General features: G+C 45.0%; 43 protein-coding genes, 5 tRNA genes, 1 other RNA gene and 1 riboswitch (1 of these 50 running past the window's edge). Of the genes, 5 read left to right on the forward strand and 44 right to left on the reverse strand.

Translation table 11 applies throughout. The features are described from left to right. Nucleotides 1-137 precede the first annotated feature (137 nt). The 8 genes from ABGU93_RS03670 to ABGU93_RS03705 form a co-directional block, all read right to left on the reverse strand. Nucleotides 138-211 (reverse strand) — tRNA-Cys (locus ABGU93_RS03670). Between the two features lie 9 nt (nucleotides 212-220). Then, nucleotides 221-295, reverse strand: a tRNA-Gly gene (locus tag ABGU93_RS03675). Nucleotides 296-304: 9 nt separating this feature from the next. After that, nucleotides 305-380, reverse strand: a tRNA-Phe gene (locus ABGU93_RS03680). A gap of 426 nt (nucleotides 381-806) precedes the next feature. Further along, a tRNA-Asp gene (locus ABGU93_RS03685) sits at nucleotides 807-883 on the reverse strand. Nucleotides 884-896: 13 nt separating this feature from the next. Further along, nucleotides 897-972, reverse strand: a tRNA-Val gene (locus tag ABGU93_RS03690). Between the two features lie 77 nt (nucleotides 973-1049). After that, entirely contained in the window at nucleotides 1050-1793 is a 744-nt protein-coding gene (locus tag ABGU93_RS03695; protein ID WP_186894953.1) for a class I SAM-dependent methyltransferase, read from the reverse strand. 14 nt (nucleotides 1794-1807) lie between these two features. Beyond that, the gene (locus tag ABGU93_RS03700; protein WP_347412156.1) at nucleotides 1808-2965 is read right to left on the reverse strand and encodes a M20 family metallopeptidase; all 1158 of its coding nucleotides are present in this window, start codon (nucleotides 2963-2965) and stop codon (nucleotides 1808-1810) included. A gap of 85 nt (nucleotides 2966-3050) precedes the next feature. Further along, a complete protein-coding gene (locus ABGU93_RS03705; protein ID WP_347412157.1) occupies nucleotides 3051-4121 on the reverse strand; it encodes an FAD:protein FMN transferase in 1071 nt (356 codons plus the stop codon). Nucleotides 4122-4262: 141 nt separating this feature from the next. On the opposite strand from ABGU93_RS03705, the gene ABGU93_RS03710 reads away from it, so the two are divergent. Both ABGU93_RS03710 and ABGU93_RS03715 read left to right on the forward strand, forming a co-directional pair. Next, nucleotides 4263-4607 (forward strand): NusG domain II-containing protein, encoded by a 345-nt coding sequence (locus tag ABGU93_RS03710; RefSeq protein WP_347412158.1) that lies wholly within the window; start codon nucleotides 4263-4265, stop codon nucleotides 4605-4607. Next, nucleotides 4607-5143 (forward strand): Gx transporter family protein, encoded by a 537-nt coding sequence (locus tag ABGU93_RS03715; RefSeq protein ID WP_347412159.1) that lies wholly within the window; start codon nucleotides 4607-4609, stop codon nucleotides 5141-5143. The genes ABGU93_RS03710 and ABGU93_RS03715 overlap by 1 nt, the downstream gene beginning before the upstream one ends. A gap of 159 nt (nucleotides 5144-5302) precedes the next feature. On the opposite strand, the gene ABGU93_RS03720 is transcribed toward ABGU93_RS03715, so the two are convergent. The 12 genes from ABGU93_RS03720 to dnaG all read right to left on the reverse strand — a co-directional run bounded on the left by ABGU93_RS03720 (nucleotide 5303) and on the right by dnaG (nucleotide 23718). Continuing rightward, complete coding sequence (locus ABGU93_RS03720; RefSeq protein WP_347412160.1) at nucleotides 5303-7057, reverse strand: ATP-binding protein; 1755 nt, start codon at nucleotides 7055-7057, stop codon at nucleotides 5303-5305. A gap of 9 nt (nucleotides 7058-7066) precedes the next feature. After that, the gene (locus tag ABGU93_RS03725; RefSeq protein ID WP_347412161.1) at nucleotides 7067-7762 is read right to left on the reverse strand and encodes a response regulator transcription factor; all 696 of its coding nucleotides are present in this window, start codon (nucleotides 7760-7762) and stop codon (nucleotides 7067-7069) included. 313 nt (nucleotides 7763-8075) lie between these two features. After that, complete coding sequence (locus ABGU93_RS03730) at nucleotides 8076-12311, reverse strand: acyl-CoA dehydratase activase-related protein (protein ID WP_347412162.1); 4236 nt, start codon at nucleotides 12309-12311, stop codon at nucleotides 8076-8078. A gap of 60 nt (nucleotides 12312-12371) precedes the next feature. After that, nucleotides 12372-13907 carry an FGGY-family carbohydrate kinase gene (locus ABGU93_RS03735; protein WP_347412163.1) on the reverse strand — a complete coding sequence of 512 codons (1536 nt, stop codon included), beginning with the start codon at nucleotides 13905-13907 and terminating at the stop codon, nucleotides 12372-12374. A 292-nt stretch (nucleotides 13908-14199) separates the two neighbouring features. Beyond that, a complete protein-coding gene (locus tag ABGU93_RS03740) occupies nucleotides 14200-15027 on the reverse strand; it encodes a phosphoenolpyruvate hydrolase family protein (RefSeq protein ID WP_347412164.1) in 828 nt (275 codons plus the stop codon). A gap of 28 nt (nucleotides 15028-15055) precedes the next feature. After that, complete coding sequence (locus tag ABGU93_RS03745; RefSeq protein WP_347412165.1) at nucleotides 15056-16264, reverse strand: Tm-1-like ATP-binding domain-containing protein; 1209 nt, start codon at nucleotides 16262-16264, stop codon at nucleotides 15056-15058. Nucleotides 16265-16456: 192 nt separating this feature from the next. Next, nucleotides 16457-18307, reverse strand: coding sequence for a phosphoenolpyruvate hydrolase family protein (locus ABGU93_RS03750; RefSeq protein WP_347412166.1), 1851 nt, complete (start codon nucleotides 18305-18307; stop codon nucleotides 16457-16459). Nucleotides 18308-18580: 273 nt separating this feature from the next. Then, nucleotides 18581-18920, reverse strand: an RNA gene (gene rnpB, locus ABGU93_RS03755) — RNase P RNA component class A. 57 nt (nucleotides 18921-18977) lie between these two features. Next, nucleotides 18978-20096 carry a Nif3-like dinuclear metal center hexameric protein gene (locus ABGU93_RS03760; RefSeq protein WP_347412167.1) on the reverse strand — a complete coding sequence of 373 codons (1119 nt, stop codon included), beginning with the start codon at nucleotides 20094-20096 and terminating at the stop codon, nucleotides 18978-18980. Next, nucleotides 20081-20782, reverse strand: coding sequence for a class I SAM-dependent methyltransferase (locus tag ABGU93_RS03765; protein WP_347412168.1), 702 nt, complete (start codon nucleotides 20780-20782; stop codon nucleotides 20081-20083). The genes ABGU93_RS03760 and ABGU93_RS03765 overlap by 16 nt, the downstream gene beginning before the upstream one ends. A 1-nt stretch (nucleotide 20783) precedes the next feature. Continuing rightward, complete coding sequence (rpoD, locus tag ABGU93_RS03770) at nucleotides 20784-21848, reverse strand: RNA polymerase sigma factor RpoD (RefSeq protein ID WP_035355961.1); 1065 nt, start codon at nucleotides 21846-21848, stop codon at nucleotides 20784-20786. 88 nt (nucleotides 21849-21936) lie between these two features. Next, nucleotides 21937-23718: a DNA primase gene (gene dnaG / locus ABGU93_RS03775; RefSeq protein ID WP_347412169.1), complete on the reverse strand. Its 1782-nt coding sequence runs from the start codon at nucleotides 23716-23718 to the stop codon at nucleotides 21937-21939. 218 nt (nucleotides 23719-23936) lie between these two features. On the opposite strand from dnaG, the gene ABGU93_RS03780 reads away from it, so the two are divergent. Next, a complete protein-coding gene (locus tag ABGU93_RS03780) occupies nucleotides 23937-24194 on the forward strand; it encodes a hypothetical protein (protein ID WP_347412170.1) in 258 nt (85 codons plus the stop codon). Nucleotides 24195-24451: 257 nt separating this feature from the next. On the opposite strand, the gene nifJ is transcribed toward ABGU93_RS03780, so the two are convergent. The 8 genes from nifJ to ABGU93_RS03820 all read right to left on the reverse strand — a co-directional run bounded on the left by nifJ (nucleotide 24452) and on the right by ABGU93_RS03820 (nucleotide 35319). After that, complete coding sequence (nifJ, locus tag ABGU93_RS03785) at nucleotides 24452-27976, reverse strand: pyruvate:ferredoxin (flavodoxin) oxidoreductase (RefSeq protein ID WP_347412171.1); 3525 nt, start codon at nucleotides 27974-27976, stop codon at nucleotides 24452-24454. Between the two features lie 358 nt (nucleotides 27977-28334). Next, on the reverse strand, nucleotides 28335-29762 hold the full coding sequence (locus tag ABGU93_RS03790) for a sodium:alanine symporter family protein (RefSeq protein ID WP_347412172.1): 1428 nt from the start codon (nucleotides 29760-29762) through the stop codon (nucleotides 28335-28337). A 211-nt stretch (nucleotides 29763-29973) separates the two neighbouring features. Next, entirely contained in the window at nucleotides 29974-31089 is a 1116-nt protein-coding gene (gene ald / locus ABGU93_RS03795; RefSeq protein ID WP_347412173.1) for an alanine dehydrogenase, read from the reverse strand. 74 nt (nucleotides 31090-31163) lie between these two features. After that, the gene (locus ABGU93_RS03800; RefSeq protein ID WP_347412363.1) at nucleotides 31164-31340 is read right to left on the reverse strand and encodes an Lrp/AsnC ligand binding domain-containing protein; all 177 of its coding nucleotides are present in this window, start codon (nucleotides 31338-31340) and stop codon (nucleotides 31164-31166) included. A gap of 12 nt (nucleotides 31341-31352) precedes the next feature. Beyond that, nucleotides 31353-31607 carry a winged helix-turn-helix transcriptional regulator gene (locus ABGU93_RS03805; protein WP_347412174.1) on the reverse strand — a complete coding sequence of 85 codons (255 nt, stop codon included), beginning with the start codon at nucleotides 31605-31607 and terminating at the stop codon, nucleotides 31353-31355. A gap of 387 nt (nucleotides 31608-31994) precedes the next feature. Beyond that, nucleotides 31995-33476, reverse strand: coding sequence for a polyphosphate:AMP phosphotransferase (gene pap, locus ABGU93_RS03810; RefSeq protein WP_347412175.1), 1482 nt, complete (start codon nucleotides 33474-33476; stop codon nucleotides 31995-31997). Between the two features lie 78 nt (nucleotides 33477-33554). After that, nucleotides 33555-34748 (reverse strand): isocitrate/isopropylmalate family dehydrogenase, encoded by a 1194-nt coding sequence (locus tag ABGU93_RS03815; RefSeq protein ID WP_347412176.1) that lies wholly within the window; start codon nucleotides 34746-34748, stop codon nucleotides 33555-33557. A gap of 64 nt (nucleotides 34749-34812) precedes the next feature. After that, on the reverse strand, nucleotides 34813-35319 hold the full coding sequence (locus ABGU93_RS03820) for a phosphohydrolase (RefSeq protein ID WP_347412177.1): 507 nt from the start codon (nucleotides 35317-35319) through the stop codon (nucleotides 34813-34815). Nucleotides 35320-35509: 190 nt separating this feature from the next. On the opposite strand from ABGU93_RS03820, the gene ABGU93_RS03825 reads away from it, so the two are divergent. After that, on the forward strand, nucleotides 35510-35968 hold the full coding sequence (locus ABGU93_RS03825) for a LiaF domain-containing protein (RefSeq protein WP_347412178.1): 459 nt from the start codon (nucleotides 35510-35512) through the stop codon (nucleotides 35966-35968). Nucleotides 35969-36008: 40 nt separating this feature from the next. Here the strand turns inward: ABGU93_RS03825 and ABGU93_RS03830 are convergent, their stop codons facing one another. Together ABGU93_RS03830 and ABGU93_RS03835 are read right to left on the reverse strand one after the other, a co-directional pair. Further along, nucleotides 36009-37514 carry a bifunctional diguanylate cyclase/phosphodiesterase gene (locus ABGU93_RS03830; protein ID WP_347412179.1) on the reverse strand — a complete coding sequence of 502 codons (1506 nt, stop codon included), beginning with the start codon at nucleotides 37512-37514 and terminating at the stop codon, nucleotides 36009-36011. A gap of 26 nt (nucleotides 37515-37540) precedes the next feature. Continuing rightward, nucleotides 37541-37616: riboswitch (cyclic di-GMP riboswitch) on the reverse strand. Between the two features lie 157 nt (nucleotides 37617-37773). Then, entirely contained in the window at nucleotides 37774-39111 is a 1338-nt protein-coding gene (locus tag ABGU93_RS03835; RefSeq protein WP_347412180.1) for a glucose-6-phosphate isomerase, read from the reverse strand. 201 nt (nucleotides 39112-39312) lie between these two features. Between ABGU93_RS03835 and ABGU93_RS03840 the strand changes: the two genes are divergently transcribed. After that, nucleotides 39313-40332 carry an aldo/keto reductase gene (locus ABGU93_RS03840; RefSeq protein ID WP_347412181.1) on the forward strand — a complete coding sequence of 340 codons (1020 nt, stop codon included), beginning with the start codon at nucleotides 39313-39315 and terminating at the stop codon, nucleotides 40330-40332. A gap of 84 nt (nucleotides 40333-40416) precedes the next feature. Here the strand turns inward: ABGU93_RS03840 and ABGU93_RS03845 are convergent, their stop codons facing one another. The 14 genes from ABGU93_RS03845 to fliI form a co-directional block, all read right to left on the reverse strand. Next, nucleotides 40417-41514 (reverse strand): glycerol dehydrogenase, encoded by a 1098-nt coding sequence (locus ABGU93_RS03845; RefSeq protein ID WP_347412182.1) that lies wholly within the window; start codon nucleotides 41512-41514, stop codon nucleotides 40417-40419. Between the two features lie 256 nt (nucleotides 41515-41770). Then, nucleotides 41771-44374 carry an ATP-dependent chaperone ClpB gene (gene clpB / locus ABGU93_RS03850; RefSeq protein WP_347412183.1) on the reverse strand — a complete coding sequence of 868 codons (2604 nt, stop codon included), beginning with the start codon at nucleotides 44372-44374 and terminating at the stop codon, nucleotides 41771-41773. A gap of 96 nt (nucleotides 44375-44470) precedes the next feature. Next, the gene (locus ABGU93_RS03855) at nucleotides 44471-45124 is read right to left on the reverse strand and encodes a hypothetical protein (protein WP_347412184.1); all 654 of its coding nucleotides are present in this window, start codon (nucleotides 45122-45124) and stop codon (nucleotides 44471-44473) included. A gap of 323 nt (nucleotides 45125-45447) precedes the next feature. Then, nucleotides 45448-47418 (reverse strand): sodium-translocating pyrophosphatase, encoded by a 1971-nt coding sequence (locus tag ABGU93_RS03860; protein ID WP_347412185.1) that lies wholly within the window; start codon nucleotides 47416-47418, stop codon nucleotides 45448-45450. A 49-nt stretch (nucleotides 47419-47467) separates the two neighbouring features. After that, nucleotides 47468-47698, reverse strand: coding sequence for a preprotein translocase subunit SecG (gene secG / locus ABGU93_RS03865; RefSeq protein ID WP_026394847.1), 231 nt, complete (start codon nucleotides 47696-47698; stop codon nucleotides 47468-47470). Between the two features lie 125 nt (nucleotides 47699-47823). Next, nucleotides 47824-49359: a 2,3-bisphosphoglycerate-independent phosphoglycerate mutase gene (gene gpmI, locus ABGU93_RS03870; RefSeq protein WP_347412186.1), complete on the reverse strand. Its 1536-nt coding sequence runs from the start codon at nucleotides 49357-49359 to the stop codon at nucleotides 47824-47826. Nucleotides 49360-49602: 243 nt separating this feature from the next. Next, complete coding sequence (tpiA, locus tag ABGU93_RS03875) at nucleotides 49603-50340, reverse strand: triose-phosphate isomerase (protein WP_347412187.1); 738 nt, start codon at nucleotides 50338-50340, stop codon at nucleotides 49603-49605. Nucleotides 50341-50351: 11 nt separating this feature from the next. Continuing rightward, nucleotides 50352-51542: a phosphoglycerate kinase gene (locus tag ABGU93_RS03880; RefSeq protein ID WP_347412188.1), complete on the reverse strand. Its 1191-nt coding sequence runs from the start codon at nucleotides 51540-51542 to the stop codon at nucleotides 50352-50354. A gap of 126 nt (nucleotides 51543-51668) precedes the next feature. Beyond that, nucleotides 51669-52673 carry a type I glyceraldehyde-3-phosphate dehydrogenase gene (gene gap, locus ABGU93_RS03885; protein ID WP_347412189.1) on the reverse strand — a complete coding sequence of 335 codons (1005 nt, stop codon included), beginning with the start codon at nucleotides 52671-52673 and terminating at the stop codon, nucleotides 51669-51671. A 56-nt stretch (nucleotides 52674-52729) separates the two neighbouring features. Beyond that, complete coding sequence (locus ABGU93_RS03890; RefSeq protein ID WP_347412190.1) at nucleotides 52730-53791, reverse strand: sugar-binding domain-containing protein; 1062 nt, start codon at nucleotides 53789-53791, stop codon at nucleotides 52730-52732. A 174-nt stretch (nucleotides 53792-53965) separates the two neighbouring features. Continuing rightward, a complete protein-coding gene (rpoN, locus tag ABGU93_RS03895) occupies nucleotides 53966-55417 on the reverse strand; it encodes an RNA polymerase factor sigma-54 (RefSeq protein ID WP_347412191.1) in 1452 nt (483 codons plus the stop codon). 71 nt (nucleotides 55418-55488) lie between these two features. After that, complete coding sequence (gene trxB / locus ABGU93_RS03900) at nucleotides 55489-56403, reverse strand: thioredoxin-disulfide reductase (protein WP_347412364.1); 915 nt, start codon at nucleotides 56401-56403, stop codon at nucleotides 55489-55491. A gap of 40 nt (nucleotides 56404-56443) precedes the next feature. Continuing rightward, nucleotides 56444-56893, reverse strand: coding sequence for a flagellar FliJ family protein (locus ABGU93_RS03905; protein ID WP_347412192.1), 450 nt, complete (start codon nucleotides 56891-56893; stop codon nucleotides 56444-56446). After that, on the reverse strand, nucleotides 56890-57671 hold the 3' portion of the coding sequence (gene fliI, locus ABGU93_RS03910; RefSeq protein ID WP_347412193.1) for a flagellar protein export ATPase FliI. It continues 523 nt past the right edge of the window; the window shows 782 of its 1305 coding nt (coding positions 524-1305); its start codon lies beyond the right edge, outside the window — the gene reads right to left on this strand; the stop codon is at nucleotides 56890-56892. The genes ABGU93_RS03905 and fliI overlap by 4 nt, the downstream gene beginning before the upstream one ends.

Consider the following 57671-nt stretch of genomic DNA (forward strand, 5'->3'; position numbering starts at 1 on the left):
GTTTTGGCTGTTTTACAGGTTTTATGGTACTATTCTCTTTTCTATGACCGCCGCTCTGCAATCGTTTCCGACCGATGAAGCTTTTCAATTATATCGTCGTTATTCTCGATTGTCAAGTTCTTTTTCAAAGTTTTTTTTGGAGGCGCCACCCAGATTTGAACTGGGGGTGAGGGTGTTGCAGACCCGTGCCTTACCACTTGGCTATGGCGCCGTATTAAATTGGAGCGGAAGACGAGATTTGAACTCGCGACCCTCGCCTTGGCAAGGCGATGCTCTACCACTGAGCCACTTCCGCTAATAATGGTGGTGCCCAAAGGCGGAATCGAACCACCGACACGAGGATTTTCAGTCCTCTGCTCTACCGACTGAGCTATTTGGGCATATAAATAATGTAGTTTTGCTTGTCTTCAATCGTTTCGGCAACACATTTGTCTGCCTAACTAAGTGATTCACACCAAATCAAAGATTTGGGTTCTCTACTTGCGACTGAGCTAACTAGCATGTGAATTAATCGTGTTAAACGTTTAAAGTCCGTTGCATGACTTTACTACGCCGTGGTTAATTACCCAATAATTGGAATGCTCCATTAACCTTGGGGTAGCAGTGAATTGCTATTCATATTTTGTTACTTCTTATTGGATCATATTCTCATCGAAAACTCTTCTCATCCAGAACTTAATGTTTACAATTATCTCTCATTTTGCCTTATTATAATTTAAAGGAAGCAAACTGTCGATAATTGCATAAGCGATTCACACAAAAATGTCCTCTCACTACGTTCGTGCATTTTTGGTTCCCTGCTTATATGGCGACCTGGAAGAGACTCGAACTCTCGACCTCCAGCGTGACAGGCTGGCATTCTAACCAACTGAACTACCAGGCCGCATGTATAAAAATGGTGGTCGCAACAGGGCTCGAACCTGTGACCCCCTGCTTGTAAGGCAGGTGCTCTCCCAGCTGAGCTATGCGACCATCAGTTGAGATACAAGTGTTATTATACGGCTGTAAAAACTAATTGTCAACTATTTTATTGAATTTTTATAGATTATTTATCTTTTTTCTGCAATGACCTGAATACGCTCGCCTTCATTGCTGCCTTGGAGGAAAGTTCCGAAATCATAATACTTCATATTTTTAAAACCTATGTTGGTCAAGCAACGATGGATGTCTTCAATGGTATAGAAATATTGAACCTGGGTCTCCTCATGACGATTGTAGGTTCCATTCTTGTTTTTTTCGAAAAATGTCAGATTGAAATGCATGGCGTTTTGAGCAAAATCAGGTTCGTTTTCCCAAACACAGAAAATATCATCCAGGTCATAAACATAGGTATTGTCCATGATCGTTTTTTTGTATTTGGTCACCGTATTCACATCAAAAAGCAGAATCCCCTCGCTTTCCAGACATTCAAAACTGCTCAGAAAAAAGCTCTGTAAGGCTTCCAGATCAGGCAGATAGTTGACACTATCGCAGCAGGAAATAACAGCATCGAAGGTTTGATTGATCTGAAAATTACTCATATCACCCAAATAGAACTGAATATTTTTGAGTCCCATCCGATCTGCTTTTTCATCTGCCACTGTCAGCATCGCTTCTGATAGATCCACCGCTGTCATATTCAGCCCCTTTTGAGCCAGATTGCAGGTAATATTCCCTGTCCCGCAACCAAATTCTAAAACGGTTTTGATGTCTCGCTTGCTATTAAAAAACAACCGCTGTACATAATCGGACCATTTTGAATAATCTATTTCTTTCATCAGTTCATCATAAACCTGTGCAAATTCTTCGTACATATTAGTTCTCCTGTTTAATAATTTTTTGAATAGTTTATAAATTTAAGTGACGCTTCCAGCCCCTTTAATAAGACCGTCTCGTCAAAATTGAAATCTGAAGTATGCAAATTTTTATTATAACCTTTTTCTTCGTTACCGGTTCCCAACCCAATATATAAGCCCGGTACTTCTTTCTGAAAATAGGAAAAGTCCTCAGATAACATGACTTTTCGAAATCTGACCCTGTTCTCCAGCGGGATCAGTTCTTTAAAAATATCATAAAGTTTTTCGCTGTTAATAACGGGTGGGTACATTTCGACAAATTTCAGATCAATATGACAGCCATGGGTTAGTTCAACCCCTTTGATGACTTCCTCAATCCGTTGATGCAGTTTCGCATGACTTTTATCGCTAAAAGAACGAATGGTTCCCCCAAGCTTAACCTCATCTGCCACAACATTCACTCGTGTTCCACCGTTGAGCAGACCAATTGAGATAACCACACTTTCCATGGGATTAGTGTTCCGACTGACGATACTCTGGAGGCAGGTGATCAGCGAGGCGCTTGCGACGATGGCATCCATTGAACGCTGCGGTTCAGCAGCATGCCCACTGACGCCATGTACGGTGATAAAGAACTCGCTGTTCTGCCCCATCATCGGCCCGGCTTTTGTCCCCAGCTTGCCTTCCTCGAGAAACGGAAAAAGATGATAGCCGAAAACAGCTTTGACCGGATATTTTTCAAAGATCCCTGCATCAATCATCGGTTTCGCGCCTCCGGGCCCTTCTTCTCCGGGCTGAAAGATCAACAACACACTTCGCTTGCGTTGATCGGGAAAATCAGCCAGATATTTTGCCAACAGCAGATTCATGGTCATATGACCGTCATGTCCACAGGCATGCATCCACCCCGGATGGCAGGAAACATAATCGTGATCAGCTTCTTCCAGAATACAAAGGGCATCCATATCGGCGCGAAAAGCAATGGCATCATCATCGCTTTGTCCTCTTATATATAGAATAAGACCGGCCTCACAAACTATTTCCGGTTGATATCCCAAGTTTACCAGATAATTGATCAGGTAAGCCTGGGTTTTTTTTAAATCGAATCCCTCTTCCGGAATGCGATGGAGTTCGCGCCGCAGTCGTATCGCTTCATCTTGATAATTTTTTACTAGCTCACTATATTGCATTGTATTCCTTCTTATATTCCTTCTTTGTATAAAGCTCTTCCAAACTCTAACCTATCATACCTGATAAATTAGTATCGCACAATGGTTAACGTACCGTCATGGTGTAAGTGTTGCCATAATTTTCCTCATCAAATACAAACGCATCTTTTAAACCACTGGTGACAACGATCTTGTTTTCATTGGTGATAAAAATAGCCTCCACGTCCGGCAGCGCTTCAACCTTTTTTAAACCTTCATCAAGCCCCAATAAAAACAGCGTTGTCGACAGACTGTCGGCATCTACAGAAGCTTCGGTAACCACGGTTACCTGAATCAGCCCTGAATCAGCCGGATAACCGGTAAATGGGTCTAAAATATGATGATACCGTTTCCCAGCCGCATCTGTAAAATAGCGCTGATAATCCCCAGAAGTTACCACCGAGCCATCTTTGAGGGATAAGACCCCAAGGTATCCATTGCCTGGATTAAGAGGATCTTCAACGCCAACCCCGAAATCGCTGTTATCGGCTTTTCCGCCCATCACCAGCACATTTCCGCCAAGGTTGACGATGGCATGCTCCACCCCTTCTTCTTGCAGAACCGCCATCACCTCATCGGCGATATAACCTTTAGCGATGGCGCCGAGGTTTACCACCATCCCCGTATCGGTTAAATATACCGACTGATCGACGGAATTCAAAACAATTTTAGTGTAATCAGTTTTTGCTTTCGCTACAGTGATTGCTTCCAGCGATGGAGCTTCTTTTGTTTCCGGGGAGTGAATACCCCAGAGATCCACTAACGGACCGATCGTCACGTCGAAATATCCGCCGGAATTTTGGGAATACGCCAGACTCTTTTCGATGATTTTGTAGGTATCTTCGGATACGGTAACTGGCTTGATTCCGGCATTTTCTTTAATTAATCCCAGATCACTGCCCGCTTCAAAGGCGGTCAGGCTACTGTTTAATGCGGCAATCCGTTCAAAAGGTTTGTCCAACAGACTCTCGTCGGACTCCCCATAAAGAGTAATACTGACAAAGGTGTCCAGTAAAAAATCACTGCGGGACACCGTTTTCCCCTGTTCACAGCCTGATAAGATTACCATCAGCAGTAAGACGGCAACACCAATACCAGTGACTTTCCATTTCTGTTTTTTCACACTTAATTGATTCATTTATTACACCAGATCCTTTAACAAATATATGTATTATATCAAAGTCTCTGAAAAAAAGCATAAAAAATGGTAAAGTCTTTACCATCCGCTATTTTTCAGATAGAATAAGAGCGTTATTAATTACTACTTAAAGAGGTCTCCATGAAAAAAAACGAACTCATTATTATCATCGGCTTACTTGCCGCCAGTTTAATCGGCATTGCCGCTTTTTATTTAGTCAACGCAACCAATGAGCCGCTTTCGGTTCGAGTCACCCGCCAAGGTGAAGTTGTTGCCGTTTTACCGCTCTCCGAAGATCACACCGAAACCTTTGCTGATGCCGCCGGTTCAAATACGCTTGAAATTTCTGGCGGAACTGCCAAAATGGTGGAGGCTGACTGTCCCGACCATATCTGTGTCAAGACCTATCCGATTTCCAGCCCCGGAGAAACTATTGTGTGTCTGCCGCACAAACTGGTGGTGGAAGTCATCACCGGTGAATCCTGATGAATTCTAAAGCCTACCGCCTGGTTGTTCTCAGTCTATATGTGGCCATGGCCCTGATTCTCAGCTATATTGAAAGTTTAATTCCACTGCCACTGCCGATTCCCGGAGCCAAAATCGGCCTGCCCAATATTATCACCCTGGTCTCGCTGCTGACCCTGGGTTGGCCGCTGACCATGTTGGTGGTGATTGCCCGGATATTTTTATCAGGATTCATGTTTGGTGGCGGCTTTTCGATCGTCTACAGCCTCGGCGGCGGCCTGTTAAGTCTACTGGTGATGAGCCTGCTGCTTCACTTTTTTAAAGATAAAATATCGATCATCCTGGTCAGTGTTTTCGGTGCCATTACCCACAATCTGGGTCAGGTCATTGTTGCTGCCATTGTCGTGCAAACCACCAGCCTGCTGCTGTATTTTTTGTTCCTGATGCTGCTGGCCATCCCTACCGGGCTATTTATCGGCATTACCGCCCGGGAGCTCATGCGTCTACTTAACAAAACCACCATCTTCTCAAAACTGAACCTGCCTCAAAAAAAATAGCCAGTCATCACTGACCGGCTATTTTTTTAAGCGATAAATCAGTACCGACAATTGTTACATCATGTTGTACGCATCGGAGCGGACACGGCGATAGCCTGTCCGATTCCGCAGCGAACAACAGATTAACAATTGGTCGGTACGGGAGTTAAGCAGCAACCTCTATTGATCTTTATATTTTGGCAATTGGATCTTAAATTCGGTTCCTTCGCCAACCTGGCTGGATACGACGATCGTACCGCGATTGTTATAAACAATATGTTTAACAATGGCCAAGCCCAGACCAGTGCCGCCTTTTTCCTTAGAGCGACTCTTGTCAACTCGATAAAACCGTTCAAAGATCCGATCAACATCCTTCTCCGGAATCCCGTAACCATGATCCCGGACTTGAATGGTAATCTCTTCTGTTTGCTCGGATAAGGTAACTTCCACCCGCTGCCCCGGTTCCGAATACTTGATGGCGTTATCAATGAGATTAATCATCATTTGCCGAAATTCATCCGCCACAAACTCCAATTCAATCGATTCTTCGCCGTTTAATACCAGGGCCATGTCTTTAGCTTCGGCACTCAGTTTTAAAATATCAAAAATCTGCATAATTTCAGTATCAGTACGCAGTAATTCAAACTTTCTGTCAAATCCCCCCTTATTTTCCAGCTGCGACAAAACCAGGATATCGCTGACCAGTCGGCTGAGACGATCGCTTTCTTCGTAGATAATGGAATAAAACCGTTCCAGGGTTTTGGGATCTGTGATTTGATTCACTTGTATGGTTTCAATAAAACCTTTGATGGTGGTAATCGGCGTTTTTAGCTCATGAGATACATTGGCTACAAAGTCCCTGCGCATTTTTTCCAGATTTTTCAGTAAGGTAATATCCTCAAAAATAATGATATGACCGTTGATGTTATTATTTTCTTCAATCTGATTAATATAGACCCGTAATACCTGGTTTGAATGAATCCGCGATTCGAAACTTGTTTTTTCGCACGCGTCATTTTCCAGATAGGTCATCAGTTCCAGAATAAACGACTCCCGATACACTTCCAGGATATTTTTCCCGATCACCGCTTCTTTCATGGGAATCCGTAATACCTTGCGCGCCGCTTCATTTAAATGGACGATGTGATTTTTTTTATCAATCGCGATGACACCATGGTTCATATTGGATAAGATGGATGTCAGCTCAGCATTCTTCTGGTTCATCTCGGTAAATGAGTTATTCAATTGAACCGACATCTGATTGAGCGATTCCACCAGTTCCCCGATCTGATCCTCCCGGATCATCGTGAGCTGCTGTCCATATTTTCCCGATGCTATTTCTCTGGCAAAGACAGAAGCGTCTTCCAGCGGTTGCATCTCCCGATTGATAAAATAATTAATCAACAGAGTTGTTGCCAGAATTGTCGTTAATATCACAAAAATGATATTGTTGATCATTTCAAACATGGCATCATCCATTGCATTCACCGGCATTGAAATTCGCAATACTGCCGCAACCGCTTTGTCTTCATCAAAATAAGGAGTGGCGACATAAATCATTTCATCCTTAATAGTATTGGAAAAACGAACCTCCGTTGTTTCATTTCCTGCTAATGCACCTAGAATTTCAGGTCGATTTTTATGGTTTTCTAAATCACCCAGACCCTGAACCGATTCATAGGTTACATCACCTTTACTGTTGATAATTGTCATTCGCACATTGGTGCTTTTGGCAAAATTATTCAGATCTACTTTGTTTCCGGTTTCCAGAAAATCCGGTAGTAAATAACTCATGATATAATTACTGCTTTTTTTAATATTATTCTCAGTGTCGGCATAATAGCTCTGACGATAATTGATCGTGGTAAATAAACCACAGATCGCAATGCTGACAATGATAATGACTGTCAGTGAAATGGACAGGCGTTTCTTCATAACACTCTCCTATTTCTCAATGAAACGATAGCCAACCCCGCGAACGGTTTCGATATATTTTTTGCCATCTTCGGATTGTTCCTCGATTTTTTTTCTTAAATACCGGATATGGACATCGACGGTGCGGGTCTCGCCATAATAATCAAATCCCCAGATCTGATCCAGTAATTGATCCCGGGTCAAAACCTGACCGCGGTGTTTGGCTAAAAACACCAGCAATTCATATTCTTTAAGAGTAAGTGCCAGTTTTTCCCCATTTTGATAGACTTCAAAAGCCTTTGGTTCGATCAGCAAATCACCCACCACAATGGTTTCATCTTCTTTTGATAGAAGAATTTCGGTCCGTCTTAAAACCGCCTTGACCCGGGCACAGAGTTCTTTTACCCCAAAGGGTTTGGTGATGTAGTCATCTGCCCCAATTTCCAATCCCAGGACCTTGTCAAATTCTTCACTTTTGGCAGTCAGCATAATAATCGGTATATAAGAGATGATGTTATTAGCCCGGATCTCCCGGCAAATGCTGATGCCGTCTTTTCCTGGCAGCATCAGATCCAGAATGATCAAATCCGGCAAAACATCCAGTATCTTTTCAATGGCCATAGCACCGTCCTGGACACCGTCCACTTCAAATCCAAGAGTTTCCAGGTTGAATTTAATTAATTCATATATATTTAACTCATCTTCTATTATCAGTATTTTTTTCATCTTGACTCCTTGTTTTTTTAGGTAATGAAATTATATCACATCCTGAAATGCTATTATGTAAATTTTTGATTAAATTGTAAACTATTACATAATTCTGAAAACGTTATAGGAAAAATAATGATTGTATTCTTTGTTTTATCTCCATATAATAAATTTATCACATATAATCCTTTATCTCTAAATGAATTACTCCCCTTTTTCATTTAGAAAAACGAGCTGTTTCTTCTGAAGCGGTTCTTTTTTTTGCAAAATTCATAACCAAAAAGACTGACCATGGCGGCCAGTCTTTTTTTGATTCATATTATTTAATTTTCTAATTCTTCCGATCCAGATTCCGTTTGGCAGTTTCCATCATCAGTTTGATACGATTTAACTGATTGACTTCGCTGGCGCCCGGATCGTAGTCGATGGGGGCAATGTTGGAAAGCGGATATTTTTGGCGGATCGGTTTGATCATCCCTTTTCCCATCACGTGATTGGGCAGACAGGCAAAGGGTTGGACGCAAACAATGTTTTCCACCCCATCATCGATCAGCTCCATCATCTCAGCGGTGAGGAACCAGCCTTCACCGCCCTGATTTCCCAGTGAAATGAGTTCCTGGGCTTTTTTTGCCTTTTTCTCAATGGTCGACGGGGCATGGAAGTGAGTGCTGGCATTCAGGGCAAGCTTCATGTTTTTTCGGGAAAACTCCAGCAGTTTAATAATCAGTTTGGCACTCTTCATCGATTTCCGTTTACCTGACAGTTCTTCATATTTAAAGACCTGGTTGTAACAACAGTACAGGAAGAAGTCCATCAGGTCCGGCATGACCACCTCGGCGCCTTCGGCTTCCAAAACGGCCTGGAGGTTGTTATTGGCGGTGGGATGGTATTTTACCAGAATTTCGCCGACGATGGCAACCTTGGGCAGTTTTTTATCGATTCGCGGCAGGGCATCAAATTCATTGACAATGGCCCGGACGTTTTCTTTGAAATCCCGGAGATTGCCATTTTTCATCCCCGCTTTTATTTTTTTGCGCCAGTGTTGATATAGTTCTTCGGTTGATCCCGGATGCAGTTCATAGGGGCGGGTGCCGCTGACCACCCGTTGCAGCAGATCGCCATAGACAATCCCCACCAACAGTCGGGTTAACAGTGGCAGGCTGAGCTTGAACCCGGGATTCTTTTCGAGACCGATGGCACTCAGGGAAATAACCGGAATTTGCGACATCCCGGCTGATTCCAGGGCTTTTCTGATAAAAGCCACATAGTTGGAGGCCCGACAGGGTCCCCCGGTCTGAGTCATTAACACCGATACATTGTCAAGATCATATTTCCCCGATTTCAGGGCTGCCATAATCTGGCCGGTGGTAATAATCGTCGGATAACAGGCATCGTTATTAACATAGGTTAACCCTTCGTCAATGGCGGCATTGTCCACGCTGGGCATAACCTCGATATGATAACCATACTTCTCCATGGCCTCTTCCAGAAAGTCAAAATGGATCGGGGACATCTGGGGAGCCAGCAGGGTATGTTTCTTTTTCATCGCTTTGGTAAAGACCACCCGTTGTTTCATCGGGGTTGGCGCTACGACAATATTATTTTTCTCCCGTTCGATCATCGCCGCTTTTAGCGAGCGCATGCGGATTCGGATGGCTCCCAGATTGTTGACCTCGTCAATTTTAATCAGGGTATAAATATTCCCATGGCTTTCCAGGATCTCCTGGGTTTGCTCCGAGGTCACCGCATCCAGACCGCAGCCAAAAGAGGTCAGCTGCACCAGCTCCAGAAAATCATGCTGGTTGACCACCTCAGCCGCCTTATATAAGCGACTGTGATATTTCCACTGATCCAGAACCCGGAAGCGCTCATTCTCTTTGGGATGATAGAGATGGGCGATGGCGTCTTCGGTGAGTACGGCCATGTCCAGACCGGTAATAATATGATCCAGACCATGATTGACCTCCGGATCGATATGATAGGGCCGACCAGCCAGGACGATACCCTTTTGCCCGGTTTCTTTTAAATAGGCAATGGTTTCTTCCCCTTTTTTCTCCATATCCCGGCGGAAGGCATCTTTTTCAGCAATGGCGGCATCCATAGCCTCGGTAATTTCCAGCCGATTGATGCCGTAAACACCAAAAATTTCGGCCAGCCGTTCTTCCAGGCGCTGATCATTATCAAAGGGCAGGAACGGATTTAAGAAGTTAATGCCGGCCTTCTGGACATCATCCTGATTATGTTTGATCGTCTCCGGATAGGACATCACAATCGGACAATTGTACCAGTTATCAACGTCGTCAAATTCTTTTTCCTCATAGGGAATACAAGGATAGAAAATTAGACTGATGCCCTGATCCAGCAGTGCCTGAATATGGCCATGGGCCAGTTTAGCTGGATAACAGACTGACTCCGAGGGGATACTCTCCATCCCTTTTTCATAAATCTTGCGGTTCGATTCCGGGGATAACACCACCCGATAGCCCAAATGGGTAAAAAAGGTATGCCAGAAGGGATAATTTTCATAGAGATTTAACACCCGGGGGATCCCGATACTACCCCGGGGCGCTTCGCCTTCAGCCAGTGAGGGATAATTAAAAATCCGCTGATACTTGTATTGATAGAGATTGGGCAGATCGGCATTTTTTTTGACATTTCCTTCGCCAATCTCGCAACGGTTTCCGGTGATGTGGCGGCTGCCATCGTTAAAGCGGTTAATCGTCAGCAGACAATTATTGCTGCAGCCGCCACAGCGTTTGTGGCCGACTTCCACCTGAAAATCATCCAGCGCTTCTAAATCCAAAAGATTACTGCGTTCCCCGGAGACATAGTTCTCCCGGGCAATCAGGGCTGCCCCAAAGGCTCCCATCAGGCCAGCGATATCCGGACGGACAACATCTTTTTCAGTGATTTTTTCAAAGGTCCGCAACACTGCCTGGTTGTTAAAGGTGCCCCCCTGAACGATGATATGTTCGCCCAGTTCTTTGGGATTGTGGATTTTGATAACTTTCTGTAAAGCATTCTTGATGACCGAATAGGACAGACCCGCCGAGATATCTCCGACTTCGGCGCCTTCTTTCTGGGACTGCTTGACCTTGGAATTCATAAAAACAGTACAACGGGTTCCCAGATCCACCGGGTTTTCCGCCATCAGTGCCGCTTCCACAAAAGCATTCATGTCAAGATCCAATGATTTGGCAAAGGTCTCCAGAAAAGAACCGCAACCCGAGGAGCAGGCTTCATTGAGAATGATGCTATCGATGGTGCCATTTTTAATCTTCATGCACTTCATATCCTGACCACCAATGTCGAGGATAAAATCGACCTCGGGACAGAAATATTTGGCCCCCTTATAATGGGCGATGGTTTCAATTTCGCCGATGTCAATTTTTAAGGCTTTTTTGATCAGGCTTTCACCATAACCGGTAACCGTTGACTTGGCGATATAGACATCGGCCGGCAGGGATCCGTAAATTTCTTTGATAATTTTAATCGATTGGGCCAGAGGACTGCCCTCGTTACCGCCATAATAACTGTATAGTAAAGCGCCGTCATTATCGATCACAACCGCCTTGGTGGTGGTGGAACCGACATCAATCCCTAAAAAGCAGCCGCCGCTATGGTCTGCAAGAGCCTTTTTGACGACCTGATTTTTATCATGCCGGTCCCGGAACTGCGTAAGCTCTGCCCGGTTTTTAAACAGCGGTTCCAGACGACCGACTTCATTTTCGGAAACTGAATCCAGGTTTTCGACGGCCTTAACCAGCTCAGCCAGATGCATTTTGTCTTCTTTTTCAGCCGAATAGGCCGCTCCCATGGCAACAAAGAGATTGGACTTGGCCGGGAAAATAATCTGTTCCTCAGTCAGTTTCAGGGTTTCGATAAACCGTTGTCGCAGTTCCGACAGAAAATACAACGGTCCCCCTAAAAAAGCCACATTCCCCCGGATCGGATGGCCGCAGGCCAATCCGCTGATGGTCTGGTTGACCACTGCCTGAAAAATTGAGGCGGCGATATCCGCTTTCTCCGCCCCTTCATTAATCAGCGGCTGAATGTCCGTTTTTGAAAAAACGCCGCATCGGGAAGCAATCGGATAAATCATCGTGTGGGTTTTGGACAGTTCGTTGAGTCCCTCTGCATCGGTTTTTAACAACGTCGCCATCTGATCGACAAAGGCGCCGGTTCCGCCGGCACAGGTGCCGTTCATCCGCTGTTCGATGGTGCCGGTAAAAAAGGTGATCTTGGCATCTTCGCCGCCCAGCTCAATGGCGACCTCAGTTTTGGGAATGACCCGATCCACCGCCAGGGTGCTGGCCACCACTTCCTGAACAAAGGGGATGCCCAACCATTGGGAGATCATCAGCCCGCCAGAACCAGTGACACAAACCCGGGCCTCCAAATCCCCCAGTTTTTGATAGGTTTCTTTTAATAGATTGACGATGGTGACCTTGATATTTGATAAATGACGTCGGTATTCTTCATAGATGATTTCGTTTTGATCGTCGATAACCACTACTTTTATAGTCGTGGAGCCGATGTCGATGCCCATTTTATAATTGCTTTTCATTGTTTTTTATGACCTCTTCTCTAACATGTCGGTTGCGATCTTATTTGATCTTATCTGAATTTATTCATACGATTGATATAAGGGTTTTACCCGACGATATAATTGCTTGTATAGTTTATTATAGATTTCTGAATATTTTATTGTATTTTCCGGGTTGGGTTCAAAGATCCGGGATTTCCGAATCATCGCCGCACCGGCGGCTTGAATATCGGGATAATGGTTTAAGCCGACAAAGGTGGCGATGGCAGCACCCAAACCAGTGGTTTCATAGGTCTGCACCCGGTAAACCGGCCGGTTTAGAATATCAGCCATGATCTGCGCCACCCCGTTACTGCGAGATCCGCCGCCAGACAGGCCAACGGCCTGAATCGGTACCTTTGTTTTTTGTTCAATCAGTTCCAGCCCTTCCAATAAGGCATAGCCCAGACCTTCGATGATGGCCCGGTAAATATGTCGTTTATCATGACCCTCACTAAAACCCATAAAGGTTCCCCGGGCTTCGGGCCGAAAGGCTTCGCGCCCCCAGTAAGGCTGATGAATCAGACCATCCGCTCCCGGCAGGGTGGTTTCCAGATAGCCCTCCAGAATCTCATGGACCGCTTGGGGATCAGACTGATCAAGAAATTCTCGGACATACCAGTCCACCATCCAAAAACCGTGATAAATCGTGACCTCGGGATTGTAGGCATCATTCTCCACCGCCGCAAAGGAGGGGTAAAAGGGATACAGCTCCACATATTTTTTGGTCGTAATTTCCACCGTGGCTTGGGTTCCCAGGGAAATGCTGGCAATATCCGGGATTAATGCCCCGACGCCAATTGTCTCACAACCCTTATCAGTCCCTGATGCCACAATCGGCAAACCCAATGGCAGGCCAGTGATTTCGGCGACTTCGGCAGTCAGGTGACCAATGACTTCGCAGGAGTCGGTCAACTCATAGCATTTTTCCGGCTCGACCTGAATAATCTGCGTTTTTACATTATACTTACCGCACCACTGCTTCTTTTTGGTATCAAAGGGCAGATGGCCGGCGGTATTGGAACGGCTGTCGGCTATTTTCCCGGTTAAGCGACTCAAAAAATAGGTCGAAAGAAAAACGACCTTGTAGGTTTTTGCCCATATTTCCGGTTCCTGAACCTTGATCCAATTGACATGAGCGGTCTGACTGAATGATTTGGCAAAAGCGCTGAAACCGATACACCTAAAAAGCAGCGCATATGGCCAGGGATAGGGCAGCGGTTCTGCCAATTCCCGGCGATCCAGCCAACTGATAAAATTGCGCAGGGGTTCTCTTTTTTCATCCACAACCGTGATGACGTCCCGCTGACAAGACACGGTCATCCCCTGGATTGTCAAGAACAGTGCCGGGTCTTTAGTCTTGAGCTCCTGAACCACCTTAACCAGTGCCTTCCAGAACATTTCCGGTGACGCTTCCTTCCACTGGAAATGCTTTGAATAATAACCCTTAAATAATTCTTCACTTTTGGCCAGTTCATTGCCCAGCTCGTCAAAAAGAATACCCCGGAGTCCTCTGGTGCCGCAATCGATGGTCAGAACCGTGTTCTTTTTTGAGATGCTTTTTTCATTGTTGTTCAAAATCCATTCTCCCGACATCAACTCATTTCCTATCATTATACCAAATAGTTGCGCCGTGTAAAACAAAAAGCGTTGAATAAAAAGAATTATCTTTTTATTCAACGCCTAGTTTATCGCATAACTAACGTACCGACCAATTGTTAATCTGTTGTCTGCTGCAAGCTCGGACAGGCTCTGCCGTGTCCGCCTTGATGCAGACAACATGATGTAACAATTGTCGGTACTACTTCATGTGCTTTTTTACAGTAAGTATTTTTTTATCAACATTAATTACTTTTGTCTATAATTGATTTTATAGTTTGATGTCTTTGAAATCCTTGACCTGTTTGGTGATGGCAATTTCGGTTGGCAGCCGTTCGATGCTGGATGCTCCGAAGAAGCCGCAGACGCCTTTGGTCCGATCGAGGACATATTTAGCATCTTCTGGTTCGGCCACCGGACCGCCATGGACAATGACCATAATGTCAGGATTAATCGCTTTTCCGGCGTCACAGATTTCCTGGGTCAGCTTGACGCAATCATCCAGAGTTTTTGACGTCCCGGCCCCGATACTGCCTTTGGTTGTCAGACCCATATGGGCAACCAGGACATCGGCTCCGGCCCGGGCCATTTTTTCGGCCTCTTCGACGTTAAATACATAGGGCGTGGTGACCAGATCCAACTCATGAGCTTTCCTGATCATCTCTACTTCCAGATCATAGCCCATATTGGTTTCTTCCAGGTTTTGTCTAAATACCCCATCGATTAAACCTACTGTAGGGAAATTCTGAACCCCGGAGAACCCGACTTCTTTGACCTGTTTTAAGAACATTTCCATATCTCTAAACGGATCAGTTCCGCAGACCCCGGCCAGCACTGGCGTATCTTTGACAATCGTCACTACTTCTCGGGCCATGTCCATGACAATGGCGTTGGCATCTCCATAGGATAGCAACCCGGCTAAAGAACCCCGGCCAGCCATCCGGTAACGACCGGAATTATAAATAATAATCAGATCCACGCCACCGGCTTCAGCACATTTGGCCGAAATCCCGGTACCGGCCCCGGCACCAACCACCGAAATCCCTTTGGTTTCCTGTTCTCGTAACCGTCTTAACACTTCTTCTCGTTTTATTGCCATGTTATTTTCTCCTTCACTCTTTTCGTTTCTATCCTTCGATCATTGAAATTAATTTTTTCGCCATTGCCAGAGCAAAGACTTCGTCATTGATATCAGTATCCATTTCCACCAGTTCGACTTTGTCTTCGATATTGGCCCGTAATTGTTTAAACAATTCGGCATCTTCGGCTGGGCCGTAGAATGGTGCTCCTTCGACATCAATGGCCGAAACACCTTTTAATGGCAGGAATAAGGCAACCGGTCCGGTGGCCATATTCAACTTGTTGGCGATGATTTTCCCCATCTGGGAGCACTCAGAAGCGGTGGTTCGCATCAGGGTGACGCTGGCATTATGTTTATAGAGGTTTCTGTCTTTATATTTTTCCGGAACGGTTTCAATTGCTCCAAAATTGACCATATCCAATGCGCCGACCGAAACAACTTCGGGGATTCCGGCTTTGGCAGCAGCTTCCAGGCGAGTTGGCCCGGCCGTGAAGACGCCGCCAGCCACCTCATCGCACCATTCGGTGGTGGTCGCATCGAAAACTCCTTTGATAAAGCCGGCTTCAATCAGACTTTCCATGGCCATGCCCCCGGCACCGGTGGCGTGGAACACCAGTACCTCATAGCCCCGATCTTCCAGATATTCTCTGGCCGCGGTGACACAGGGTGTCGTGACCCCAAACATCGTCGCTGCTATCAGTGGTTTTTCTTCTTTAAGTTCAGGAATATCAAAGCTGGCCATCCCGGCAATGGCATTGGCAGCATTTGCCAGAATGTGATTGGAGATACTGTTGATACCGGAAATATCGACCACTGAGTACATCATGGTGATATCTTTTTCTCCCACATAGGGACGGGTATCGCCCGAGGCCACGGTGGATACCATAATCTTCGGCACGCCTACCGGCAGACTTCTCATCGCAAAGGTGCCGATCGTGGTTCCGGCTGATCCGCCCAGACTGATGACCCCATCAACCTTACCATGGTCATAGAGATCTTTGGTAATTTTTGCCGCTCCAGCCATCATCACGTCAATGCCCAGGCCCCGATCATGCTGTTTTTGCAGTTCTGCGAGTGTTGATCCCCCGGCAATGGCGACGGCTTCACTGGTGACATCCGGCACAAATAAGGGCTCACCGATAACCCCACAATTGACGGTGGTGGTACTGAGACCCCGCTTTTCAATCAATTCTTTAATAAACTGGAATTCATGACCCTTGGTATCAAAGGTCCCTACTATTAACACATTTTTCATTCCATGCCCCCCTTGAATTTATTTTTTTGATTAGCTTTTCTTGTTTTATTAACTCGCAAGGTTTGTGCCAATAATTTGAATCGGCAAAACCGTTGTTACAGCCAATCTAAATCCGGGGGTGGGAAAGCCCTTTCCCAGTCAAATGAGAACTGGGCAATATTTTCCCGCTTTGAGTAAATATTGCCCAGTTCTTTACTCCATGGATTCCTGGTCTTCCATGGACAAATTAAATTTGATTATTTTATTGTAAAGGGTTCGCCGGGAGATGCCGATCCGGTTGGCTGCTTCAGTGCGATTCCATTGACAGGCTTTGAGAACGCCCAGAATATACGTACTTTCCAGGTGCTCCTTACTGGTGGCCAGCAGGTCTGAACCCAATTGATCATATGTCTGAGGTTTAGCTACAGACTTTGCTTTATGCACTTCTTCCACCACCATATCATCCCGACGGATATATTTACCTTCGCTGAGGATTACCGCTCTTTCCAGGACATGCTTTAACTCCCGGACATTCCCGGGCCAGGCGCATTCCATCAGATAGGCCATCGCGTCCGGAGCCAGCCGTTTTTCTTCCAACTGGTACTTCGTTTTAAATTCTTCCAAAAAGCGATTGCAGAGCAGCGGAATATCCTCGGTATGCCGGCGCAGTGGTGGCGTATTGATTTCCACCACATTCAGCCGGTAATAAAGATCCTCCCGGAAATGATTAGCTGCCACTGCCTGTTTAATATCGACATTGGTGGCGCAGACGATCCGCACATCGACATAGATGGTTTTCTCGCCGCCCACCCGCTCAAATTCCTGCTGCTGAATAATCCGCAGCACCTTCGCCTGAAGATCCACATCCATTTCACCGATTTCATCCAGAAATAGGGTGCCATGATTGGCCAGTTCAAATTTCCCCAGCCGCCGTTTATCCGCTCCCGTAAAGGCGCCTTTTTCATGGCCAAACAACTCGCTTTCCAGTAAGTTAGGCGGCAAAGCAGCACAATTCACCTTAATCAGCGGACCCAGACAACGTTTACTGTTAAAATGCAGCGCCTTGGCCACCAGCTCTTTTCCCGTTCCGCTTTCGCCCTGAATTAACACATTGACGTCCTTATCGGCCACCTTATTGATCAGTTCGTACATATCCTGCATGATCACGCTTTGACCAACAATTTCGTCAAAGCCCCGCTTTTTTAGCAGTTCTTTCTTGAGATGCTTGTTTTCCTGTTTTAATTTATAATAATTTTTAAACTTATCCGTCGTTTCCGATATCGCCAGCTCGGTGGGAATCCGTTCAAAGCTGGAGCCGCCGATGTAACCGATGGTCTGGGAATTTTTATAAAAATAATAGGCATCCTCCGGGGAATTAATGGGGCCGCCATAAATCATCTTATAGGTTTGGGGATTGATCTCATCCACGGCCGCAAAAATGGCTTCCGTCATTTCCAGACATTCGTTAATGGTGGAAAAAACCTTGCCGGATTTCTCGCCGCCCCGGGTCCAGCCAAAATGGGCACAGATCACGTCCACACCCACCCGGGTCATTGCTCGGGCCTGTTCTTCATCAAAGACAAAGGCAATCGTAAAAAGATTGGCTGCTACCGCTTTTTCCATAAATTCAATCTCCTGGTCATAGCCCAACCCCTTCTCCTCCAACCATTCCCGAAATTGGCCGTCAACCAGACCAATGGTAGGAAAATTATTGACCCCGCTGAAGCCCAGGTCCCGGACTTTTTGGATCAGTTCCTCATGGCTATAATTGGGATCAGTGGCGTTAATCCCACAGATCACGGCCCGGTCTTTAAGTTTGGGCAGTATTTCCCGGCTCGAAAAGTCAAACACCAGCTCATTGCTATTGGCAAATGGCATCATACACCCAATCGAAGGAATACCTGCCGATCGGAACCGCCCGGCACTGAGCGCCAGCAATAAATCAGCCCCGCCCTTAACCGCCTGCTTGGCAAAAAGCCCGGATCCCACCGCCACCCCAATCACCGGTTTATTCATCTTCAAACTATTCTGAATCATTTTTTCGATGGCTTCTTTTTTCTTCATGGTCTTCTCCCACTCACATCAATCTGACCTTATTATACAGCCCCATCTCAAAAAACGCAAAAAGACTATTGCAGTGTTCTGCAATAGTCCCAGACTGTCAAAAAAGATAACCCAGTACCGACAATTGTTACATCATGTTGTACGCATCGGAGCGGACACGGCGAAGCCTGTCCGATTCCGCGGCGAACAATAGATTAACAATTGGTCGGTACGGTAGTTTAGCGACAACCTCAGACTATTGCAGAGTCCTGCAATAGTCCTTACTTACATTTGTGATTTACTAAATCTATAAGCCGAGTTCTGTTTAAATAGTCATCTATCTCGATTTATTGTTACCAATAAATTCTAGCGACCTACCATAGGACAACGACGAGCAGCCGTCTTTCAAGGTCCGTTCTTGGTCTTGCTCCAGGTGGGGTTTACATAGCCGATGTGTCACCACACCGCTGGTGAGCTCTTACCTCACCCTTTCATCCTTACCATTGCTGGCGGTATACTTTCTGTTGCACTTGCCTTAGAGTCGCCTCCACCGGGTGTTACCCGGCACCATGCTCTGAGGAGCTCGGACTTTCCTCAACCGGATTGCTCCGGGTGCGACTATCTGATTTACTAAATCACTGTAGTATACACTGTCTGCTCTTAAACTTCAAGCATTTTTTCACTTTGATATCTAATAATTCACAATAAAATCGTTGGAAGATTCAGCCACGATCATTTCCGGGCAGGCATCTGCCAGGCTCGCTGTCAGGATTTGCTGGAAGCAATCAGTTACCCATTTCTCGGTGCCGTAATGGCCGGCGTCCAGGACCCAGATATTGTTTTCCAGGGCCCGCTGGCCGTCGTGGTGCTTGAGGTCACCAGTGATCAGCACATCGGCTCTTTTGGCTTTGGCCAGACCAATCATGTCCGCCCCGGCACCGGAACATATGGCCACCCGACGAACGATATCCGGCATCTTGCCAGCCCCTCTTAAAGCGGCCAGACTCAACCGCTCTTTAGTATGAACTATGAAATCCGCGGCCTCCATCGGTTGACTTAACACGCCAATTTTTCCCAACCCGTTTTCATTGATCAGCGCACCATTTTCCAGGGCGATGACGTCATAGGCCATTTCTTCATAAGGATGATTTCTTTTTAGCGCAGCAATCAGGTTCTTTAAATCACCTGCGGCCACGATGGCTTCAATCCGGTCTTCGGAAACACTGGTCAGTTTATTGAGATCACCAACATAAGGGTTGGCCCCCTCCAGCGGACGGAAGGTACCAGTACCGGATGAGCGATAGGTGCAATAATCATAATCACCGATTGCTCCGGCTCCATTTTTCCCCAGCACCTCAATGATTTTCTGGCTGGCTTCCACCGGCGTAAAAACCACCAGCTTGTAATAAGCCGTCGGATTGGACGGTTCCAGGGTTTTGATCTTCTCCAGCCCGATGATCTCAGCCAGATAATGATTAAGCCCTTTGGCCGCCTTGTCCAAATTGGTATGGGCTACATAAACAGCAACATCATTTTTGATCAGCTGAGTAATAACCTGACCCTTTTCCCCGTCAGTTGACAAGGTTTTTAAGCCATTAAAAATAAACGGATGATGGGCAATAATCAGATCTACCTTTTTTGAGACGGCTTCTGCTACCACCCCGGCGGTGATATCCAGGGTCAGCAGCACGCGCTTGATCAGTTGTTGCCGGGACCCCACCTGCAGACCCACATTATCCCAATCTTCGGCCAGTTTTTCCGGAGCGTGGGCTTCAATTGTTTGGATGATTTGATTTAGTTTGACAGACATTTTCTCACCTCATTCAGTTTTTCAATAAACATACTACTTTCCTGAAATTGTTTCGTCGCCACCGCCGTGGTTTTTCCCCGGGTACTCCTGATAATCTGCTGCTCCAGAAAGATCTTGCGATCGATCAGAGCGATCAGCAGCGGATGCTTATGGGCGTAAAATTCAAAACCCAATTCGTATTCCAGGGGATTGGTAACAGTCATCGCTCCCGGTTCAGCAACCATTATCTCGTAAACCCGATCACCTTCCCGGGCCAGCTCTTCTCTGATGATACGAAAACCGGATGCTTCCAGATATTTACGCAGCACCGCCTGATTATTCATCGGCTGGAGCACCAGCTTTTTCTTCTGTCTGGCCACATCTGGTTGAGCTTCCAGCAGGTCCCGGATCAGCAGCCCCCCCATGCCAGCCATCACGACGACGTCAACCTCCCCGGGTTTAAGCACAGAAAGACCCGAACCAAGTCGGGTCTCTATCTGCTTTTCCAGTTGTTGTTCATCGATAATTTTTTCAGCTTTTTTAAGCGGCTGTTGGTTGGTGTCACTGGCGATTGCGCGGGAAACCAGTTCGTTTTCCACCAGGTACACCGGTAGATAACCATGGTCAGTACCAATATCGGCCATGGAATCGACTCCGGCCACACAGCCGGCAATTACCTCAAGCCGTGGACTTAACTTAATCTTCATTTTAGGTTAGATAATCCTTTAATTTCTTGCTGCGACTGGGATGTCTCAGTTTGCGTAAAGCCTTGGCTTCAATCTGACGGATTCGTTCACGAGTGACATTGAACTCTTTGCCGACTTCTTCCAGCGTCCGCGCCCGGCCATCATCGAGACCAAAACGCAAACGTAGCACCTTTTCTTCCCTTTCGGTCAGGGTGTTCAAGACCTCAATCAGTTGTTCTTTGAGCAGTGCATAGGAGGCAGCTTCGGCTGGTGCCGGAGCATCTTCATCAGGAATGAAATCGCCCAAATGGCTATCCTCTTCTTCCCCGATGGGAGTTTCCAGGGAAACCGGATCCTGAGCAATTTTCTGAATTTCGCGAACCTTTTCTTCAGAGAAGCCCATTTCCTTACCGATTTCTGCCGGGGTCGGTTCGCGTCCATATTCCTGTAACAATTGTCGGGAAACCCGGATCAGTTTATTAATGGTCTCGACCATATGCACTGGAATCCGGATGGTTCTGGCCTGATCGGCAATCGCCCGGGTAATCGCCTGGCGAATCCACCAGGTGGCGTAGGTACTGAATTTAAAACCCTTAGTATAGTCGAATTTCTCAACCGCCTTGATCAAACCCAGGTTTCCTTCCTGGATCAAATCCAGAAACGACATCCCCCGTCCCACATAACGTTTGGCTATACTGACGACCAGACGTAGGTTGGCTTCGGCCAATTCTTTTTTGGCGGAATCGTCGCCGGCTTCCATCCGACGGGCCAGGGCCATTTCTTCATCACCGGTTAATAATGGCACCTTACCGATTTCTTTCAGGTATAAACGAACTGGGTCATTGACGCTGACCGAGTCGGCCAGCTCGATTTCTTTCTGGTTTTCTTCTTCAAGTTCAGCGGCTTCCAGGGCTTCCAGTTCGAGGTCGGTAAAGGCGATTTCGATTCCTTCTTTTTGCAGGTACAAATAGATGGAATCAATTTCTTCGGGATCGAGATCCGCCTTATCGAGAATTTCTTCAAAATCGTGGTTATTTAAATTTCCTTTTGATTTTCCGCGTTTTAACAGCTGCTGCACTTCCGGCATCAGCTCAATTGCGACTTTTTCGATTTCAATGATGTCGTCGTCAATATCTATGATCGCATCGTCGGTTTTTGCTTTCTCTAGTTTCATTTTAGTGCCTCCCGTTTTCTTTCATCATTTTCTTAATCTCTATGAATTGATTGGTGAGCCTGGCCACCTCATCGTCGTTACCATTGGTTGATTCTCTTTTTATTTGTTCAGAAAGTCGGTCAAGCTGGGCTTCATTATAAAAACGATTCATTATTTCCAAAGCATCTTGATAATCTGACCGGGAGACTTCATCCTCGTTCATCATGAACTCAACTATTTTTTTAACTTCTTCTGAATCTTCAAAATGTGACATAATCTGATTGACTTCAATCCTGGTCCCTGTTTTCCGCTTCTCTGAAAGGGTTCTGAACAGATCCTGATAAAAAGGATCGGTCAGATGGTTGATCGGAAACTCATCGATGACTTCTGGTGTTTTTAAACAAAAGCGGATTGCCAATTCCTGAGCTTTTTTATATGCTTTGGGAATCTTGTGCGGAACTACTTCGCTAGGGGTTGGCTCCAACAGCTGGGAAGGATTGGCGGATTGTCGGGTTTTTGACCGCATCACCTCGCGACGAATCACTTCCTGATTGATTCCCGTTTCGCCGGCAACCATTTTGCTGTAATAATCAATTTCTACTGATGTTTCAAGCTGTCTTAATATCTTAATTGCCTCATTGCCATAGCGGAGCCTGCCGTCCGTCTGGGACAGATCGTTGTGGCTTTTTAATAATTCCAGCTCGTACTCAACAATGGTTAAGGCCTTGGCAACAAAGTCGGCAAATCCCTGCTGACCATATTTCTGGACAAAGGAATCGGGATCCTCATTTATCGGCAAGTTTAATATTTTAACATTTAAACTGGTCTTTTTCAAGATATTCATGGCTTTTTCAGTTGCCGATTTCCCGGCGCTGTCACCATCAAAGGCAATAATCACATCATTGGCATAGCGTTCCAGAATTTTTCCATGAAACGGCGTAAAGGCCGTCCCCAGTGCTGCCACGGTATTCCGGATCCCTTTTTCATATAAGGAGATCACATCCATATAACCCTCTACGATCAAAATTTGCCCTGCATCTAAAAAGTTTTTGCAATGATTCAGATTATAGAGCTCATAGCTTTTGGAAAAAATCGGGGTTTCCGGGGAGTTAAGGTATTTGGGTCCGTTTTGTCCGGTTGTCATCAGGCGACCACCAAACCCGACAATCTGTCCTCGGGGATTAACAATCGGGAACATAATCCGATCGCGGAAGCGATCATAATGTCGTTTGCTTTCCGAGGCCAGAACCAGACCCGAATCCAGCATTTCCGCTATGGTGAAGCCTTTAGTTGTGAGAAAATCGGTTAATCGGCTCCAGTCTTCACTGGCATAACCCAAACCAAATTCGCGGATCGTTTCCTGACTGATCCCGCGCTGCAACAGATATTCCCGGGCCGGTCGATCGGTTTTTAAAACCTTGTAATAATAATTGGCTGCTTCCCGGTGCAGTTCATAGAGTCGCTTCTTTTTTTCATAGGCCTGGTGGTCTTCCTGCTGGTTCTGCTTTTCCGGCAAAATCATGTTGACTCGCGCGGCCAAAAATTTGAGGGCATCCACAAAGGGCAGTTTTTCCATTTCCATAATAAAGGTAATCACATTGCCGCCCGCGCCACAGCCAAAACAATGATATAACTGTTTTTCGCGGGAAACTGTAAACGACGCTGTTTTTTCATTATGAAAGGGACATTTACCTTTATAAGAATTACCCACCCGTTTCAAGGTCATATAACCCGAAGCGACATCCACAACATCATTTGCCTCGATGACAGATTGTATCAATTCTTCGGAGTAGTAAGTTGTCATTAGTGTTTTCCTTTTTTTAATAAAGTCTTGACTTTTAAGGGTCTATTATCTCTATTCTAAGTAAAATTCAATTCTCCTTTTTTTAATATCCTTTATTTTTAAATTTAAACAAAAATAAAGTTTCATTAATCTTTAAAATATCAATATCAATGGATAAAATGGAATTTTCGGGGTATTTATGAAATTAATAACAATATTATTTAGAAAGAGGTATTTTTATGGAAAAGAAAAAAGTTATTGAAATCATTCATGAAAAAGTCAAAGTAGCCAATTACGATGATTATGGCAAAGCCGTTATCAGCATGGATGATGTCGGCGACGGCCAGATGATTATGGATGTGCTTGAAGATTTAAAAGCAGATAGTACCTTCGATTTTGATTTTGACATGGACAAAATGTTGTTAACGGTTCATAACCCCGAAGATGATCTGGATGGATTTATCAGACGACACCCATCCCCCCAAAAATGTAAATAAAATTGACCTCAAAAGACCACGCCTGGTGGTTAATTCCCTTATAAAAAAGCTCCATTGGATTAGACCAATGGAGCTTTTTTGTGATCCAACGAAAAAAAGTAGTACCGACAATTGTTATATCATGTTGTACGCATCGGAGCGGACACGGCGAAGCCTGTCCGATTCCGCGGCGAACAACAGATTAACAATTGGTCGGTACGGTAGTTTATGGATAACCTAAGAGAAACCCCGCGGGGTTTCTCCAGTTACTGCTTTAATTACATTTCTGATTTTTGTTTATAACCCATGTAACGTTCCATAGCTTCTTCTTTTGCCTTATCATAAAGGGTTGCCGAAACTTCTGGGAAGGTCAGTTTTAATGAGGTGTAACGAACTTCTGAATCCAGGAATTCGGTGAATTTGTCCATATCCGGTTCTTTAGAATCGAGGATAAATGGATTTTTTCCCTCGTCTTTCAGGGTTGGATTGAAGCGGTACAGATGCCAGTATCCAGATTCCACAGCAAATGCTTCGTGGGTTTGGGTACGGCTCATGCCGCCTTTAATACCATGGTTGATACAAGGAGCGTAAGCAATGATCAGTGATGGACCATCGTAAGCTTCGGCTTCCTGAAGGGCTTTCATGAATTGGTTCTTATCAGCTCCCATGGCCACTTGAGCCACGTAGACATAACCGTAGGTTGCTGCCATCATACCAAGGTCTTTTTTCTTGATTCGTTCTCCAGCTGAGGCAAATTGTGCCACTGCTGCGGTCGGTGTTGACTTAGAAGCCTGACCACCGGTGTTGGAGTAGATTTCGGTATCCAGTACGAACACGTTGATGTTTTTGCGTGATGCTAAAACATGATCCAGTCCGCCGTAGCCAATATCGTAAGCCCAGCCGTCGCCACCAAAAATCCATTGGGATTTTTTGATCAGGTAAGCCTGATTATCAAGAATAAACTTGGCGTAGGTTGCCAATGCTTCACTTGGTGTATAAGCGGTTAAGGCTTCAACCAGTTTAGCTGAAGCAATTTTTGAAGCTTCCGCATCTTTTCGGCTATCAATCCAGGCTTGTCCGGCTGTTTTTACAGCTTCTGGAGCATCACCAGCGATGATTTCTTTGAGGTAATTTTCAATGGTATCGGCCATTTTTTCAGTGGCCAGCATCATCCCAAAGCCATATTCGGCATTATCTTCAAATAAAGAGTTAGCCCAGGCTGGTCCTTTACCTTCAGCGTTTTTACAGTAAGGTGTAGATGGTGAGGATGCTCCCCAGATTGATGAACAACCGGTAGCATTAGCCACCATCATGCGATCCCCAAACAATTGGGTAATGGTTTTGATATATGGTGTTTCACCACAACCGGCACAGGCACCGGAGAACTCAAGCAATGGCTGGCAGAACTGGCTACCTTTAACTGTTGCTTTATTCATCAGGTTATCTTTAATTTTTACAGTAGTTGCATAGTTCCACATTGGGATTTGTTCAGCCTGGGTATCAATTGGTTCCATTTCCAGCGCTTTGGTTTTTGCCGGGCAGGCATCCTGACAGTTGCCACAACCGGTACAGTCAAGGGTGCTGACCTGGATACGATACTCTAAGCCGTCAAATTGTTTTCCGGTGGCTTTAACTGTTGTAAAGCCTTCTGGTGCCGCAGCTTTTTCACCTGCATCGACTAAAACAGGACGAATGGCAGCGTGTGGGCAGACAAATGAGCACTGGTTACACTGAATACAATTTTCAGGAATCCATTTTGGCACATTAACCGCGATACCCCGTTTTTCGTAAGCAGCTGAACCAGACATAAATGTTCCGTCTTCTACGCCGGTAAACGCTGAAACAGGAATATCATCCCCAGCCAGTCGATTGATCGGACGAAGAATCTTGGTAATGAATTCTGGTACATTTTCTTCAGTTGCGCCTTCAGCTTTAAGATCTTTCCAAACTGCCGGAACATCCACTTTAACCAGAGCATCAATCCCCTGATCAACAGCAGCGTTGTTCATATCAACAATTTTCTGACCTTTTTTACCGTAGGATTTTTGAATCCCCGCTTTAGAGAAGGTAACTGCATCCTCAATTGGAATAATATCGGCCAGTTTAAAGAATGCTGATTGCATAATCATGTTGGTGCGACGACCAAGACCGATTTCTTCAGCAATTTTGGTGGCATTGATGATATAGAAATTAATGTCGTTGTCGGCAATATATTTCTTTAAAGAAGCTGGTAATTTTTCATCCAGTTCGGCAACTTCCCAAACAGTGTTAAGCAGGAATGTTCCGCCTTTTTTCAAACCTTTTAACAGGTCATATTGGTGAACATAGGCTTGGGTCGAGCAGGAAACAAAATCTGAGTTTACAATTAAGTAAGTCGACTTAATTGGTTTTTTACCAAATCGTAAGTGGGATACCGTAACCCCTCCGGATTTTTTGCTATCATAGGAGAAATAACCCTGGGCGTATAAATCGGTGTGATCGCCGATAATTTTAATAGCCGATTTATTGGCACCAACGGTTCCATCAGATCCCAGACCCCAGAATTTACATCCTTTTGTTCCTTCTGGAACAGTATTCAGGTTTTCACCCAGTTCCAGGTTGGTGTGAGTTACGTCATCAACAATCCCGATGGTGAATTTATCTTTGGGCTGAGCCAGTTTTAAATTATCATAAACCGCTTTAATTTGAGCAGGTGTGGTGTCTTTTGAGCTGAGTCCATAACGACCACCAACAATCAATGGTTGGAATTCTTTGCCGTAGAAGACGGTACAGATATCCTGATATAAAGGTTCGCCCAATGAGCCGGGCTCTTTGGTACGGTCTAAGACTGCAATCTTTTTAACTGTTTTTGGCAAGACATTCATTAAATACTCTGGCGCAAAAGGTCTGAATAAGCGAACTTTGATCAAGCCGATTTTTTCGCCCTGAGCCAATAAATAATCAATCGTTTCTTCAATGGTGTCTGTTACAGAACCCATGGCAACGATGATATTTTCGGCATCGTCAGCACCATAGTAATCAAACAAATGGTATTCCCGACCGGTTTCAGCTGATATTTTTTCCATATAGTCAGCCACAATCGCTGGAATATCGTCATAGAATGGATTACACGCTTCTCGCGCCTGGAAGAAAATATCCGGATTCTGAGCGGTTCCCCGGGTGACCGGATGCTCAGGATTTAAGGCATTGTTGCGGAATTCCTGGATAGCATCAAAATCTGCCAGTTTTTTAAAGACATCATAGTCGATGACTTCGATTTTTTGAATTTCGTGTGAAGTTCTGAAACCATCAAAGAAATGCATAAATGGTACCCGGCTTTTAATCGCGGCCAAATGGGCAATCGCGGCCAAGTCCATTACTTCCTGAACGCCACCTGAAGCCAGTAATGCAAAACCAGTTTGACGGCAGGCCATAACATCACCATGATCACCAAAAATGGATAGTGCCTGAGCGGCTAAGGTACGGGCTGTTACATGAAAAACGCCTGGCAACAATTCGCCGGCAATTTTATACATATTCGGGATCATTAATAAAAGTCCCTGTGAAGCAGTAAAGGTGGTGGTTAAGGCACCAGCCGCCAATGAACCGTGAACCGCACCAGCGGCGCCGCCTTCGGATTGCATTTCGGAAACTTTTACTGTTTCACCAAAAATATTTTTTCGTCCCTGTGAAGCCCAAACATCTGCATATTCGGCCATTGGGGATGAAGGGGTAATTGGAAAAATAGCAGCAACCTCGGTGAATGCATACGCAACGTGTGCAGCCGCAGTATTTCCATCCATTGTCATCATTTTTTTAGGCATGATTTTCCTCCTTGAAATTAAAACAAAATGTTTTTGTTGATGGTTTAAATAGCAAAATTTTATCTATAAAATTATATCATATTAGTTTTTGAGTGTATACACTTTAATAAGGGTAATTTTTTGTCGCAATTATTTGGCAATTTTCCACTTGTTTACTCGAAAACGATTAATGTTATACTTTTGATATATTAAATCTCTTTTATTATGGATACGATTGTATGTTCGAGAACTTTTTTCCCTGTAAATTAATTTTTCATAATAATTGACTGCGGATGAACTGTCAAAATGTTCATTAACAGTTCATCAACAGTAATTTTTGTACTTTTAAAACTTTTTTATTATATTAATTGCCTAAAAATCATTGTTTCTTTTTAGCTTCTTTAAATGCCAGTTTCTCTGGTATTAAAAAGTCTGACTGGAATTCGAAACATTCCTTGGCTACCACACTGCTTAAGACGAGCAGACTGATTAAGTTTGGAATGGCCATCATCCCATTCATGGCATCTGATAAGTTCCAGACGATTTCTAGTGCAGTGGTCGCACCGACAAACACAACCAGACAATAAAGAATCCGATAGATCGTTACCGCAATTGGTGCTTTGATTAAATATTCCAGTGACTTTTCGCCATAGTATTCCCAACCTAAAATGGTTGAAAAGGCAAAAAGGGCAATCCCCAGAGTTACAATATAACCGCCAACCGGTCCCAGCGCGGATTGGAAGGCGGCAATGGTAAGATTTGCCCCCATTAAAATTTCGCCGCTGGCATCCAATGTTCCCAAAGCCCCTGAAGAGGCAATTACCAGGCCGGTGATCGTACAGACACAGATGGTATCAAAAAAAGTTCCGGTCATATTGATATAACCTTGTCGTGACGGATGATCTGTTTTTGCTGCGGCAGCAGCGATTGGTGCCGATCCTAAGCCGGCTTCATTGGAGAATACACCCCGGGCCACACCCCAGCGCATAGCCGATAACATCGATGCGATAATGGTTCCGCCAACGCCGCCAGCCATTGCGGTAGGTGAAAAGGCCATGGTAAAAATTTCGGCAATCCCGGCTGGTACGTTTTGAAAATTGATGATGATAACAAGCAGCGCAGCTAGAACATAGAACACGGCCATAAATGGCACGATGACGCCGGCAACCCTACCAATACTCTTGATACCGCCAAGAATAACCAGAAACGCCAACACTGTCAGAATCAGGCCTGTTATCCAGGTGGGTACGCCAAAGGTACCGTTTACGGCTCCGGCAATGGAGTTAGCCTGGGTCATGTTGCCAATCCCGAAGGATGCCACGGTGGCAAATAACGAAAACAGAAAGGCCAGGATCAAACCGATTTTTTTATTCTTGAAGCCATTTTTCATAGCGTACATCGGACCACCAGCCATTTCACCTTTGGCATTTGTTTCCCGATATTTAACGGCCAGAACACTTTCGGCATATTTCGTAGAGAGTCCAAACAGGGCTGATATCCACATCCACACCAGAGCTCCCGGGCCGCCCAGCACCATCGCTGTTGCGACGCCGACGATATTCCCGGTACCGATAGTGGCCGCCAGGGCTGTCATCAGCGATTGGAATGGCGAAATATCGCCGCTGGAGTCATCTTTATGGGTCTTATCCTGTTTGGCAAAGACCGATTTTAACGCATAGCCCAGGTTGAGCCATGGCGCAAATTTTAAACGCACGGTTAAGAAGATACCTGTACCCATTAGCAGTGCCAGCATAATGGGTCCCCAAACAAAATTATTTACAGCTGAAATGATATCCGAAAAATTCATATTGCCCCCTAAAATTTATAAGCTTTGTTATCGATTACAGTTTTGTTTCGATTTTTCTGATAATAAGGGCTTCACCATTACTCACAACAGTGTCACCCTTATTATTAGTTATCTAGAGCTAAATTCTATGTCTTGTTTTTTCGTTTCTTGATTTCTCAATGCTGATGATCAAAATTTTCGTTTCAGGGTTGATTAAAATTTATTCTTAAACCTACAGCAACTCTTCTGCTGGTACATATTCTTTATTTAAGCCTTCAGCTACGCCTTTACAGGTAACATGTCCCTTGTAAGTATTTAATCCTAATAATAGTGCGGGATCTTCTTTCATTGCCGCTTCTGGTCCCTTGTTAACAATTGCCATTAAGTATGGCAGAGTAGATCCGGTCAGTGCATAGGTAGATGTTCTAGGAACGGCACCTGGCATATTGGCAACGGAATAGTGAATTACGCCATGTTTTTCAAAACAGGGATCATCATGGGTTGTGCTGTGATCAATGGTTTCGACTGATCCGCCCTGGTCAATGGCTACATCAACAATAACTGATCCTTTTTTCATATTTTTAACCATCTGTTCAGAAACCAGTTTTGGTGCTTTTTCGCCAGCAACCAATACGCCACTGATCAACAGATCTGATTTCTTAGTCAGTTCTGCCATGTTATAAGGATTACTGATCAGTGTCGAAACCCGACCATTAAAAACGTCGTCTACATAGGTTAATCTTGGTTTGCTGATATCAATGACAGTCACATGAGCACCCAGACCCACGGCCATTTTAGCAGCGTTCATACCAACTGTACCAGCTCCGATAATCATCACCTCTGCTGGCAATACGCCGGTTACACCGCCCAATAACATCCCAACACCGCCATGATAACGCTGCAGCATGGTAGCCCCAACTTGAACTGACATTCTGCCGGCTACTTCACTCATGGGGATCAGTAATGGCAATGATCGATCAGCTAATTGAACCGTTTCATAGGCAATCCCAGTAATTTTTTTCTTCATTAATATATCGGTTAAAGGCAGGTTTGGAGCAAGATGTAGATATGTAAATAAGGTCTGACCTTCTTTCATCAGTTCATATTCTGACTCGATGGGTTCTTTTACTTTTACAATGATGTCAGATTGTTCAAATACTTCTTTGGCCTGTTGCAGGATTACCGCACCTTCGGCAGCATATTCACTGTCTGCAATGCCACTTTCAAGCCCGGCCTTTGTTTCAACTAGAACCTTATGGCCACTCGCCACCAGGGCATGAACACCAGCTGGTGTTACGGATACACGAGACTCATTGTTTTTAATTTCCTTTGGAATACCTACAATCATGATAAAAACCTCCTGTTTTTTTAATTATAAATTTTAAATTTTGATTTAAAAAACCAATACACGTTCTGATCTTCTTAGGGAAGAATGGAATATGTATTCTTGACGGTTGACAGGGTTACAATCGTTTTCGTCTTTTGCACCCCGGGAACTGTTTTAATGCGGTTGAGCACCGCTTCCAGACTTTGGGTATCTTTGGTAATAATTTTAATCAAATAATCATAATCTCCGGCCAGATAATCACATTCAATAATCTCACTCTCATCTTATACCAGGGCGACAAAGCCATCAATAAAACTGGGATGCTTAAGGGATATAAACATATAGGCAACCAGATTCTTATTCATTTTCTGAGTTGATAAAATAACAGTATATTTTTGAATGATACCCGATGAATCTAATTTTCGTATGCGTTCGCTGATTGCCGGAACCGATAAGCTGACTTCACTGGCAATTTCGGAAGCCGTAACTCTGGCATTTTTCTGCAACAGCTTGAGGATTTCAATATCAATTGAATCCATTTATGCTCCTTTCTATTAAAATTATTGAGATCATTATACCCGACTTCACAAATGAATTAAACGTTTTCAACGAATAACAAGTGATCTTTTTGTCAAAAGAAAAAATTACTTTAAATCTTTAATCATTACTGGTAACAAACAGCTCCCATGATTAATTATTTTATCTGCTTCTATTTTCCAATTGAAAAACTGAGGTTAAATCTAAAAAAACTTAAAAAATTAAGCTTTTCGTAACAGGTATTCTAGTTATTATTATTCATTAAGTCGCACAACTACTGATCTCAATCATTAATTTCTTTATTTCACGCTGGTCCGTCGCTTACGACAGACCGGCATGATTGGTTAAGGGATCTGGAGGTCCTGGTTATTCTATTCCAAAGGGTTAAGTTAATTATCTAAACGTTTTTCGATGGCCGCAATGGTTTCGTTGAGTACCTTGATCCTGGCATAATACTTGTTCTGGGCTTCAACAATAATCCAGGGGGCATTGACGGTGGAGGTCTTCAGCAACATTTCATCGACGGCGATTTTATAAACATCCCACTTATCCCGGTTGCGCCAGTCTTCATCGGTAATTTTCCAGTCCTTATCAGGATTTTCCGCCCGACCGGTGAACCGCCGCAATTGTTCATCCTGATCGATTTGGAGCCAGAATTTAATGACAATCGCACCCCAGTCAGAAAGTTGTTTTTCGAATTCATTGATTTCCCGATAACTCCGGTCAAATTCTTCCTGGGTACAAAACCCTTCAATCGGTTCCACCATCACCCGGCCATACCAGGTCCGATCCCAAACGCCCAGATGGCCGTTTTTAGGGATGTCCCGCCAGAAACGCCAGAGGTAATGGTGCCTTCTTTCAATATCGCTGGGGCTGGCGGTGGGATAAACGGTGTAACCCCGAGGATCAAGATTGCGGGTCAGCCTTTTAATACAACCGCCCTTGCCACCGGCATCCCAGCCTTCAAAGCCGACAATCAGCGGAATCCGGCGCCGATAGAGCTCATATTGAAGCAAGCGGATTTTTTTCTGACACTCTTTTATCTGGACCTGGTACTCTTCTTCACCGATGACCTGGTCAAGCCCAATGCCATCCAGAATTTTCGATTGAAAAGGCATGTCACCCACATGGATCAGTGGTTTACGTTCCACCGCCGGGGCCATTTTTACTTCTTCAATGACTTTTTCCAGCCGTGTTTCCAGGACACTCAAAACCTTGATCAGGGCATAGTCTTTTTGTTCGCCTTCAATGATGACCCAGGGGGCACAATCGTTGTCGGTCAGCTCCAGGCCGCGGTTGACCTTTTCATAGAGTTTATCGTAATGCTTGTTTTCTTTTTTATCCCGGGGTGTCACCCGCCAGGAAGTGGCATCGTTGCCCAGCAGTTTATTAAACCGGCGTTTTTGTTCTTTTTTGCTGATATGAATAAAAAATTTAAAAATAATCATCCCGTCATCGGATAGTGCCTGTTCAAATTCATTGGCCTGTTTCATCAGTCCCTGCATATTCAAGGCATCAATCGACTTACGATAGACCAGATCACTGTAATAACTGCGATTAAAAATCGCGATCTGCCCTTTTTCCGGGGTCTTGGTCCAATAGCGCCAGAGGAACGGCCGGAAGATCTCATCCTCATTTTCCTGCTTTTTGAAGTTATGAACCCGGAAGGAGCGCGGATCCATGGGCATCAGCAGTTCATTAATCAGGGTTCCCTTCCCGGCCGCATCCCAGCCTTCAAACAGAATTAAAACCGGGATCCCTATATCGTGAAGGGTCCGTTGCAGCTCGCCTAACCGCACCGTTAGCCGCTCTTTTTCCATACGATAGGTTTCTTTGTCAATTGTGACACCTAAATCAATTTTTTCCAGCATGACAGCCTCCTAATAAATATATTTTTGATTATTATTAAGATACAAAAAAAGGGCGTCTTAAAAGACGCCCCTCATCAACTATATAAATTTTGCATAAATCGTGTCCAGGTTGGGGTTGGACAAGGTTTCCATCACGTAATCGGCATATTCTGAACCGGTTGCGCCGGTTTCCCGGCCGGTGAGGACTAACTTTTTCTCGTATAATCCGCACACATCCAGAGCTTTTTGCAGCTGTTCCGCTTTTTCATTATAACCGATATGGACTAACAGCATCCCGGCTGCCCGGATAATACTGCAGGGATCGGCGTATTGTCCGCGCCCCTCTTCAACCATTCTTGGAGCTGAACCATGAATGGCTTCAAACATCGCATATTGCTTGCCGATGTTGGCTGAACCGGCAGTACCGACGCCACCCTGAAACTCGGCCGCTTCATCGGTTAAGATATCGCCATAGAGATTCGGTAAGACCATTACCTTAAACTGACTGCGTCGTTTTTCATCGACCAGTTTGGCGGTCATAATATCAATATACCAGTCGTCCATTTCGACGGTGGGATAATCTTTGGCAATCGCTTTGGCAGTATCTAAAAACTTACCGTCAGTTGTTTTGATAACGTTGGCTTTGGTAACAACCGTAACCTTGTTTTTTCCTGATTTTTCAGCAAAATCAAAAGCTGCCTTGATGATTCGTTCTGATCCATCCTGGGTAGTGACGGTAAAATCAATCGCTAAATCGTCATTGACATGGATACCCTTGCTGCCAACGGCATATGCTCCTTCGGTGTTTTCCCGATAGAAAGTCCAGTCAATATTCTTTTCCGGTACCGAAACCGGACGAACATTGGCAAACAGATCCAATTCGCGGCGCATGGCCACATTGGCACTTTCAATATTTGGCCAGGGATCACCTTCACGCGGGGTTGTGGTCGGTCCTTTTAAGATAACATCGCAGGTTTTCAGTTCTGCTAAAACGTCATCAGGAATCGCTTTGCCGCAGGCGGCGCGGTTTTCAATGGTCAGACCGTCGATGATTTTAAAGACAATCTTTCCGGTTTTTACATCATCGGTCAGTAAAAACTCCAACACCCGTTGGGCTTCTGAGGTGATAAAGGGTCCAATGCCATCACCACCAACGATGCCGATAATAATTTTATCTTTGCTTGTGAAATCGGTAAAATCCTTTTGCACCTTCATTTTTTCGATGCGGGTCAATTGTTCTTTAATCAGCTCTCCAAAATGGGCCTTTGCTCTTTCAATTTGTTCTTCGACCATATATCCTCCGTCAAATTTATTTATTAGTGTCATATCTAAGCGCTTAAGACAAGCATACAGCCAGTTAAGCTCTGGACATCATATTTTTTAGCCGTTTGATCGGCTGGGTATTTTTAAAAACCAGTTCATGGGTCGCCACAAATTTATCCACGGCGGTGACTACCCAACTGCCGATATTGGCCGGCGGAATGGGCGTCAGCGGAAACATGTGTTTTACGATCATATCGGCCTGTCGTTCATCAATATCAAAATATTTTTCGGCATTTTCAAGTGCTGTTTTGGGATGGGAAAAGCCATGCATTTCCTTGATCCGATTCAGACCCTTGCCTGTTTTAACCTTACCCTGCCATGATTCCAGAAAAAAATCATGGAGCGTTGCGCCCCGGGCGATGGAGGTATAATCCATGCCTAAAAATCTGGCCACACGATAGGAATAATATCCGACTGCAACTGAGTGTTCAAACAAACCATTGCCGTGGTGATCAATTTCTCGTAATTTTTGGAATTCGCTGTGTGTAATAATATCGCCAACAATGGTTTCAAACTCACTATAATACTTTTTTGTTTCCATTGAGACCTTTCTTTGATTGTAATTTTTTGTTATTTTTTCAGCCAAGCTGAACAATAGCTTTAAATATTATAGCATAATATCTTTATTTTAAGTTAAAATAATGGCCGATGTTCTGAAAAAAAACAAAAAAAGATTCGGTTGTTCTTAAAATCGTGGTAAACTAAATAGAAAAGAACAGGAAGGATAAACCATGAAAATTAAAAAAATACTCATCGGAACCGGTGTTGCTCTGGCAACCGGGATGGCCCTGTATCATGCTTGCGTAATCAAAAAAGGCAAAGATTTTGAAGCCAGCTTCGATAAAAGTCCCGGATCCATGGATGAAATCGTGCTCTACGGCGGAAAAATGAAAGACTACCGGGACCAGACCATGCAAGATACCAAAATTGGGGCTTTCTTCGGCGGTATGCAGCTTGATTTTTCTGACGTTGTCACCGAAAAAAATGCCTATCGCATGGATATCAGCATCATCAATGGCGGTCTGAACATCATCGTTCCTGATAACTTTAAATTGAAAATCGTTGACACCTGCAAATTTGGCGGCATTGCCGATCACACCGTTTGCATGGATCCCGAACATGCGGTGGCGCTTTCCGTATTCGCCGACATTACCTGCGGCGGTCTGAATTTTGAAAATGCCCCTGAATAAAATCAGAAAGACCCTCCCCCATAAAAAAACTGAAATCAGGCTAGGTTGATTTCAGTTTTTTATTGACAAAATCTTCAAATTCAATGACATTCATGGGCCTGGCATAAAAGAAGCCCTGGGCGATATCGCAGCCTCTTTCTTTAAGAAAATCCACCTGTTCCTGGGTCTCAACCCCTTCGGCAACCGTAATCAGATCCAGATCCTTGGCCATATTCAGCATACTGGTGATAATCTTTTTGCCACGCACATCGTCCGACGATTCGCTGAAAAAAGCCTTATCCAGTTTTAAAATATCCGCCGGCAGATTTTTCAGGGTGTTGAGGGATGAATATGCCCGGCCGAAATCATCAATGGAAATATGGAAGCCGAAATCCTTTAAATGATTCATGATATCAACCATCTGAACATCATTATCAAAAATGGTTCCTTCGGTCAGTTCAATTTCAATCATTTTCGGATCAATATGATAGCGGCTGGTGATTGCCAATAATTCTTCCGGCAGCAGCATATTTTCCAGATGGAGCCGGGAAAAATTAACCGAGATAATCATATTGGTTAGCTGATCCATTTCCGTTTTCCATTTTTCCAGCAGCTTACACACTTCTTCAAACATATAGGTGTCGATTTTTTTAACAAAACCATTTTTTTCAAATAGGGGAATAAAGTCGTTGGGGGGCAGCATCCCGCGGTCTGGATCATTCCACCGCACCAGGGCCTCAGCACCAATGATCTGCTCATCTGAGAATAAATATTTGGGCTGCAGATACACTTCAAACTCATCATTGCGGAGGGCCATTTCCATTCTGTTCTCAATTTCATTCTCCTGAATCATCACTTGGCGCATCGACTCATCATAAAAGGCGTAACTCACCTGGGAGTTATCTTTAATCGATCGTTTAGCTATATTGGCCCGATCACTGAGGGTATTGATATCCAGATCATCTTCACCGATCAGATAAACACCCATCGAAATATTGACAAGGAATTTCTGTGAATAGCCGTTGATCTCCCGGATCAGATTTTCCACCCGCTGGGAAAACTCTCCATAACCTTCATATTTCATCAATATCGTGAAATTATCGGTGGCCATTCTGGCAAACAGTTCGTCTGCTCGGAGCTGCTTTTCCAGCATTGATGCAATGGCGGTGAGTATCTCGTTGCCCAGCTGATGTCCATATAAATCATTGATGGCCTTAAACTTATCAATATCAAAAATAATCATCGCATAGTGGTCGGTCTGATTTGTGGCAAATATATTTTCAAAATCTCTTTTAAACTTAATCCAATTGGGACAGCCGGTCAGCGAATCAAAATCCTGGAGCCGTCTTAATTTGATAATTTCTTTTTTAAGGTCAGCGACGGTAAAGTTACTGATCAGGTTGATGATAAAGATTCCCGTAAACCCCAGGCCATAGAAAACCATTCGCATGGTTTCCTCCTGAGCCGGCAGGGAAAAAGATATAGTGTTAAACAGTGCCGTCATGATGACCAAAAAAAACAACGCAAAGCTGAGGATTAAAAACTTTTTTTCGTTATACTGCTTCACATTACCTCCTAAATTGTCAAATCTATTTGAGTAACTGGCTAACTTATAAAAGTCCCTTTAGCTTTGCGTCACTGTTTCACAACAGTTTTGCCCTATGATTCTATTTTCTTTTTCATTGCCCCTTAGGAGCATAATCGACTATTTGTATTGTATTTTTTAATATTGTATCATAAATGTAACGATTTGTCTTGTGAAAATTGTAAACTTTCGATTTAATCTTTTTCTGCCCCAAGACTTTTAAACAAACCGCGTGGGGTTCCTAAAACCGTTCTTCCAGCTCAGCGGTCAAGTCTTCATAGCCCGGCTTATGGAGCAGCGCAAACATGTTCTTTTTATAAGCTTCCACACCCGGCTGATCAAAAGGGTTTACTCCCAGCAGATAGCCGTTTAAGCCACAGGCCTTTTCGAAGAAATAAATCAATTTACCAATATGAAAGGCATCCAATTTTTTGAGCGTGATAATGCCATTGGGGACACCCCCATCGACATGGGCCAGTAATGTACCCATAAAGGCTTTTTCATTTACCGCATCGATTTCCCAACCGGTCAGATAGTTCAGTCCTTCGAGATTTTTTTCATCCTGGAACACCTTGATCACCGATTGATCATCCTCGATGACAACCACGGTTTCAAAATGATTTTTGGGTCCATCCTGAATCATCTGTCCCAGCGAATGAAGATCGGTGGAGAAATGGGCCGAGGCCGGAAAGAGACCCTTGCCGTCTTTGCCATCACTTTCACCAAATAATTGTTTCCACCATTCCGCCAGATACTCCAGTGAGGGATCATAATCCACTAAAATCTCAATATTCTTGCCGCGATTGTAAAGTACATTCCGATACAGGGCATATTGAAAACAGGGATTCTTTTCAAACTTCGGTTTGTTATAATCCTCATAACCAGATTTTCCCCCATCCATCAGGGCATCAATATCAATTCCTGCCGCTGCAATCGGCAACAAACCGACGGCGGTATAAACCGAATAACGACCGCCAATATCGTCGGGAATCACAAAGGTTTCATAGCCTTCTTCATCGGCCATGAACTTTAACGCCCCTTTAGCTGCATCAGTGGTGACAAAGATTCGCTCCCTGGCGCCGTCTTTACCATATTTTTCTTCCAGAAATTTTTTAAAAAAGCGAAAAGCCATGGCCGGTTCAGTGGTGGTTCCGGATTTTGAAATGACATTGACACAAACCTCCTGATCTTTCAGCAAGGCCAGCAGATTTTCCAGATATTTGCCGCTGATATTTTGACCGGCAAAATATATTTTAGGTGCCTTCCGCACGGATCGGGGTTCTTCATTATAAAAGGGGCTGGTTAAAGCCGATATCACCGCTTTAGCACCCAGATATGATCCGCCAATACCAATAACCACCAGGGCATCACAGCGATCCTGGATTTTTTGGGCGGCTTCCTTGATCCGGGCAAATTCATCCTGATCATATTTTACCGGATAGTCAACCCATCCCAGAAAGTCGTTGCCGACCCCGGTTTTATTCATTAATTCATCATTAGCTTTCGCCAACTGGTCAAACCGGCTTTCAAATTCACTGGGATCTATATTTGCATAAGAGAGATCAAAACGAATACTCATATTTTTTACCTTCTTTCTTACTACGAATGAAATGTGTTTTCATTTTACTACATTATTAATTGGAGTGTCAATTGATGTTCGCCTATCTATCTGAAAGAAAGTTGAAATTCGGCGAATCTTCTGACCAATCCCCTCATAAGAGGTGACTTTTTTTATTTGATATGTTAAAATAATCAAAATCAATAAAAGAAGAGGTGTAAAATGGAAACGCGAATACTGGGAAAAACCGGATTAGAAGTGTCCCTTATTGGGTTTGGTGGTATTCCAATTCAACGCTGTAACCAATGGGAAGTCGACGAAATTGTTGAAAATCTTATTGAAGAAGGAGTTAATTTCATTGACACTGCCAGAGCTTACACCAATAGTGAAGAAATGATAGGGGAATCCCTGAAACAGTGGGGCCGGGAACATTTTTATCTGGCCACTAAAACCCCCAAGCTCAGCTATGAAGACGTCATGGCAGATGTTAAAGCCAGTCTGGCTGAATTACAGACAGATACCATTGATTTATATCAGTTCCATAATGCCAAAACGATGGCTGCCTATGAAACCATTATGGGCCCCCAGGGCGGTTATGAAGCACTGGTCGAATGTAAAAAAAAGGGATTGATTAAACATATCGGTATCACCTCCCATAGTTATGAGGTGTTGGACCGGGCTCTGGAAGAGGATAAATTCGAAACCATTCAATTTCCTTATAATATAGTAGAAAATCGAGGAGCACCCCTCTTCGAAAAAGCTAAAAGCAAAAATGTCGGCGTGATCATCATGAAACCACTAGCCGGTGGAGCATTTCTCCACGCCAACTACGCTCTGCGCTGGGTCGCCGAAAATCCCAATATTTCTGTCTTGATCCCTGGCATGGATTCCGTTAAACAGGTGTTGAAAAACACCAAAGTCGGCAATGACTTTGTACCCTTGTCTGATGACGAACGCCAAACCCTGGAAGCTGATGCCAAAGCGCTTGGTAAAACCTTCTGCCGCCGCTGCGGCTATTGCGCTCCCTGTCCCCAGGGCATTGATATCCCGATGCAGTTTATTGTCGAGGGGTATTACCGCCGTTACGATCTGGAAGAATGGGCGCTGGACCGCTATCGCAGTTTTGCTGCCAACGCCTCAGATTGTATTCAATGCGGCGAATGCGAACCCCGCTGTCCCTACAATCTGCCGATCCGGGAGATGCTGACAAAAACCCGGGAGCTGTTTGATCCGCTGGTTTAAAACGTTTATAAAATACAAAAGGTCAAAATCCCATCGATGGGGATTTTGACCTTTTGCGTTATTTGCTTTTCTTTTTATTACTTCTTAGTCGCACAGATACAAACGACCCAGCGCATCAGCGGCCATAATGGCGGCGTAAACGGTGTCGGCATCCACATCAAAGGGCATGTTGTGAATGGTTTCGCCAGGATCAGCCGCAGCTACCGCCACCGCCATAATTTTTTCTGGAGTTGGTTCGGTACAGCCCAATTCGCCCAGAGTAATTGGCAGACCCACTGATAAACAGAAATCAATGACTTCTTCAATATCTTCGAGGGATCGGTTTTCCATCACCAGCTGAACCAGGGTTCCAAAAGCAACTTTTTCGCCGTGATACATATGGTGGCATTCCGGTAACACGGTTAAGCCGTTATGGATAGCATGACAGGCTGCCAGGCCGCCACTTTCAAAACCAACCCCACTGAGGTAGGTATTCGCTTCAATAACATTTTCAACCGCCGGAGTACAGGTGGCTGCTTCAACTGCCAGCTTCGCTTTTAAGCCATCTTCAATTAAAATATCATAGCATAAGCTTGCCAAAGCCAGTGCCGATCGGGTTGGGTGAGCGCCAGACATCGTGGTTCCGTTGGAATCCACAGTCGCCTGAGCTTCAAAATAGGTAGCCAATGCATCGCCCATCCCCGCCACAAAGAGTCGAGCCGGAGCTGCTTTAATGATGTCGGTATCCATAACCACAATTTCTGGATTTTTAGGCAGCACTAAATACTCATCAAAAACGCCGTCTTCAGTGTAAATAACCGATAAAGCCGAGCAGGGAGCATCGGTGGAGGCAATGGATGGTGCGATCACAACCGGCAATTTCTCATAGTGGGCCGTTGCTTTGGCCGTATCCAGAGTTTTCCCCCCGCCAATCCCAACGACCACGTCACAACCTTCAGCTTTGACAATTTCCTGCAGCCGGGCGATTTCGACCTTTGAGCATTCGCCGTTAAATTTTTCGGGTGTAAATTTAATTCCCGCAGCTTGAAAACTGGCTTTTAATTCGTCCGCTTTGGTTCGCATCATGGTTCCGCTCATTAAGACCAACGCTGATGTTCCAAACTTTCCTACATGTTCCGGTAATTTACCAACTTCTCCGGCACCTTGAACATAACGGCTGGGAGACATAATAATTTTTTGCATTTTCTACCTCCGAAAATAAATTTATTTCGTTATTATTATATCAAATAATCATGGCGATGAATTCGTTATCATCTAAAAAATACAGTCCAGCGCTGATACTATTATTTGCCCAATTTTCTTTTTTTTACCCATTCTTAATGTTTTCAGTAATTTTTTGTTTCGCTCTATAACTTTTTCAGTTAAACACGCAGTTGTAAAAATAGAGAGACCAACCAAACCGAAGAAGGTAAGGTTGGTCTCATTAGTAGTTCTAATTTTAGGCCATATAGAAATCCCCGTTGGGATCCACATCAATGGTGATGGCCTGCCCTTCGTGGACGTTGCCTTTGATGATTTCTTTGCCGACCATGGTTTCGATGTGTTTTTGCAGGTAGCGTTTCAGTGGTCGGGCGCCGTAGGCCGGGTCAAAGCCCATTTCGATGACAGCATCAATGGCTTGCTGAGTCAGAGTGACGGTGATGCGGCGTTCTTCCAGTCGTTTCTGCAAATCTTTTAAGAGCAGGGTGACAATCTTCCCGATGGCTTCCTTGTTGAGTGGCTTGTAGAGGACAATTTCATCAATCCGGTTTAAAAACTCCGGTCGGAAATAGCTCTTTAACAATTCCATCACCGCGGCTTCGGTTTTTTCGGTAATTTCGCCAAAAGCATTGATCCCTTCCAGCAGATATTCGGAGCCGATGTTGGAGGTCATGATGATGATGGTATTTTTAAAATCCACGGTTCGTCCCTGGGAATCGGTAATTCGGCCATCATCAAGAATCTGCAGCAGGATATTGAAAACATCCTTATGGGCTTTTTCAATTTCGTCAAGTAAGATGACTGAATAGGGCTTACGGCGGACGGCTTCGGTCAGTTGTCCGCCTTCTTCATAACCGACATATCCCGGAGGTGCCCCGATTAGACGGGAGACCGAGAATTTTTCCATGTATTCGCTCATATCGATGCGGATCATGTTTTCTTCGCTATCAAAAAGGGTGGCGGCCACGGCTTTGGCCAGCTCGGTTTTACCAACCCCGGTGGGGCCCAGGAACAGGAAGCTCCCGATCGGACTGTTGGGGTTTTTAATCCCAGCCCGGGAACGGATGATGGCATCAACCACTTTGAGGATCGGTTCTTCCTGACCGATAACCCGTTGTTTCAGGGTATCTTCCAGGGCCAGCAGTTTTTCCCGCTCGCCGGAGACCAGCTTGCTTAAGGGGATGTTGGTCCAGTCGGAAATGATCTCGGCGATTTCTTCTTCGGTGACCTTTTCCCGTTTGAGACTGTCTTCATCGCCTTTTTCATCGGCTTTTCGCTTGATCTCTTCGATTTTGGCGGTTTTTTCAGGGATTAAACCATATTCCAACTCGGAAGCCTTACGGTAGTCCCCTTCCCGGATCGCTTTTTCCCGTTCGTAGGTGAGCTGGTTCAGTTCTTCCTGTAGGGATTTTAGCGTATCGGCGGACTGCTTTTCATTTTCCCATTGCATACTCATGGTGTTGAAGCGTTCTTTATATTCAGCCAGCTCTTTCTGGAGCCGTTCCAGCCGTTCCTTACTAAGAGTATCCTTTTCTTTTTTTAGGGCCACTTCTTCAATTTCCAGCTGCATCATTTTACGGCGGACCTCGTCCATTTCTTCGGGCATTGAGTCCATTTCGGTACGGATCTTGGCACAGGCTTCATCAATCAGGTCGATGGCTTTATCCGGCAGGAACCGGTCGGAGATGTAGCGGTTTGACAGGGTAGCAGCGGCCACCAGAGCGGTATCCAGAATCTGGACGCCGTGGTAACGTTCATAGGTGTCTTTTAACCCTCGAAGAATCGAAATGGTATCTTCCACCGTCGGCTCGTCAACCAGCACCGGTTGGAAACGTCGTTCCAGCGCCGGGTCTTTTTCAATGTACTGGCGGTATTCGTCCAGGGTGGTGGCGCCGATACAGTGGAGCTCGCCCCGAGCCAGCATCGGTTTTAACATGTTCCCGGCATCCATGGCGCCTTCGGTTTTGCCGGCGCCAACAATGTTGTGGAGCTCATCAATAAACAGGACGATTTCACCGTTGCTGTCGACCACTTCTTTTAATACCGCTTTCAATCGTTCTTCAAACTCGCCCCGGTATTTGGCCCCGGCTACTAACGCGCCCAGATCTAAAGCAATGATCCGTTTGTCTTTTAGTCCTTCCGGCACATCGCCAGCCACAATTCGCATTGCCAGCCCTTCGACGATGGCGGTTTTTCCAACCCCCGGTTCGCCGATCAACACCGGATTGTTCTTGGTTTTCCGGCTTAAGATCCGGATGGCATGGCGGATTTCGGCATCCCGACCGATAACCGGATCCAGTTTGTTGTCAATGGCATCCTGAACCAGATCATGGCCGTATTGGCTCAGCGCCTCATAGGTAACTTCGGGATGATCATTGACCACCCGCTGTCCGCCGCGGACTTCTTTTAAGACATTTTCGACATCTTTTTTGTTAATGCCATAACGTTCCAGAATCTCCACGGTTTTGGATTTTTTGCCGAGACTGTATAGCGCCAGCAAAATACACTCCACCGAGATATACTGGTCATCCAGTTTTTTTGCTTCTTTATAAGATTCGTTCAAAACCTTGTCCGTGTCGGCGCTGATATAGATCTTGCCCTGTTCCCGGCCGGGCCCCGAGACGCTGGGTTTCTTGCCAATTTCCCGGCGTAGTTCATCGGCAATGGTGTGGGAGTTCTTACCCAATCGGTCAAAGATCCGCCCGACCACGCCGTTTTCCTGAGTAATCAGGCCCATCAACAGATGTTCCGGCTCGATTTCCATGTGGTTGTATTCTCCGGCGATCAGCTCCGCCGTTTTGATTGCTTCTAATGATTTTTGGGTGAATAAATTCATATCCATAATTGTACCTCGTTTTAAATAATTTTATTTAATTTCAAAATAATCGATGCAGTTAGTACCGACAACGGTAGCGAAGTGCTAACCTAAAGTTCACACCTAATCGTGGTTTCTTTTTTTGTAATCCTCCCGGTAAATGGTTTCCAGGATGGTGAGCAGATCTTTTTCTTCGGCTTCATCGACTTTTGAAAAATAGACGTTCATCGCCCGGTCGATCATTTTTAGGTAGCGGGTCAGATTGTCGGTGACGGTTTCGATGTCCTGGGTCAGCTCACCCTCATCTTCAAAGGCCCGGACAAATTTGTGATTGGTCAGGTTTTCTGCCAAATCTCCATGATCCGCTCGTTGGGCTTTTTCAATGCCGGAAATCAGCTTGAAAAACTCATCAAAATGATCATTCAGATTTTCAGATTTAGTTCGGGAACTTATTTTCAGCACCGCATATTTTCCCCGCTTGCTACTGATAAATTCGTAACTGTAGCGGACCTTGGGTCGGTACTTATATTTCAGACTTTTACCGAATTGAATGCTGGAATTTTTATTGATCTGACTCACCGACAGGGTATCACTGAAGTTTTCGTCCAGCTGTCCCAGAATTTTCTGAATTTTCTGTTCTGGCGTTACCAGGCCGATTTTTTCAGCCAGTATATCATTGATCAGTTGGGAGCGGTTGGTATTGTTCTCGTAGGCAATTTGGTCTATCTTCTCAACTATTTCATCGAATAGCATTAAACTGTATACACTTTTTATCATATCATCACTCCTTTTATATAAATTATAATTCGATAATATTCTTTAGTCAACCAGTTTATATATTTCGTAACACAATTTATGTGTTAGCTTAGATTTATTTAAGGCGCACAAGGGTAAGGCGCACAAGGGGACGGTTCTTTTGTGTCCATTTTTTTAAATATTATGGTAGACACAAGAAAAACCGTCCCCTTGTGCTTCACTTCCTTATATTGCATACCCGATTTTTGCCGGCTTAATCTTCTGCCGCAACGACAAAAAAGACCTGAATGCGGTGATTGCATTCAGGTCTCTTATTAGACTAAATTAAATGGTTAAAATTCTGTTTAGATTAAGAACAATGGTGCAAATACCAATGATACGATGGTCATCAGTTTGATCAGAATATTGATGGAAGGTCCGGAAGTATCTTTGAAAGGATCTCCAACGGTATCGCCAACAACAGCAGCTTTATGGGCATCACTGCCTTTTCCGCCATGAGCGCCGCCTTCAATAAATTTCTTGGCATTATCCCAGGCACCACCGGCATTTGCCATAAAGATGGCCATTAATACCCCGGTAACCAGAGCGCCGGCTAACAGTCCACCCAGTGCGTCAGCACCAAGGATCAGCCCCATTGCTAAAGGCGCAGCAACGGCCATTAAACCCGGTACGATCATTTGACGGAGTGCAGCAGCGGTAGAAATATCAACGCATTTAGCATAATCCGGTTTTTCGGTACCCGCCATAATTCCTGGAAATTCCCGGAACTGACGACGCACTTCTTCGATCATTTCATTGGCTGCAGAACCAACTGCTTCCATTGTTAAGGCTGAGAACAGGAATGGTAACATCCCACCGATAAACATACCGATGATAACGTTAGGATTTAAGATGTCAATGCTTTCCAAACCAACAGTTTGAGCATAAGAAGCAAATAAAGCTAAAGCAGTTAATGCTGCCGAACCAATCGCAAAACCTTTACCGATGGCTGCGGTGGTATTACCTACGGCATCCAGCTTGTCAGTGATTTCACGAACTTCTTTTGGCATTTCTGCCATTTCAGCAATCCCACCAGCATTATCGGCAATTGGACCGTAAGCATCAACAGCAATGGTCATTCCACAAGTGGAAAGCATCCCGACCGCTGCTAAAGCAATACCGAAAAGGCCGAAAGATGCATAGGCAACGAAAATTGCAACTGACATCGCTAAAATCGGGAACATGGTTGATTTCATCCCAACTGACAGACCGCTGATAATGGTGGTCGCAGCACCGGTTTCTGATTGCTGGGCAATGTGTTGAACCGGTTTATAATGCTCTGATGTATAATACTCAGTCAATTTACCAATAACAATCCCCACGGCTAACCCGGCGACAATCGCAATAAATGCCGAATATCCGCCTGTAAAGTAGTTAGACAGGAAGAAAGAAGCGATTACCACCAGAATACCACTGACATAGGTTCCCATGTCCAGCGCCCGTTGTGGGTTTGAACCTTCTTTACCACGAACAAAGAAAGATCCGATGATTGATGCAAAAATTCCAGTTGCTGCTAAAAGCATTGGGAATAAAATACCATTATAACCATCAAGCACTAAAACACCTAAGGTAATTGCTGAGATAATTGAACCAACATAAGACTCGAATAAATCCGAACCCATACCGGCAACATCACCAACGTTATCACCAACGTTATCAGCGATAACAGCAGGATTACGTGGATCATCTTCAGGAATACCGGCTTCAACCTTACCAACCAGGTCAGCTCCGACATCGGCAGCTTTGGTATAGATACCACCGCCAACACGACCGAACAAGGCAATAGAAGATGCACCCAGACCAAAACCGGTTACAATGGTTACATCACCAAATAATAAGTACAGGACACTGACGCCCAATAACCCCAGACCAACAACGCACATACCCATAACCGCACCGCCGGAAAAAGCTACTGAAAGCGCTTTGTTCATCCCGCTGGTTTGAGCTGCATTGGCAGTTCTGACGTTGGCTTTAGTCGCTACCTGCATACCGAAGAATCCGGCCAGGATTGAAAAAATAGCCCCAACCAGGAAACATACCGCAGTGGTAAAACCTAAACCAGGTGTAACCGTCAAAATAATAAATAAGACAGCTACAAAGATTGCGATCATTTTATATTCACGTTTTAAGAATGCCATAGCACCTTCGTGGATATATCCCGCGATTTCTTTCATTCTGTCTGTACCGGCGTCTACTGCAGTTACGCGTTTTGCAAAAATAAGCGCAACAAGCAACGCCACGACTCCAATAGCTGGAGCCAGAAACAATAATTCCATTCTCAATTTCCCCCTGTAAGTTTTTGCATCTCTCTAATTCAGATGCCTGTTATGATACGATTGAATAAACGAATGCCGACAACATGAATAAAACGCCTGAGATTTTGGTTGCTTTTTCTAAAACTCCTTCAAATCCCTTTGCTTTTTTCTTTCCAAATAAGGTCTCAGCACCACCTGCGATGGCTCCTGACATCCCTGCTGTTTTTCCTGGCGACAAAAGTATCGCGGCAACAAGAACAAGGCTGGAAATTATTAAAACTACCAGTAAAGCTTCTTTCATTAGTATCACCTCCGTAAATAATCGTGCACGTTATAATATCATAACCAAAAAACATTTTCAATCATAAAAAAAGTCTCAGTCGAGACTTTTCCTATGTAAACGGTCACAGCTTTCAGATTTTTACTTTATTCTCCTTTTATCAGGGTTTCACCGGTCATTTCAGCTGGTTTGGGCAGTCCCATCAGATCCAGCAAGGTGGGTGCCACATCGGCCAGGCGGCCATCATCTCTCAGGGTCACATTGCCATCCCCAAGCAGAATGCACTTGACCTGGTTGGAGGTATGGGCGGTAAACGGCATATGGGTTTCGTAATCGATCATTTTTTCGGCATTGCCATGATCGGCAGTGACAATCACCTTGCCACCTTTGGCCAGAATCGCGTCGATGACTTTTTTCGCACACTCATCGACGACCTGAACGGCTTGCTCTGCGGCTTCAAAAATACCGGTGTGACCAACCATATCGGCATTGGCAAAATTAAGGATCATCAATTGATACTTGTCGCTTTCAACAGCGGCGACGGCTTTATCAGCCACCTCATAGGCACTCATCTCCGGCTGCAGATCATAGGTTGCTACGTGGGGTGAGGGGACCAGAATTCGGTCTTCCATGGGATATTGTTTTTCCAGTCCGCCATTGAAAAAATAGGTCACATGGGCGTACTTTTCGGTTTCGGCAATGCGCAGCTGGGGGATGCCCAGATTGCTGAGATATTCGCCGAGGGTATTGTCGATGGTCACCGGTTTATAGGCGATCGAGACATTTTCAAAGGATTTATCATACTGGGTCATGGTGACAAAATTCAAGCCCAGAAAGCCAGTTTTGCGTTCGAATTCCTGGAACTCGGGATCGATAAAGGCCCGAGTTAACTCTCTGGCCCGGTCGGGTCGGAAATTAAAGAAGATAATGGTATCGTTGGACTTGATGGTTTTATCTTCAACCGTATCGATGATGGTTGGTAAAACGAATTCATCGGTGATCTTGGCGGCGTAGGTTTCTTCCATGACTTGCAGCGCCGATGCGGCATGATTGCCGGCGCCTATCGTCATGGCATCATAAGCTTTTTCGACCCGATCCCAGCGGTTGTCGCGATCCATAGCGTAGTAGCGGCCCATGACGGTGGCGATTTTTCCCACTCCCAATTCGGCCATTTTTGCTTCAAGTGATTTGATATGGCCAATCCCGCTGTCGGGGGCCGTATCCCGGCCATCCATCAGGCAATGGACATAGACCCGTTTTAAACCCTGTTTTTTAGCCAGGTTCAGTAGCGCATAAAGATGGCATTCATGGCTGTGGACCCCACCATCGGACAATAAGCCCATCAGGTGCAGGGCGCCGTCATTTTCTTTGGCTGAACGAATGCCAGCTAAAAAGGCTGGATTGGTAAAAAAGTCGCCATCTTCGATGGATTTGGTAATCCGGGTCAGTTCCTGATAGACGATCCGGCCAGCCCCGAGGTTTAAGTGGCCAACCTCGGAATTACCCATCTGACCTTCGGGCAGACCAACGCCAAGGCCACTGGCTGTGATAAGGGTATGGGGATTATCCTGGGAAATGGTGTCAAGAAAAGGGGTTTGGGCCTGTTCAACGGCATTGCCCTCGGTACATCTGGTAAAGCCGTAGCCATCCAGAATAATCAGGGCGGTTAAATTTTTTTTCATATGATCACACCTTTCGGTCAAAATATTTTAGATCCATAACAAAACTACCGTGAGCTTCGCTGCCAGTTTGCACGAAACAATTTCTACACTGTACGGCGTACAGTCTATCGACTGTTCGCCTACACGTTACGAAATTGTTTGTGAAACTGACATCAAAGCAATCATTGTTCGATTTTTTACTATTATTTATCTTGTTGTTGGTAGCTATAGAATTTTCTCTTTATTCCAGCAATTTGAAAAGAATTAAAACTTTGCAATTTCTGAGAAAGTCGGTTTCAGGGAGGCGCCGCCGACCAGGGCGCCGTCGATGTTGTCCATGGCCATGAGGTCTTTGATGTTTTCGGGGTTGACGGAACCGCCGTATTGAACTCGGACTTTTTGGGCGGTGTCTTCGCCGAACATTTTGGCGATAGTTTGACGGACCCAGCCACAGGCTTCGTTGGCTTCTTCTTTGCTGGCTGTTTTGCCGGTGCCGATGGCCCAGATTGGTTCGTAGGCAACGACCACCTTGGTGATATCTTCAATCCCTTTCAGGCCGGCTTCCATCTGACCGACAACCTTGGCTTCGGCTTTGCCGCTTTCGCGTTCTTCCAAAGTTTCGCCACAGCATACGATCGGCGTAATCCCCAGGGTCAGGGCTTTGATGGCTTTTTTATTGACGGTTTCGTCGGTTTCATTAAAATATTCCCGTCTTTCCGAGTGGCCAATCAAGACATATTTGACGCCAATGGCTTGCAGCATTTCCCCGGAAATTTCTCCGGTGAAGGCGCCATTTTTTTCAAAATGCATATTCTGGGCGCCGATGCCAACATTGGAATCCTTAGCCATTTCTACGGCTTTTTGCAGTCCCAGATAGGTGGGACAAAAAACCACTTCAGCTTCTGCCCCAGCAACCAATGGCAACAGGGTATTCATCAATTTTTCAGTTTCAAAAATATCATTATTCATTTTCCAGTTTCCAGCAATAATTGGTTTTCGCATCGTATTCTCCTTTATTTATCTTGTAAGATTTCAATACCGGGCAGTTTTTTTCCTTCGAGGAATTCCAATGAAGCGCCGCCTCCGGTGGAAATGTGGCTCATGCCCTCTTCGTAGCCGAGGATTTTAACAGCTGCAGCCGAATCGCCGCCACCGATGATGGTAATGGCATCAGAATCGGACATGGCTTTTGCTACGGCTTCAGTTCCTTTGGCAAAGGCAGCCATTTCAAATACGCCCATGGGGCCGTTCCAGATGACTGTTTTAGCGCCCATAATGGCTTTAGCAAAGGTAGCTGCGGTTACCGGTCCGATATCCAGTCCCATCGAACCAGCCGGGATGGCATTGATATCCACTACCGCAAATGGCGCGTCAGCGGCAAAGGCTTCGGCTGCTACGACATCCACTGGCAATAACAGGTTAACCCCTTTTGCTTTGGCTTTGGCAACCAGCTCATTGGCCAGTTCCATTTTATCTTCTTCCAGCAGGGATTTTCCAATTTCATAACCCTGGGCTTTCAGGAAGGTAAAGGCCATGCCGCCGCCGATGATCAGGGTATCGACCTTTTCCAGCAGATTGTTGATGACCCCAATCTTGTCGGAAACCTTTGATCCACCAAGGATGGCCACAAAGGGGCGTTCGGGATTTTCCAGGGCTTTGCCCATAAAATCCAGTTCTTTCTGAATCAGGAAGCCTGATACGCCGGGTAAGAACTCAGCAATTCCCACGGTTGAGGCATGGGCCCGGTGAGCGGTACCAAAGGCGTCATTGACAAAAACATCGCCCAGATCAGCCAGTTCTCGTGAAAACCCATGGTCGTTTTTCTCTTCTTCGCCCCGGAAACGGGTGTTTTGAAGTAACAACACATCGCCTGGTTTAAGTCCAGCTGCAGCGGCAACGGTGACCGATCCGGTAACCGCACCGTCATCATTGAAGATCACTGCTTTTTTCAGTAATTCGGACAGTTTTTTTGCTACTGGTTCCAGGGAATACTTGGGGTTGGGCTGATTTTTGGGTCGACCCATATGGGACATTAAAATCAATGAAGCTCCCTGCTCCAGAATATAGTTGATGGTCGGCAGGGCGGCGGTGATTCGGGTTTCATCGGTAATGACGCCGTTTTCATCCAATGGCACATTAAAGTCGGCCCGCATTAAAACTTTTTTTCCTTTTAAATCGATGTCAGATACGGTTTTTTTACTCATCTTTTTATCCTCTCGGTTCTTAATTTTCTTATAAACAATTTCAGAAGCTTTTGCAATGTTTTTGCATAAGCTTCTGAAAAGTTTTGTGTGGTTATTGAATTATTTTTTAAAAGATATTTGGGCTGACTAGAATTTTGTGGCAACGTACTCTGCTAAACGGACTAATTGAGCAGTGTAGGACATTTCATTGTCGTACCAGGCGATGATCTTAACCTGTTGTTTGCCGCCTTCGACATTCATAACGCGAGTTAAAGTGGCATCGAATAAAGATCCGAAGGACATGCCGATGATGTCGGTAGAAACGACTTGTTCTTCATTGTATCCCAGTGTTTCGTTGGCAGCTGCTTTGACAGCGGCATTGATTTCACCTGCGGTTACGTCTTTTTCCAGTACACAGGTTAAATCAACCAGAGAACCGGTGATGACTGGTACTCGTAAAGCAAATCCGTCCAGTTTGCCATTAAGAGCTGGCAATACCTTACCAACTGCGGCAGCAGCACCGGTGGAAGTAGGAACGATATTTTGAGCGGCAGTACGGCCACGTCGTAAGTCTTTATGAGGTGCATCCAGGGTTGCCTGGTCATTGGTGTAGGCATGAACAGTGGTCATTAAACCGCTGACTAAACCAAAGCTGTCGTTTAATACCTTGGCAACTGGGGCTAAACAGTTAGTTGTGCAGGAAGCACCACTGATAACTGTTTCGGTACCATCGAGAATATTTTCGTTTACATTGAATACGATGGTTTTAACATCACCTTTGGCTGGAGCAGAAACAATAACTTTCTTTGCGCCGGCTTTAATGTGTTTGCCTGCGCCGTCTTTATCGGTGAAGAAACCGGTAGATTCGATTACTACATCCACGCCAATACTTCCCCATGGCAGGTTTTCAGGATCTCTTTCAGCAAAAATTTTGATGGCTTTGCCATCTACTACCATGGTATCATCTTTAACTTCGATGGCATCCTGCTTGAATTTCCCCTGGGCGCTATCATATTTTAATAGGTACGCTAAGGTTTTTGCATCGGTTAAATCATTGATAGCCACGACATCAAATGCTGGGTTATCTGCCATTAATCTGAATGCTAAACGACCAATTCTTCCAAAACCATTAATTGCTACTTTTACAGACATATTATCTGCCTCCTTAAAATAATGTTTACTAAAATTTATACTCAGTCAGCCACGCGCTATTTTGTGTCTGACATGGTTTGCAATTTTCTAAGTATTTCTCTGGCGGCGCTTTCATCGGTGATCAGGACAATGTTTTCACGAATCCGACTGACCGCAATAATCGATTCCGCTTTGGTGACCCCGCCAGCCACGGCTATGACATGGGGTATTTTTTTGAAATTGTCAATCCCGATTCCAATCGTACTCGAGGGTGAAATCACCTGACCGTTAATGTCAAAGTAATGCCCAAAGGCTTCCGCCACTGCGCCCTGCTCCAATAATTTACGCTTTTCGGCGGTTTGTAGATTTCGCCAGTCGGCCAGGACATCGGCGCGACCCAGTCCGAAGATAAAGATATCGATGTTGTCCATTTTATTAAATACCCTTTTTATTTCCGGATAATCTTTTAATGCTTCCAATAATCGCTGATCGATATTATCCGGCAAATGGAGGAGCTCATAGTTGGAATGCAGCTTCAGGCCCATTTCGGCGACGACGTTGTTGGCCTGGGTGGAATGGCTTTTTCCGATCCCGCCCCGGGCGGGAATGACATAAACATCGGGATAAAAGGCTTCCCGCATTTCATCGGCTACGGCTGCGGTACAGCTTCCACCGGTCAACGCCAGGGTATCTTTATACTTCATGACCGACAAAACATATTTTGCCCCGGAACGCCCCATAAATCGCAGGACTTCGTAATTCATATCCATATCGCCGGGACAAATAATCACCCGTTTGAGATGGAGACGATCCATCAGTTCTTTTTCCAGTTGTTCGAGACCGTTGTAGGTATAAAGCAGTCCCTTTAACTGGACCAGCGCTTCCTTACCGGCATCGGTGATGACAACCCCCTGCCGTTCCACTGAAACCAGCTTTTGGGTTTGAAAAAAGTCGATCTCATTGCGGACCTGCCGCTCACTCATATCCAGAACAAATGCAAGGTTTCTCCGTCCGATGGGCTGCTCACTGCTGATGGTTGACAAAATATTGTAACGCATTTCAATGAGACGATTCACTTCCGGAGCGACAAGCTGTTGAAGTTCAATGACTTCCTTACTGATTTTTAATTGATTTGACACAGAATCACCCTTCTTTCGGATACATGCTCACTTTTGTCCCGGTGGGACAAAATCATTATACCCCATTTTAAATTTAAAAACAAGTTAAAAAAGACCAAAAACTGAAAGAAAATCCCAGGCCCAATTTTGTAGGATCTGCAGGCATGTACGTTATTTCGTCTTTGGTCAATAGTCTTACCGGTATTCTTTTCGTTTGGATGAGGGTTGGATCAAAAGTGCTTCGCGATATTTGGCGACTGTGCGCCTGGCCACATCCAGATTTTTTTCCTGTAGTAATTCTGACAGCTTCTGATCACTGAGCGGCTTTTTCTTGTCTTCCTGCTCAATTAATTCCTTGATATAACGTTTGATCGCGTCGGACGAGCGGTCTTCTTCGCCCTGGGTATAGCCCCGTTTAAAGAAAAACTTCAAGGCAAAGGTGCCTTTGGGAGTTTGAATATATTTGCCGCGAATAGCCCGGCTGACGGTGGATTCGTGGACGTCAATCGTCTCGGCGATGGTTTTGAGGGTTAATGGCCGCAGATCGCCCACTCCTTCAAAGAAGAAGCTGCGCTGGGACTCGGCAATGGCGGTGATGACTTTTTTGATGGTATCCCGCCGCTGTTCAATGCTTTTGATTAAAAAGGCGGCACTGTCCAGCTTTTTCTCAAGATATAGCTTGGTTTCATCATTTTTATCGGGGTTTTTCAGCAGTCCCTTATAATAATTATTAATCCGCAGCCGCGGTGCTGACACGTCATTAACCTTCACCACCAGCTCGTCGTTAACAATTTCGATGCTCCCATCCGGGATCACGTAGGACACCCGTTCCGAACAGGAAAATTCCCGGCCGGGTTTCGGTTCAAGGGTTTTAATCACCTCTTTGAATTCATAGACGTCCTCAATTGATAAGCCGGTGTCCTGAGCGATCCGCTTAAACTGGTTATCGGCCAGATCGATCAGGTGATTTCGGACAATGTCCATAAACACTTCTTCATCATCATACCCCATCTGACGCAATTGAATCAGTAAACATTCTTCAATATTTCGGCATCCCACCCCACTGGGATCAAAACCCTGGATGATCTTAATCATTTTCTGGATACTTTCTTCATCGGCTTCTAAGATATTTTTGATATAGTCCATATCGATGATCAGGTAACCGTTATCATCAATACAATCAATTAAATACTCGCCGATCAATTTTTCCCTATCACTGAGGTTTTTTTCCAGCATATTAAATTGAAAATGCAGATATTCGTTCAGGGTTTTCTCCTGGGACGTAAACTTTTCAAAACCATATTCATCATCAGTGTCACTACTTGACTGAATCTGACCCCGATAATCAGAATTTTCCATACTGTGAAAATATTCGTCCCATTGGATTTCCTCCTTGGGCTGCTGTTCCGGGGCCGGTTCCTCTTTAACCTGTTCCCCCTTCAGCGGTCCACCGTCTTCATTAACGGGTACCACCTCTTTGATCGACACCTCATTAAATTCCAGCACCGGATTTTCCATGATTTCGGTTTCGATCAGGCCATTAAGCTCCATCGCCGTCAGCTGCAGAATCTCAATCGATTGCCGCATCTCCTGGGTCATAATCAATTTTTGGGTTTGGGTCATATTTAAATCAAATTTGATATTCATTTTTCACCTGATTGTTTTTATTTCTTAATCAAAAAAAGACTAACTTTCGTTAGTCCTAATCATATCACAATCTACTTGAGTTCTTCAATGTATTTGATCACATTTACTGCGGCAATGGCACCATCGGCGGTGGCGGTAACCACCTGCCGCAAGGATTTACGGCGAATATCTCCGGCGGCAAAGATCCCGGGGATATTGGTGCGCATTTCATCATCGGTGATCAGATAATCCCGGGCATCGCGTTCCAGCAGGCCGACAAAGGGCTCTGAGTTCGGTTTCTGACCGACAAAAACAAAAACGCCGTCAATCGGAACTTCGATCACTTCATTGGTAATAACATTTTTAACCATGATCCCTTCCACCAGGCCGTTGCCTTTGATTTCTTCAACCACACAACTGAGCATCATCGATATTTTGTCATTATCACGGATCCGTTGCTGAAGGATTTTGGCGCCCCGGAGTTCATCGCGGCGATGGATAATGATAATTTCTTTGGCAAATTTGGTCAGGTACAAGGCTTCTTCTAAAGCTGTATCGCCGCCGCCAATGACTGCAACCTTTAAGCCTTTGAAAAAGTTGGCATCGCAGGTGGCACAATAGGAGACCCCCATCCCACGCAGTTCCCGTTCCCCTTTACAGCCAATCAGCTTGGGTTCGGCGCCAGTTGCCATGATGATGGTTTGCGTTTCCAGATTCCCGGCATCGGTTGCGACGATAAATCCGGTTGCTGTTTGCTGCGAGCTGATATAGGTTCGGGTTGCAAACTCCACACCGAATTCTTCACATTGCTGTCGCATCCGCTCGGTTAAACCAGGGCCGGTGCTATCTGGTGGCGAACCTGGGTAGTTTTCGATTTCCCAGCTGGTGGCAATCTGTCCGCCAATGCCGGCCTTTTCAATAATCAGCACCTTGAGTGCGCCCCGGGCGGCGTAGATCCCAGCGGCCAAACCGGCAGGGCCGGCTCCAACTATAATTGTATCATACATCATTTAACACCTCTTTCGCTTATTTGATCTCACTTGAAAATCAAGATCCATCCTTCATAATTTTGCTGGTGGTAATAAATTCTTCCATTTCTTTTTCGTTTTCTTTAGCTATTTCCTTTTTATACTCATCATAGCGGTTTTCTTTGACAATTTCCAGCGATCGGGTTTCCAGTTTTAAATTCTTTACCACTTCAATCTGAATATCGATTTTTTCGGTAATTTCATCAATCCGCTTCTCCACGATTTGGATCTGTTCTTTCAAAAAAGACATGTAGTGAATATAGACCTGGCAGGCGGTCGGGGTGATTGAGGCTGCCATATCCCGTTCATAGTTTTTCTGGCATTTTTCCTGCTGATCTTCGAGATCCAGCTGTTTATCCATTTCATCACTCAACTGCCGGGTCAGTCCGCCCAATATCATCATTTCATTTTCCAGATTTTGATCTTTATAAGAAAGGAGCTTCCCTAAATGGAATTGGAACTTTTTCATAAGACGGCCTTCTTCATAGCTTCAACGCTGTTGTCGTAGAAACACTTTTCGTCAACCTGTTGCTGCAAAAATTTATTGATACCGCCAATTTTCTTAATGGCGATGTCCAGTGATGGATTGGTTCCGCTTTTATAGGCCCCAATGCTGACCAGATCGTAGTTAGTGTCATACACCGACATCATATTGCGCATAGATGATGCCGCTTCCATCTGGTCTTTGCTGACAATGTTCGACATCAGCCGGCTGACGCTGTTGAGCACATCAATGGCCGGATAATGGTTTCTGGCGGCAATTTTACGGGAAAGGACGATATGCCCATCAATGATCCCCCTGACCGTATCGGCAACCGGTTCGTTCATGTCGTCCCCTTCTACCAACACCGTATAGATGCCGGTAATCGAGCCGGTTTCAAAATTCCCGCTGCGCTCCAGCAGTTTTGGCATCATCGCATAAATGGAGGGGGTGTAACCTCGAGCTACTGGCGGCTCTCCGGTGGCCAGTCCGATTTCCCGCTGGGCCATGGCAAAGCGGGTCAGGGAATCCATCATCAGCAAGACATCATTGCCCTGATCTTTGAAGTATTCGGCAATGGTGGTAGCGGTGAGGGCACACTTCATTCGCTGCATCGGTGGCTGATCCGAGGTGGCCACCACAATAACGGACCGTTCTAAACCTTCCTGGCCTAAATCGTTTTCCAGAAACTGGCGTACCTCCCGGCCTCGCTCGCCAACCAAAGCAATCACATTGACCTGAGCTTTGACGTTCCGGGCAATCATCC

It is taken from the genome of Acetobacterium sp., assembly GCF_039830195.1.
Taxonomy (GTDB): Bacteria; Bacillota; Clostridia; order Eubacteriales; family Eubacteriaceae; genus Acetobacterium.

Bases quoted from the DNA above. Each gene is read 5' to 3' on its own strand.
- ABGU93_RS03695 (WP_186894953.1), bottom strand. From the start codon at position 1,793: ATGTACGAAGAATTTGCACAGGTTTATGATGAACTGATGAAAGAAATA.
- ABGU93_RS03700 (WP_347412156.1), bottom strand. From the start codon at position 2,965: ATGCAATATAGTGAGCTAGTAAAAAATTATCAAGATGAAGCGATACGA.
- ABGU93_RS03705 (WP_347412157.1), bottom strand. From the start codon at position 4,121: ATGAATCAATTAAGTGTGAAAAAACAGAAATGGAAAGTCACTGGTATT.
- ABGU93_RS03710 (WP_347412158.1), top strand. From the start codon at position 4,263: ATGAAAAAAAACGAACTCATTATTATCATCGGCTTACTTGCCGCCAGT.
- ABGU93_RS03715 (WP_347412159.1), top strand. From the start codon at position 4,607: ATGAATTCTAAAGCCTACCGCCTGGTTGTTCTCAGTCTATATGTGGCC.
- ABGU93_RS03720 (WP_347412160.1), bottom strand. From the start codon at position 7,057: ATGAAGAAACGCCTGTCCATTTCACTGACAGTCATTATCATTGTCAGC.
- ABGU93_RS03725 (WP_347412161.1), bottom strand. From the start codon at position 7,762: ATGAAAAAAATACTGATAATAGAAGATGAGTTAAATATATATGAATTA.
- ABGU93_RS03730 (WP_347412162.1), bottom strand. From the start codon at position 12,311: ATGAAAAGCAATTATAAAATGGGCATCGACATCGGCTCCACGACTATA.
- ABGU93_RS03740 (WP_347412164.1), bottom strand. From the start codon at position 15,027: ATGGCAATAAAACGAGAAGAAGTGTTAAGACGGTTACGAGAACAGGAA.
- ABGU93_RS03745 (WP_347412165.1), bottom strand. From the start codon at position 16,264: ATGAAAAATGTGTTAATAGTAGGGACCTTTGATACCAAGGGTCATGAA.
- ABGU93_RS03750 (WP_347412166.1), bottom strand. From the start codon at position 18,307: ATGAAGAAAAAAGAAGCCATCGAAAAAATGATTCAGAATAGTTTGAAG.
- ABGU93_RS03760 (WP_347412167.1), bottom strand. From the start codon at position 20,096: ATGTCTGTCAAACTAAATCAAATCATCCAAACAATTGAAGCCCACGCT.
- ABGU93_RS03765 (WP_347412168.1), bottom strand. From the start codon at position 20,782: ATGAAGATTAAGTTAAGTCCACGGCTTGAGGTAATTGCCGGCTGTGTG.
- rpoD (WP_035355961.1), bottom strand. From the start codon at position 21,848: ATGCCGGAAGTGCAGCAGCTGTTAAAACGCGGAAAATCAAAAGGAAAT.
- dnaG (WP_347412169.1), bottom strand. From the start codon at position 23,718: ATGACAACTTACTACTCCGAAGAATTGATACAATCTGTCATCGAGGCA.
- ABGU93_RS03780 (WP_347412170.1), top strand. From the start codon at position 23,937: ATGGAAAAGAAAAAAGTTATTGAAATCATTCATGAAAAAGTCAAAGTA.
- nifJ (WP_347412171.1), bottom strand. From the start codon at position 27,976: ATGCCTAAAAAAATGATGACAATGGATGGAAATACTGCGGCTGCACAC.
- ABGU93_RS03790 (WP_347412172.1), bottom strand. From the start codon at position 29,762: ATGAATTTTTCGGATATCATTTCAGCTGTAAATAATTTTGTTTGGGGA.
- ald (WP_347412173.1), bottom strand. From the start codon at position 31,089: ATGATTGTAGGTATTCCAAAGGAAATTAAAAACAATGAGTCTCGTGTA.
- ABGU93_RS03805 (WP_347412174.1), bottom strand. From the start codon at position 31,607: ATGGATTCAATTGATATTGAAATCCTCAAGCTGTTGCAGAAAAATGCC.
- pap (WP_347412175.1), bottom strand. From the start codon at position 33,476: ATGCTGGAAAAAATTGATTTAGGTGTCACAATTGACAAAGAAACCTAT.
- ABGU93_RS03815 (WP_347412176.1), bottom strand. From the start codon at position 34,748: ATGGTCGAAGAACAAATTGAAAGAGCAAAGGCCCATTTTGGAGAGCTG.
- ABGU93_RS03820 (WP_347412177.1), bottom strand. From the start codon at position 35,319: ATGGAAACAAAAAAGTATTATAGTGAGTTTGAAACCATTGTTGGCGAT.
- ABGU93_RS03825 (WP_347412178.1), top strand. From the start codon at position 35,510: ATGAAAATTAAAAAAATACTCATCGGAACCGGTGTTGCTCTGGCAACC.
- ABGU93_RS03835 (WP_347412180.1), bottom strand. From the start codon at position 39,111: ATGAGTATTCGTTTTGATCTCTCTTATGCAAATATAGATCCCAGTGAA.
- ABGU93_RS03840 (WP_347412181.1), top strand. From the start codon at position 39,313: ATGGAAACGCGAATACTGGGAAAAACCGGATTAGAAGTGTCCCTTATT.
- ABGU93_RS03845 (WP_347412182.1), bottom strand. From the start codon at position 41,514: ATGCAAAAAATTATTATGTCTCCCAGCCGTTATGTTCAAGGTGCCGGA.
- clpB (WP_347412183.1), bottom strand. From the start codon at position 44,374: ATGGATATGAATTTATTCACCCAAAAATCATTAGAAGCAATCAAAACG.
- ABGU93_RS03855 (WP_347412184.1), bottom strand. From the start codon at position 45,124: ATGATAAAAAGTGTATACAGTTTAATGCTATTCGATGAAATAGTTGAG.
- ABGU93_RS03860 (WP_347412185.1), bottom strand. From the start codon at position 47,418: ATGGAATTATTGTTTCTGGCTCCAGCTATTGGAGTCGTGGCGTTGCTT.
- secG (WP_026394847.1), bottom strand. From the start codon at position 47,698: ATGAAAGAAGCTTTACTGGTAGTTTTAATAATTTCCAGCCTTGTTCTT.
- gpmI (WP_347412186.1), bottom strand. From the start codon at position 49,359: ATGAAAAAAAATTTAACCGCCCTGATTATTCTGGATGGCTACGGCTTT.
- tpiA (WP_347412187.1), bottom strand. From the start codon at position 50,340: ATGCGAAAACCAATTATTGCTGGAAACTGGAAAATGAATAATGATATT.
- ABGU93_RS03880 (WP_347412188.1), bottom strand. From the start codon at position 51,542: ATGAGTAAAAAAACCGTATCTGACATCGATTTAAAAGGAAAAAAAGTT.
- gap (WP_347412189.1), bottom strand. From the start codon at position 52,673: ATGTCTGTAAAAGTAGCAATTAATGGTTTTGGAAGAATTGGTCGTTTA.
- rpoN (WP_347412191.1), bottom strand. From the start codon at position 55,417: ATGAATATCAAATTTGATTTAAATATGACCCAAACCCAAAAATTGATT.
- trxB (WP_347412364.1), bottom strand. From the start codon at position 56,403: ATGTATGATACAATTATAGTTGGAGCCGGCCCTGCCGGTTTGGCCGCT.
- ABGU93_RS03905 (WP_347412192.1), bottom strand. From the start codon at position 56,893: ATGAAAAAGTTCCAATTCCATTTAGGGAAGCTCCTTTCTTATAAAGAT.